Genomic DNA, 57671 nt, shown 5'->3' with positions numbered 1-57671 from the left:
ACGATCTTGCCGTTCTTGTCGGCGTTGAAGCCCTCGTACAGAAAGTCCTTCATGAAGCGGCCCGACTGCGAAATCCCTTCGCCGATCGCGATATCGAAGTTCGTGCTGGTCGAGCATGTCGACGCGACGCATCCCGCGTTCTTCAGATCGTTGAGCGGATTGGCGACGCCTTGCGCATCGGCCGCGTCGTAGCGCAGGAACGACACCAGATCGCGCAAGGCGGCGAAGCCGATGCCGTCGACGGTCGGCGCGGCGGCCTGATAGACGAAGCTGTAAATGGTCCCGGCGTCAGGCGCAACCTGCGTGCCGTTCGGGCCCGGCACGGTCGCGGGCGGCGTAAAGGTGACGGAATAATTGCCTTCGTAGACATTGTTCGGCGTACTGACGTAGCTCCATGTCGTCACCGGCTGGGAAGGCGCGGTATAGGTTTCGAGGCCGCCCGGAATGCTGCCGTATGCCGTGAGCCACGACTGGCGCGCGGTGAAGGTGACCGAGCTCTTGTCGGACAGATTGGCCGGCGGGTAAGTCAGCGGAATGGTGGTAGGCGGGCCGCCCGCATAGTCCGGGATGAATTCCTCGCGGCTCAAGCCGGTCATCGGCGTGCCGTCCTTGTTGGTCGCCACGGGGAAGCTGGCGCCGAGCAGGCCCGCGCCGGCGGTGCTGCTGTTGCCGGTGACCGGAACGTCGCCTTGCCAGCCGCTCCACAGGATCGTATAGCCGTTACGCAGCAGCGACGGGAAGCTGGACGAGGGCGCCGCGCCGGTATCGAGCGCGCCGCCGCCCACGAACGACGCCGCGCCGATCTTGCTGCCGCGATTCACGACGTCATAGAACAGCACGCGCTTGGCGGCCGCCGCGCTTTGCGGGCGCAGGATCACCACGTCGGTCGTATAGGCGACGTAACCGTCGCTGCCGACCGGCGCGTTCTTGATGTTCACGATGCCCGCATTGAGCGGATTGTTCGGATCGAGTTCGCCGTGCACGACCGCGGTGATCACCTGGTAGGGACCCGCCGCGCCGGCCGGCGTCGCGCCGCCGAACGCCGGTGCGCTCGACAGGATCTGGAAGCTCTGGATAAAGCCAGCGCCCTTCGCCGTGACGGGCGGCGACGACGGCGACACGTTGTCGTGCCCGCACCCACCGAGCAACGCGATTCCGACACCGACTCCCAGCGATACAGCTAGCGACTGCACCTTCATGGTCAGGCCTCCGAACACGGTCAGGGAAAAGGAGTGTGCGTATGGAACGGACGGACCGTCATCGGGCGAAAACGCCGATATGCCCAAAAGGCCTGTCAATATTTTGTAAGGGTCTATATTTATATTTATAACGTTCGTAGATATTTATAATTCGCCCGACACCGTTCTCAACTATCGTTTACGCGTACAGTGGCAGCATGCTCGTTGTGGTCAACTCGATTCCGTGTGGAGTCCAAACATGACAAACAAGCTCACGCTCGCAGACCGGCTGCGGGAATCCATCGAGGAAGCCATTGCGACCGGCGATCTTCCGCCGGGCGCACGGCTGGATGAGGCGGAATTGATCGCGCGCTTCGAGGTGTCCAGAACACCCGTGCGCGAAGCGTTGCTGCAACTGGCCGCGGCCGGCATGGTGGAGATGCGGCCGCGGCACGGCGCCGTGGTCGCGAAGATCAGCCTGCACAGACTGATCGAGATGTTCGAGGTGATGGCCGAGCTCGAGGCGATGTGCAGCCGCCTTGCCGCGCGGCGCATGAGCGCGCAGGAGTTGCAGGCGCTGCGCGAGGCGCATGTCGCGTGTCAGAAAGCGCGCGACGGCGGCAGCCCGGACGAGTATTACCACCTGAACGAGCGCTTTCACTGCCTGATCTATCACGGCAGCCACAACGGTTTTCTGCATGACCAGGCGAAGGCGCTCCACAAACTGCTGCGTCCGTACCGGCGTTTGCAGTTGCGCGTCAAGGGGCGTGTCGCCGCCTCGTTCGACGAACATCAGGCGGTCGTGGATGCGCTCGAAGCGGGCGACGGCGAAGCCGCCGCCGCCGCGTTGAGAGGGCACATTCTGGTGCAGGGCGAGCGCTTCGGCGACCTGATTGCCGCGCTCGCGCAAGTCAGCGCGGAATAGCGGCGGGGCGTGGCGGCCTCGGGCACGAAGGCGGGTGTTCTTTTACCTCACAGGTAATCGACGCGCGTCATGCGCGAGGCGACCATGAGTGGCATGCAAGTTTCGATCCGCATCCACTGATTGCCAGGAGCCACGCCATGACCGCCTACGCGATTGCCCATCTGCACGACGTCGAACTGGGCGACGACATCATCGAATATCTCGAGTGCATCGACGGCACGCTCGCGCCGTTCGACGGCCATTTCATCGTGCATGGCGCACGCCCGGAAATACTCGAAGGCGAATGGCACGGCGATCTGATCGCGATTGCGTTCCCCGATCTCTCCGCCGCGCGCGCCTGGTACGCATCGGACGCGTATCAGCGCATCCTGCCGTTGCGCACGCGGCATGCGCGCGGGCCGGTGATCCTGATCGACGGCGTGGACGAGCGGCACAAGGCGGCCGACATCCTGAGATGAACGCGGCGGCATCACCGCGTGAACGTCCCGAGTCCTTCCGCGTTGTAGTACTCGAGCGTCACCTGATTGCTCAGAAACGACACTTTGGAAATCGTTCCCGGCGCGGCGTTTTCGTTGACGAGCATGAAGGTGAAGGTATCGCCGTCCCAGTGCGAAAGGGGCAGGCGCAAGGGCGTGCCGCCGATGGTCAGGAGCAGGGCGCCGTTCGCTGCCGATATCTGGATCGGCCCGTAATAGTCGTTGTTATAGGTGCCCGTATAGGTGGAGAGTGCCCGCGCGGGTAGCGGCGCTGCGGGCGGCTTCACGCCGACGAGCGAGCCGGCCGGTTTGTTGAGGTCCGCAAACGCCTCGCTATAAGCCGCAAACCAGTCACGCTGGATGGAGCCGAACTGCACGATATCGAAGAATTGCGCGGTGAGCGTTTCCGGCACGCCGAGCGGATAGCCGTTGGTGAGCGCAACGATCGCGCAGCCCGTCGAGGGCACCACCACGAAATTGGTCGCGGCGCCCGCGCCGAATGCGCCCGAATGACTGTATGACGCGCGCCCCGCCGCAGTGGTGCCGACGTTGAAACCGAAGCCATAGTAGGACGCGTTCTGGCCGTTGCCGGCCGGCTGAATCTGCGATTGCTGGCTGATCGCCGCGTTGAGCGCGGCGGCGTCGACGATGCGCGTGCCGTTGAACACGCCCTGGCCCAGCATCAGCGTCAGCCACTTCGCCATGTCGTTCGCGGAGGAACTCACGCCGCCCGCGGGCGCTTGCGCATCCGGCATCGAGCCCAGGCCGACGACCCATTGGCCGTTGCGCTGCACGTGCCCGGTGGCCCGATTCGCGCGCGCGATGAAATCAGCGTAGCGCGAACTCGTGCTCGTCATGCCGAGCGGCTGATAGAGCGTGCGATCCGAGAGCGTCGCCCAGTCGATTCCGGTGGCGGTGGCCACCGAGATCGCGCCCGCCGTCAGGCCGAAGTTCGTATAGGCGTACGAACGGCGAAACGGCGCCAGCGGCAGATAACGCAGATGTTCGAGGATGGTGGTCTGATCGTAGCCCATGTCTTCCAGCAGATCGCCAGCATGATCGGGCAAGCCGGAGCGATGCGCGTACATGTCGCCGACCGTGACTTGCGCGCTCACGGTCGGATCCGCCAGCGTGAACCACGGCAGATGCGCGCGCAACGGTGTATCCCAGGACACCGTGCCTATGCCGACCTGGTGCGCCACCACCATCGACCCGACCGGCTTCGACAGCGACGCGAGCTGGAACACCGTGTCGGCATCCACGGCGAGGCCCGAGCCGACCAGCCGCGTGCCGAAGCCTTTCGCATAGACCGTTCGCAGATTGCGCACCACGGCGACCGACATGCCGGGCACGCCGGTGCTGGTCATGAGGTTGTTGACGAGCGTGTCCAGTTGCACGAGGGCGGCGTCGATCTGGGAATCAGGCACGGGGCCGTTTGGATTGGTGTTGCCGCCGCTGCCCGAATTGTTCAATTCGTTGGAACCGCCGCATGCGGTGACGGCCCCGCATAGCGCCGTGCCGAGAAAGCGCCGCCGTCCTTGCACTGAGGTCATGTCGTGTCTCCGGATAACTTCTTCTGGCTTGTTTGAATCCAGGCTCGTACAGCGGCCCTGACGGCTCGACGCGTCGCGTTGTTGCGTTGCGTAGTGTAGGCAGCAAAGAAGCGAATCGAAAGCTGGTTGCGGGAATGGCAGGCATTCTGGCCTGGAGAAGAGCGTTACACTTGCCCATCTTTTTTGCGTAGATCCGTTCATCGTGGTGCCGGGTTCGCTGGCGAGTTCTTCGGCTTCACCGTGCATGAAGAAGCAACAATGGAAAACCTTCTCAAGAAACTCGACCTCACCTCGCTGCGCCTGTTCGTCGCCGTCTGCCAGGAGCGCAACATCGCGCGCGCGGCGGAGCGCGAGTTCATCGCATCGTCCGCCGTCAGCCGGCGCATCGCCGAGATCGAGGCGGTGATCGGCCTGCCCGTGATCCAGCGCCAGTCGCGCGGCATCACCGTAACGCCGGTCGGCGAGACCGTGCTGCGCTACGCGCTGGCGATCATCGGCAATATCGAACAGATGAGCGCGGAGCTGTCGCGCTTCTCGTCGGGCGCGAAAGGGCGCGTGCGGGTGGTGGCGAATCTGTCCTCGATCGTGCAGTTTCTGCCGGAAGACGTGGCCGCGTTCGGCCGCGCGTTCCCGGAAGTGTCGATCGAACTGGAAGAGGAAAACAGCGCCGACGTGCTGCGGATCGTCGGTGAGCACGCGGCGGACTTCGGCATCTGTAATCCGGTGGCCGGCAGCGAGGCGTTCGAACAGGTGCCGTACCGGCAGGATCGTCTCGCGGTGCTGGTGCCGGGCGGCCATCGACTCGCCGGCGCGTTGCGCGTGAGGTTCGACGAACTGCTCGACGACAGCTTCGTCGGCCTGCGCAGCGAGAGCGCGCTGACGCAACTGCTCACGCAACAGGCGGCCGCTGCGGGGCGGCAACTCGACGTGAAGATTCGCGTCAGCAGTCTCGACGCGCTTTGCCGGATGGTGCATGCCGGGCTCGGCATCGCGATCGTGCCCGAGCAGGTCGGGCTGCTCTATGTGAACGCGCTCGACGTGAGCCTCCTGTCCTTGAGCGATGCGTGGGCCGTGCGCCGCCTCATCATGATCTTCAAGACGCGCAACCAGTTGAGTGCGAGCGCGGCGGCGCTGGTCGGGTTTCTCGGCAAGGGTGTTTGACGCGAGCAACGGCGGGCGAATCGGCAGAGGCATGTACGCGCCGGCTGTCATATGCCGGCGGCGACGCGTCAGCGCCCGGACCGCGTCGAGTACGATCGCGCCGATCATCGCCAAACGAGAGGTCTGCGTTGCCGTACCGGCACTTCGGCATTGCCTGCGCGCGCCGTATAGTGAGCGCAAGGAGAATGCATATGAGCGACACGATTCGTCTGGACGGCCGCGTGCTGTACCTGTCCCAGGACCCCGCGGTGATCGAGGCGCAACTCGCCGGCGACAACTTCACGCGCGCCACGGCCGGTCCGTTGCGCGACAACGTCTCCACCGACGAGATCACGCCGGTCACCGTCATGCTCACGTACGACGAACGCCTCGGCCAGTATCCGTATGTCGGCTTCAAGGCCGGCGAGCGCATGCCGATCGGCCGCGATGCGGTGAAGAACGGCGGCTTCCAGGTGACGGTGGCGGGCAAGCGCTACGGCAAGGGTTCATCGCGCGAATCGAGTCCGTTGGCGGAACTCTCGGCCGGTATCCGGCTGATCGTCGCGGAGAGCTTCGAGCGGATCTATCAGCAGAATTGCGACAACATCGGCATTCTCACCACCACTGACTTTTCCGTGCTCGATCGGTTGAGCGCGGGAGAAGCGGTGCCCATCGACGAATTTCTCAAAGGCCGCGACGCGCTCACGCAGCAGATCATCCGCAGCGGCGGCCTGCTCGCGTACAGCAAGTTCGCCGACTGGCCCGCGCCGCGCGTGGGCGATAACGCTAACGTGACGCAGGCCGCGGAGCCGAAGACGCTGGTCGAGAAGATCATCGAACGGCATCTGCATCCGGGCAGCGTGGGCGCGCAGCGCGGCGACGGCGTGTTCATCGCCGCGGATTGGCGCTTCAGCCACGATTACTTCACCGGCATGTGCGCGCACCTGATGCATCGCGCGTTCGGCAAGCCTGCGCCGCTGCATGCGCCGGATCACATCATCGCGTTCCAGGATCATCTGGTGCTCGCGTCGCAAAGCATTCCACACGTGCGCGACGGTTTGCTGCCGGGCGTCGCCAATCTGATGGAAGGGCATACGTCGTTCTCGCGCGACTATCCGGTGCGCTCGCACGGCGCGCTCGACAGCCTGCCGGGGTCCGAGGGCATCTGTCATGCGCTGATGGCCGAGCAATACGCGTTGCCGGGACAGGTGGCGTGCGGCACCGATTCGCATACGCCGCATTCGGGCGCGCTCGGCTGCCTCGCATTCGGTGCGGGCGCAACGGAAATCGCCAATAGCTGGGTGACGGGTTATGTGCGTTGCAAGGTGCCGGAGACCTTGCGCATCGAAATCAGCGGTCACTTGCGCGACGGCGTGACGGCGAAAGATGTGGTGTTGCATCTGCTACAGATGGACGCGATCCGTTCGGGTGACGCGATCGGCCTCGTGTTCGAATACGGCGGCGCGGCGGTGCGCGCGATGTCGATCGACGAGCGCGCGACCTTGACCAACATGGTCGCGGAACTGGGTGGGTTCACCGGCATCGTCGAGCCGGACGAACGCACGGTCGCATTTCTCAAAGAGCGGCGCGGCGTCGATTTCACGCTTGAAAACTGGATGAAAAGCGACGCGGGCGCTATTTATCGCGACACGATTTGTATCGACGCAAGCGCCATCGAACCGATGCTCGCGCGTCCCGGCGATCCCGGCAACGGCGTGCCGGCGCCGCAACTGGAGCAGGACGTCACGATCGATATCGCTTACGGTGGTTCGTGCACCGCGGGCAAGCGCGAAGACTTCGATTTCTATTACGAGGTGCTGCGCTGGGGTGTCGAACAAGGCATTCGTGTGCCCGAGGGCACGCGTCTGTTCCTGCAGTTCGGCACCATGGCCGTGCGCGCGTATTGCGAGGAACAGGGCTATTTGCCGGTCTTCGAACGCGCGGGCGTGACGCTCGTCATGCCGGGCTGCGGGTCGTGCGCGAATTGCGGACCGGGTCAATCGGCCGAGGCGAACGAGGTGACGATCAGTGCGATCAACCGTAATTTCCCGGGCCGTTCGGGGCCGGGCGATGTGTGGCTCGCGAGTCCGTACACGGTGGCGGCGAGCGCGCTGGCTGGAAAAATCACGACCTTCGAACAATTGAAGCGCGCACGCGGCTAGAATGCTGGCCGGACCTTGGGCCCGGCAGATCGTGGTGCGTGTGATGCGCAAAAGTACGAGAGGCCGGCACGAGACCGGCCCGGCGAGGCTTATTCTTTCGCCAGAATCATCGGCAACTATGTTGCATGGGACCGGAGTAAGCGCTAAAGCGCCAACTCTGGTCGACAAAGGAGACAGACAAGATGGCATCCCCAGATCACGCCGGCTCCGTCGCGAAGAAGAACGGCGGCGCGGCGCATTCCGATAGCGCGGCCAGTCGCACCGCTGCGGCCGCGCCGCTCGACGCCGGCAGCATTTCCGCGCGCCTCGACCGGCTGCCCGCCACGCGCTCCGTCTGGAAGCTGGTGGTGCTGCTGAGCCTCGGCTTCTTCTTCGAACTCTACGATCTGCTGTACTCCGGCTACGTCGCGCCGGGCCTCGTCAAAAGCGGTCTGCTGACGGCGACCACGCACGGCCTGTTCGGCTCGACCGGCGTCGCGAGTTTTATCGCGGCGCTGTTCAGCGGCCTCTTTATCGGCACGATCGCGTGTGGGTTTCTGGCGGATCGCTTCGGACGCCGCGCCGTGTTCACGTATTCGCTGCTGTGGTACACGGCGGCCAACGTCGTGATGGCGTTTCAGGAGTCGGCCACGGGTCTGAACTTCTGGCGCTTCGTGGCGGGGATCGGCATCGGCGTCGAACTGGTGACGATCGGCACGTATATCTCCGAACTGGTGCCCAAGCAGATTCGCGGCCGCGCGTTTGCCTGCGAGCAGGCGGTCGGCTTTACCGCGGTGCCCGTGGTGGCGTTTCTGTCGTATCTGCTGGTGCCACGCACGCTGCTCGGCCTCGACGGTTGGCGCTGGGTCGTGCTGATCGGCGCACATGGTGCGCTGTTCGTATGGTGGATCCGTCGCGCGTTGCCGGAGAGCCCGCGCTGGCTCGCGCAGCAAGGGCGTCTTGCCGAAGCCGATCGCGTGATGACCGAACTCGAAGCGAAAGTGCGCCGCGAGTATGGCCGCGAGTTGCCGCTGCCCGCGCCGCCGGCGCCGGTCGCGCCGCGCGGCAGCTTCCGCGATATGTGGGTGCCGCCGTACCGCAGCCGCACGCTGATGATGACGATCTTCAATATCTTCCAGACCGTGGGCTTCTATGGCTTCGCGAACTGGGTACCCACGCTGCTCATCAAGCAGGGCATTACGATCACCACCAGCCTGATGTATTCGAGCGTGATCGCGCTGGCCGCGCCAATCGGTCCGGTGATCGGCCTCTTTATCGGCGACCGCTTCGAGCGCAAGACGGTGATCGTGGTGATGGCGGGCGTGAATATCGTCTGCGGCCTGTGGTTCAGTCAGGCGGCGGGCGCGGTGTTGCTGGTCAGTCTCGGCGTGTGTCTGACGCTCGCGGGCAACATCATTTCGTATAGCTTCCATGCGTATCAGACGGAGCTTTTTCCGACCAGCATTCGAGCGCGCGCGGTGGGTTTTGTTTACTCGTGGAGCCGATTTTCCGCGATTTTCACAGCCTTTCTGATCGCAGCGGTGTTGAAGCACTTCGGCACTAGCGGCGTGTTCGTGTTCATCGCCGGGGCGATGCTGATCGTGATGCTGGCGATTGGATTGATGGGGCCGCGCACGAAGGGTATTGAACTGGAAAAGATATCTCAATAGCAAGGCAAACGCCTCTCACTCGGCGAGCTGCCATGTACCCGGGTCGATCCTTTATACCGGAAGCGCATCGCGCGTCTCTTTCACATAGCTTCATCTAGCAGCGGATAGTCGTTGTAGCCGGTTTCGTCGTCCGTGTAGATGGTTTCCGGATTGACCGCGTTGAGCGGCGCACCGCGTCGAAAGCGCTCCACCAGATCAGGGTTGGCGATAAAAGGACGACCAAACGCTGCCGCGTCCGCGTCGCCGCGTTCGATGGCCCGTTCCGCGCTCTCCCGCGTCAGCCCTTCATTGAGGATGTAGGCCCCTTTGAAGATGCGCCTCACGTCACGGCCGATGCGATCGTCGCCGCGATCCAGCGCCTCGCGCGCGAAAATGAAAGCGATGTGGCGCGCGTTGAGTTGCTCGGCGACATAAGTGAACAGCGCGCGCGGATCCGAGTCGTGCATCGAGTATGAACTCGACATCAGGTTCAGATGCACGCCGATGCGGTCCGCGGGCCAAACCGTGAGCAACGCATCGACTGCCTCCAGCAGGAAGCGCGCACGGTTCTCGACCGAGCCGCCATAACGGTCGGTCCGCAGGTTCGATCCGTCGTGCAGGAACTGATCGAACAGGTAACCATTTGCCGCGTGCAGTTCGACACCATCAAAACCAGCGCGTTGTGCGTTGGCGGCGCCAACCCGGAAATCCTCGACGATACCGGGAATTTCTTCGGTCTCCAGTGCGCGCGGTACGGTGTACGGACGCTGAGGCCGCACGCGGGTGACATGGCCTTCCGGCGCAACGGCGCTGGGGGCGACGGGAAGTTGGCCGTCGTGGTAGAGCGGGTCGGAAACTCGCCCGACGTGCCACAACTGGGAGACGATCAGGCCACCCGCATCGTGTACCGCTGAAGTCACCTCTTTCCAGCCGGCAATCTGCTTCTCGGACCAGATGCCCGGCGTGTTGGGATAGCCAACGCCCTGAGGCGTGACGGAAGTGGCTTCGGTAATGACGAGTCCTGCGCTCGCACGCAGTGCGTAGTGGTGCGCGTGGAGGACACCTGGACTGCGCTCAGCGAACGCGCGCATGCGTGTGAGCGGTGCCATGACAATGCGGTTCGACAACTTCAGCGCGCCAATCTGGATGGGATCGAAGAGTGTGGACATCTGCGGGCTTCTCATTTCGGTGTTGAAAGTAGCAAGAACGGATGCTCCGTTTCCATTGGTTATGGAACGTCGCAAGCCATACGTTTATCGTTACAGTGCATTCGATGTAACAATAGTTGTTACAACATAAACTATCCAGGCCATCGACACAAGTCTCTTCTCATGAACAGGCGTCGTCGCTGGGACTCGAATGACGGGGGCAGGGTGGTTTCGTTACGCCAATGGGACGATGCGTGTAGCCCGAAATCGTCCGTCTTTAAGGCGGGGAACGCGCTATGTCGCCGGGATTATCAAACGTGGCAGGATTGACTACCCATGATGTAACGAATATAGTTACAACTAAACTGACTAACAGAGGCTTTCCATGAGCGCCAACAGCCGCTTGACCGTGGCGACCCATATCCTGGCGTGGATGGCGCTGGTCGCACGGCGCAGTTCTGACCCGGTCACATCCGATCGCATCGCTGCGAGCGTCAACACCAATCCGGTGGTGATTCGTCGGACGCTTGGGTTGCTTGCGAAAGGCGGGCTTGTCGAGAGTTATCGCGGTGTCAATGCGGGATGGCGTCTGACGAGGAGTGCGGATGCAATCAGTTTGCTCGACGTCTTTAATGCGCTTGAAGAGGGTGCGCGCTTCGCGCTGCACCCTTCGAAACCGAGTCAGGCGTGCCCCGTCGGGCGAGGCATCGGGTCGACGCTGAGCCACGTCTATGATTCGATCGATAATGGCGTTCGAAAAACGCTTGCCGCCACGACGATCGAAGCGGTACTCGCAGATACTCTCGCATCGCAACCATCGAAAAAACGTGGCTGAATCTGGGGCGATTATGTGTGTCGGCTTCGACGTTCCATCCGCCAGTCATGCCTCGAGATGTCGCTCGATGGCTTGAATGGATGCAACGGCTATTTACGCGTCCCGCAATCGACCCGCTCGAACGCCTTGCATCCCTGATGCCGACAGATGCGTTTGCTCGATGTCACGATGGTCAGCGGCACATTCGCTTTGACAGCAAAGCTCACGGCGTTTCCCATTCCCTGCGACCGGCAAAACGCGTCGGCCGCGGGCGCACCGCAATTGGCCGCTTCGAAGCGCCGTTCCTTGAAAAGCGTCAGCGCAAAGAAGCTCACCGCACACGCCGGCGCCACATACCGTGCTGTGGACGTGGGATCGCCAGTTCACGATGTCGCCGCCGACGGCAAAGCCCTGACGATCGAGCGGCGCTGACGACGAGCGGCGCAATCACACCAATGCTGGCAAACGACGGGCACAGGCCGAGCGCGGCGGTTCCCAGAGCCATCATCCAGCAGGTCCTCGTCATCACTGCGCGGCGTCCCACGCGGTCCGCGTAAGCGCCGATGATCATCGCGCCAACCGGTCGCATGAAAAAGCGACGCCGAATGTACCGGCGGCCCGTCACAAGCGATGCTGCGACAACGATTTTGAGAAGTTTGGGCGGATTGTCCGCGTTGCACGATCGGGCTACCGAGTGCGGCCAGCAATGGACATTCGACACTGCTACGTGAAATACGTGAAATGTCGAAAAATGCGCGCAAACAGTTGAATTCGGGACTACATTTCGACAGAAGCTGCAGAGCGACACTCCCGATATGCGTAAGCTGTTTGCACGAGCTGCCGTCGTTCGACGCTTGCGCGAACACGAGAGCGCCGCCTCTGCACCCTGCGTATCTCGGCAATTTGTATAAGGAATCGATAGTCCGGCGTGACTGGCAGCCGTCCCGCCGCTCATCTTGAGGATTCGTAGACATGTCGAACGATGCTCCAGACATACTGATCGTCGGCGCCGGCCCGGTCGGTCTATTGCTCGCGACAGAGTTGCGCCGCGACGGCGTCGATGTGCGCCTCGTCGACCGTATGCCCGCCCGGATTTTCTATTGCAAGGCGCTCGGAGTTACCCCACGCACCATCGAGATTTTCGAAGACATCGGCATCGCCCGACGCGCGATCGAAGCCGGCGTATGGCTCACCGGCGTTCAAACGTGGCAGGACGGTACGCCTGTCCCCGCACGCAGTATGAGCATTCAGGGGCAAGGCCTGCCGTACGGCTCGCTGTCGCTCGCGCAGTTCGAAACGGAACGCCTGCTCGAGGCCGCACTCGCTGCGCAGGGCGGACGTGTGGAGTATGGCATCGAGCTGGTCGCTTTCGAAGAGCGCGAGGGTGCGGTCCACGCGCAACTCACCGATTCCAGCGGGCAAACGCACACCCTGCGTTGCCGTTGGCTCGTGGGCTGCGATGGCGCGCACAGCAAGGTTCGCTCGACGCTCGGTCTTGCGTTCGAAGGCGGTCAATACCCGCAAACATTCGCGCTCGCCGATCTCGACGTGGAATGGGACCTGCCCCGGGGACCCATGTATCGCTTCGACTGGAGTGCGGGGACACGCCCGAAAGCTTCGCTCGCGGCGGTTCCGGTTCGCGGCTCGGAGCAACGCTACCGGCTCTCGATCATCGTGCCTGAAGACAAGGCGGCACTTGTCGATACCCCGTCGCCCGATTTCGATACGATGTGCGAGCTGCTCCTGCCGGCGTTACCGGATAACACGCGGCTGTCGTCGATGCGCTGGTCGTCGGTCTACCGGGTCAGCCATCGCATCGTGCCTGCCTATGCCCGGGGCCGCGTGTTCATTGCCGGCGACGCGGCGCATATCCATCCTCCGGTGGGCGGTCAGGGCATGAATACGGGGTTGCAGGATGCACACAATCTGGCGTGGAAGCTATCGCTCGCGGCGAGGGACCTCGCACAGCCTGAATTGCTCGAGAGCTATTCAGAAGAACGGCATCCCGTCGGGGTCGACGTCGTTCGATCGACGAGCGCGGCGCTGAATGCGGTGTTCGCTCGCGAGGCGGCGACACCGGCCATGCGCGAAACCCAGTTGCTCGTCACGTATCGAGGCAGTCGCATCGTCGCCGACGAGTGTCCCGAGATGGACGCGACGTTACCCGCGCCCGGCGATCGTGTTCCCGAAGTGGGCGGCTTCCAGCAAAGGTTCGTCGGCCATGCGCAGCGCCTGCATGAATATGTCGGCCGCGGGCGGCATGTCCTGCTCGGCTATATCGATGCACCCGGCGCACAATACGATGCGTTCGTCGAGGGGTGCTCTGCGCTCGATGCCCTGCCTCGTGAGTTGGCGTCTGCGGTGTTGATCGCGGCACCGGGATGTGACGTGCCTGCCAATGAGCAGTTCACTGTGCTCACGGATGCGGCAAATGAATTCACTATCGCGTTTCGTGCCTCAGGCGGCACAGTGTGGGGCGTGCGGCCTGATGCGCATATTGGCTGGCGTAGCTGCGCGTGCTCGAAAGAGGCGGTGACAGGATGGTTACGGCGTTCGATACGGGTCGATTGATTTTTGAGGGCGGCGCGGGTGGAACCAGACGAATGGACGATGGGCCTGCGGGGTTCTCCTTCACCGCAGACCGGCTGAATGGCCGCTATATCTTCGGAACCTGCTCCGCTCTTGCACTCGATGCATATCCTGACTAAGCCATTCGATCGACATGGGGCGGGGCCGTGACCATCCGCAAGCTGAGGATTCGCGCACTTGCGTTCTGCGTAGCGGGCGCGTTATTAGGCAACGGGGCCGCATGGGCAGACGAAGTCAAGGTGATGATTTCGGGCGGGTTTGCGTCAGCCTATCGCGACCTGGGCCCGCAATTCGAAGAGTCGACCGGCCGTAAGCTAATCACCGTCTGGGGGCCCGCGGTAGGTACGGCCGCGAATGCGATCCCTGTGCGGCTTGCGCGTGGCGAGTGGGCCGACGTGCTGATCGTGGTTGGGTATGCGCTCGACGAACAGATCAATGCCGGCAAGGTCTTGCCGGACAGTAAGGTGGACCTGGCACGCTCGGCAATCGGCATGGTGGTTCGCCAGGGGACGCCAAAGCCGGATATCAGTTCGGTCGACGCATTACGGCGAGCGCTGCTCGCAGCGAGGTCGATCGTCTATCCGGACAGCCCGAGTGGCGTCTTTGTCGGCAGCGAGCTGTTCTGGCGTCTCGGCATCGCGGGGCGGATGCAGAGCAAGAGCCGCATGATTCCGGCCGGGCAAGTCGCCGATGCAGTCGCGAATGGAGACGCCGAGCTCGGAATTCAACAGATCGTCGAACTGTTAACGGTGAAGGGGGTGACGGTAGTCGGCAGTTTGCCCGCAGAAGTGCAGTGGTACACGGTGTTCTCCGGGGGCATCGCCACTAGTGCGAAAAATCCAGTCGGCGCAGCGGCGCTGATCCATTTTCTGTCGTCGCCGGACGCGGCATCCGCGATTTCGAGGACAGGGCTCGAACCGCTTTCGGCGACGCCTGCGAATTGAGCGAAACGCGTGTCCTATGCGCTGTTCGATCTGAGTGGCCGGTGAAATCGCTACGCCTCACGTGGCATGGCTCACCCCGCAGACTCTCTCGCGCAGCATTACGGTGCTGGTCGAGAATTGCCGCAGACTGAAAGAGGGCGAAGCGCTGCTGAATCAGGTGTAGTCGCAGTCGGTGCGGCGTTGATGGACATAGTCCGATTTATGTTGATAGTAGTACTACGTAAATACCGGGACCGGAGAATGACATCAGATATGCGGTTCCGGTGTCACACGTGCGGCCGGGGCAAGCAAGCAGGATTGCCAGCCGCTTTCAATTGAATGGACGGAGACAGGACAACTATGGAACAGAAAATTCGCGACATGCTCTCTGCGATCGACCAGCAGGACATGGCGGCTTTTGGAACCTTCCTCGCCGACGACGCTCGCTTCGTATTCGGCAACGGCGAAGCGATTCACGGTCGGGAGCCGATCGTGAGCGTGGTGACGTCAGTGCTTCGGTCGCTGAAGTCGATTGCGCATACAGCCGACCGTTTCTGGTCGGTTGATGACGTCGCCATCTGCGAAGGCCGTGTGCTGTACGTCGATCGCTTGGGTCAGAAGCTCGACGCTCCCTTTGTCGATGTCCTCAATGTCAATGCGCACGGCCTTATCACGGACTACCGCGTGTATGTCGATGCGTCGCAACTGAATCGGCCGCAATAACGACTCAGGGTCGTGAGGCAACTCGCGCAGGCGATGCCGCGCGGCTGTTCACCGTAGTGCAATTACACCCCGATGTGAGACATGGAGGAAGTTATGGACAAGGAACTGGACGGCCGCGCAATTATCGTCACAGGCGCAGGCGGCGGAATCGGGCGGGCGTCGTCGACGTCGACCTCACCGGCGCGTTTCTTTGCATGAAGCACGAGATTGCCGCCATGTTGCAAAGCGGCGGCGCGGGCGTGCACCCGTTTTCGCCGAGCTTCGCGCAGGCGACCGCTACGTCAAACCTGTTGATCCGAGAGCCCGCCCACTCTGGCGGATGCACGCCCCTGAACACTTAGCAAATGCTCGCGCATGCATCGGGCCGCTGTCTCTCCATCACGGGCTTTCATGGCATTGACGATTGCCTGATGCTGTTGGGCGAAATACTGCCGGGTCTCCTGCGCCACCGTCTTCTCACGCACGTCCGGTTTTACGCGCATGCCGTTGATGACTTCCATCAGCGCGATGAGTGCGGGATTGCGGGTGGCCTGGCCGATCAGCAAATGAAAGCGATGATCCCATTGTTGCCACTCTTCGTCGTTTTTCGCGGCGGCGTTTTTACGTGCGCACTTTTCCAGTTCCAGCAGATCATCCCAACTGGCTTTCGTAGCGGCGAGTTCCGCAAGTGCGGGTTCGAACAGCAACCGCATTTCGGCGATATCCGCCGGACTGGTCCCCGCGCGCAGTCCACGCAGCGTGGGACCGAACTTCAGCGGCCGCGCGCCCAGATAGGTACCGCGCCCGACACCGCGCCAGACCCGGCCTGACGCCTCCAGCGAAGCCAGCACCGCGCGCAGTTCCCTTCGACTGACGCCAAGGTCTTCGGCCAGCTTTCTTTCCGGCGGCAGCGCGTCGCCGTCCTTGAGTTGATGGCCGGCGATATAGCCGAGTAACCCTTCCAGTGCCGTGTTTTCCATTGTTTTCAACCGAACCAATGATCATTGGTATCAACGGTAGCAGATTTGGCGCGCCATGACCCGCAGTTTCCAGAAATTATTTTGACCCGGTTTGTTACAACGAGGTTTCGGGTTAGCATCAGGTAAAACTGATTGGCTTTGGCCGTATCTTTAACGTTTATCTAATTCGTACCTATGGTGATTGGTTCGGCTGCCAGTCGCCCGCGATCACAAAGGAGCAGCGCATGTCGTTCACAACCCGCCCGGAACTGATCGGCACATTCGGCATGGTGGCCTCCACGCACTGGCTCGCCAGCGCGTCGGCCATGGCCGTGCTCGAGAAAGGCGGTAACGCATTCGATGCAGCGGCGGCCGCCGGTTTTGTTTTGCAGATCGTCGAGCCGCATCTGAACGGTCCGGGCGGCGAACTCCCGGTGGTGTTCTACAGCGCGCGCGAAGATCGCGTGCGCGTGCTTTGCGGGCAGGGCGTGACGCCCGCGGCCATGACCATCGAGCGCATGCGGAAGTTAGGGCTGGAAGTGGTTCCGGGTACGGGATTGTTGCCTGCCGTGGTGCCCGGTGCATTCGGCGCCTGGATGGCCATGCTGCGCGATTACGGCCAGTTGCCGCTCGAGGACGTGTTGAGTTACGCGATCGGTTATGCGGAAAACGGCTATCCGGTGCTGCCGCGCATGACTTCGTCGATCCTCGCCATCAAGGATTTCTTCCGGACCGAGTGGCCGACTTCGGCCGAGCAATGGCTGCGCGACGGCGACGCACCGATGCCAAACCAGCTGTTCGCCAATCCGGCCATTGCCAACACGTACAAGCGCATTCTGCGAGAAGCGAACACCCGGCGTGACCGCGGCGAACAGTGCGAACGCGCCCGCGAGGTCTTTTATCGCGGCTTCGTGGCTGACGCCATTGACCAGTACTTTGGTTCGACCGCCGTTCTCGATACGTCGGGTCAGCGCAACCGCGGCCTGCTCGACGCCGGCGATCTCGCGCGCTGGGAACCGTCCTATGAGGACCCCGTTTCATACGACTATGGGGATCTGCGCGTCCACAAGACCGGTCCGTGGGGCCAGGGGCCGATGTTCCTGCAGCAGCTCGCGCTGCTCAAGGGCTTCGATCTCGCGGCCATGGACCCGATGGGCCCGGATTTCGTCCATACGATCATCGAATGCTCGAAGCTCGCGTTCGCCGATCGCGATGTGTTCTACGGCGACCCTGCGTTCGCGCACGTGCCGATGGATGTGCTGCTGAGCGACGCCTACAACAACGAGCGTCGTCGGCTGATCGACCCGCGCCGGGCGTCACTCGAATTCCGTCCCGGCACGCTGGGCGACAGCGAGCAGCGTGCTGCGCGCATCATGGCATTGGCCGGCAAGGAACAGTCCGGCGGTTTCGGCCAGGGCGAACCGACGTTCGCTCCGTTACCTGAACTGCGAGGCGATACGGTTCATCTCGATGTCGTCGACCGTTGGGGCAACATGGTGTCGGCCACGCCTTCGGGTGGCTGGCTGCAAGCGTCGCCGGCGGTGCCCGGTCTCGGCTTCAATGTCACCACGCGCGCGCAGATGTTCTGGATGGAAGAGGGTCTGCCTTCGTCGCTCGGGCCGGGGCGCCGTCCGCGCACGACGCTATCGCCGACGCTGGTTACTCGCGCAGGCAAGCCCTACGCGGCGTTCGGCACGCCCGGTGGCGACCAGCAGGATCAATGGTCGCTCCAGCTATTCCTCAAACACGTGCACGCCGGCATGAACTTTCAGGCCGCCGCGGATTCGCCCTCGTTCCAGACGGCGCACTTTCCGGGTTCGTTCTATCCGCGCGCGATGCATCTCGGCAAGATGTCCGCCGAGTCCCGTTTTCCGGAAAGCACCCTCGCCGAGTTGCGCGCGCGTGGGCACGACCTGACCGTGGCCGAACCGTGGGCGCTGGGGCGGGTCTGCGCGGTCGGGATCAGAAACGGTCTGATGCGTGGCGCCGCGACGCCTCGCCAGATGCAGGCCTATGCGGTCGGGCGATAACGTCGGCATTGCGGACCTCGTGTCCATTCCTCCTGGGAGAAAGTTACCGTGTCTGCCATAGCCGCTCGTCTTGAACGACTTCCGTTGTCGGGCTTTCATCGGAAACTCCTGCTCATCGGTGGCTTGGGGTATCTGTTCGATGGACTCGATTCATCGTCGCTCGCGTTCCTGCTGCCGGTCGTGAGCAAGCTATGGCACCTGACGAGCGCCGAGACCGGGCTCGTCGCGAGCAGCACCTATATCGGTTACTTCTTCGGGGCCTTTCTGTCAGGCGTATTCGCCGATTTGATCGGCCGTCGCCGAATCATGATGACGGCGCTGGCAATCTACTGTGTCGCGTCGCTCGCGAGTGCCGGTGCTACGGACTGGCACACGTTCTTCGCGTTGCGTATCGTCGCGGGATTTGGGTCCGGCGCGGAGACGGTGGTGATCGCGCCATTCCTTGCGGAATTCGTGCCGCGTCGTTACAGGGGCATGTTTTGCGGCGCGCTGGTCGGCTTCATGTCGTTCGGTTATCTGAGTTCATCCATCCTCGGCTTCGTCGTGGTGCGAAATTTTGTCGATGGCTGGCGCTACCTGGCCGTGGTGACTTCGTTGCCCGTCGTGATGCTGCTCTGGTGGCGCAGGACGCTGCCTGAGTCGCCGCGATGGCTCGAGAGCCAGGGGCGAACGGATGAAGCGAACAGCATCGTGAGCACGATCGAGTCATGGTTTGCCGGTAAAGGCATTCATCTTCCGCCTGCCGCCGCCGCCGGCATGATTCCCGCATCGGCGCGTGCGAGCGGTAGCGCGTTGCAGAACGTGCTGACGTTGTGGTCGCCGCGACTCGCGCGCACCACGGCGGTAAGCTGGCTGATGTGGTTCTCGGTTGCATTCGCGTACTACTCGTTCTTCTCCTGGATTCCGAGCTTGCTCCTCAAGGAGGGGCTCACCATGACGAAGAGCTTCGGCTATTCCATCGCGATCTATGGGGCGCAGATTCCGGGATATTTTTCGGCCGCATGGCTCAATGAACGGATCGGCCGGAAGGCCGTGGTCGCATCGTACATGTTGTTGGGAGGTATCGCGGCGATCGCGCTTGCGTTCTCTCACACCGGAATCGGGATCATGGTCGCGGGCATATGCCTGTCGTTCTTCATGAACGGTGCATTCGCAGGCGTGTATGCGTACACCCCCGAAGTATTCCCGACAGCGGTGCGCACCACCGGCACCGGATCGTCCTCATCGTTCGGCCGCATCGGCTCGGTGAGCGCACCCATTCTGGTCGGCCTCGTCTATCCCGTGCTCGGATTCCTCGGCGTGTTCGCCATGACCACGACGGTTCTGCTCATCGGGGCGTGTGTGGTTTTCTTCCTGGGTATCGAGACTCGCAACCGCTCGCTCGAAGACATCGAGGCCGAGGAACTCGGGCGCACGCAGGATGTTCGAGGCCCGCTCAATTCCACTGAACTACACGGCTGAATGCCGTGATTTGCCAACTTCCCGTACAGACTATGCAAGGCAACCGGATCGAAACTGCGCCGCCAGTTCCACAAGCGCTGGACATTTCGAACCTTGAGCATCTCGCGAAGGCCATGCGGCTCAAGGGTCAGCCGATGGCGATTTTCCGCGCCGTTCACGAGGTGGCGGCAAGCGCAATCGGCTTCAGCCTGTTCACGATCATGTCCTACGATGCGCGAAACCAGGAGGTGGAACGCGTCTACACGAACATGCCCGACGTCTATCCGATTGGTGGACGCAAGAAAAAACAGGGCACTGCGTGGGCCAGACAGATACTGCACGATCTCAAGCCATTTCGTGCGGAGACGCCGCAAGGCATTCGTGAAGCGTTCGACGATCACACCGTGATGACCAATATGGGCCTCGGATCGATCCTGAACATCCCGATCGCGTACGACGGCGTGTGCATCGGCACCATGAACCTGACGCATCAGGAGAGCTGGTACACGACGAGTCACGAAGAGTTGGGATTACTGATCGGTTCCTTCCTGGCGCCCGCTCTCATTTCGCGCAATACGATATCCGCCAGCAGCTTGACTCCTCTCTGACATGACCACTACCCATCGTGTTGCAACCGCGTCACCGGTGAGCCAGGCCTCCATATCGCAAGGCCGCTGGCTGCTTGTTTTCATTCTCGGCTATCTTGCGCTCATGGCCGATGGCGCCGACGTCATGATGTACGGCCTCACGCTGACGCGAATCAAGGACGACTTCGGGCTGAGCAATGTCCAGGCTGGAGCATTGGGCAGCCTGACGTTGTTGGGCATGGCCGTCGGCGGGATTCTCGGCGGCTGGGCGAGTGACCGCATAGGGCGGGTGAGGGTGGTGGTCTGGGCGCTGGCGCTCTTTTCGCTCGGTGCGGGGCTGCTCGGGCTCACGCACAGCTTTGTGGAATTCGCGATCGTCCGCTTCATCAGTTCGTTGGGCATCGGCTCTATGGTGCTGGTCACGACGCTGGTTGCCGAATACGTGCCCACGGAACGGCGCTCGCTGATTCTCGGCGCATTGCAGACCGGCATTTCGGCCGGCTACATCGTCGTGATTGCGCTGAGCAGCTGGATATTGCCGCACTACGGCTGGCGCACGCTCTACTACGTGTCGGCGCTGCCCGTAGTGTTTGCCTTGGCGATCAAGTTCGCGGTCCCCGAGCCGGCTAGCTGGCAGGCGAGCCACGCCGTCGAGCGCACGAGCCAACGTCGATGGCGCGACAGCCGTTACCACGTGATTTTCAGCAATCGGCAGACACGAACCCTGTTTATCCTGTGGACCCTGACCTCGGTATTCATTCTTTCCGGGTTCTATGGCCTGAATAACTGGCTACCGACGTACCTCGAAAAAGAGCTGCATATCAAGTTCAGCGCGCTGACCGGGTACATGATCGGCACTTACGTCGTCGCCTTCGTCGGCAAGATTTTCGCCGGCTGGCTGGGCGACCGCTGGAGCCGGCGTGGTGTGTATATTTTCGGCTGCGTGGGCGCCGCGCTTTTTCTGCCGGTGATCGTCTTCTGGCATACGCGAGAGAACATTGCCGTTCTCATGCTTTTCTTCGGTTTTCTATACGGCGTACCGCTGGGCACGATCGGCACTTTCATGTCCGAGAGTTTCGCCACTTCGATCCGCGGCACTGCTGTGGGCGGCTCCTACAACCTGGGCCGTTTCTGCTCGGGCGCGGCGCCTATCGTCATCGGCTTCCTGGCCACACAGTTCTCCATCGGTCTGGGCTTCCTTGTGGTCGGCGCGGTGTTCTTCCTGAGCGGCGTGACCGCGGTGTTCATCCCGGACCGCCTGTACGACACGGACCGCCCGTCCACGCCGTGAGTCGAAGCAGGTGTGCGCAACGCGCTTTCTATTTCTCTTGATGAAACCGCGGCAACACCTCATCGGCGAGTTCATTGATGACCTCGGCGACGGGACGCTCCGACGACAGATTGAACGTCACGTGATGTGTCCCGTCCGCGCGTAGCGCTTTGAGTATGTCGATCAACCCATGCCGGCCGGTCCGGTAGCCGAGCGACACGGCCTGAGCCGGCTCATGCGGATCGCTGCTGAGTTCGAGCCGCATCGCGACACCGAACGCGCGAAAGGCCTCGGGCGCCACGCGTTCGACGGCGGCGCGCCACATGCTGTAACGGGCGCGCTGCGCGTCGGGTTCGCGATGATAGGTCATCCACCCCAGCGAATGGCGCGCGATCCAGTCGACGCTCTGACCGCCCGAACCGACGGCAAGCAGCGGCACTGCGTGCGAATTCTCGGGCAGCAGCTGAAAGGTCGGCGCGCCCTCAGGCGTGCGATCGGGAATCACGCGCGACGGTTCGCCGAGCGCGGCGGCAACCGTCTCCCAGTGACTGCGATACAGTTCGCGCCGCTCGTCGGAATCGCGCCCGAATGCGGCATATTCCGGTGGGCGGTCGCCTGAACCCAGACCCAGAATGAAGCGTCCATGGCTGAGCGTATCGACGGACAGCGCCGCTTTGGCGATATGCAGCGGATGACGCAGCGTGAGCACGATGGCCCCGCTCACGAGCGCGATATGCCGTGTGTTCGCGGCGAGCGCGCCGAGCAACACCCACGGGTCGAGGTGGCCGACGGGGTCCGGGTAGTCCGCGCTGTTCAATGGGACGTCGCGTATCCAGAGTGCGCGAAAGCCGCGTTCGTCGGCAAGCCGTGCGAGCGCCAGTTGCTCGTCGAAATCGGCCACGATCGTGCCGGCGCGCAGCATCGGCAGGGTGAGTCCGAGACTGAGCGCACCGTGTGAAAACACGCGATTTGCGGTGGTTTGCGCCTGATCTTTCAGCTCGTCTGCCGCGTTCAAATTCGACTCGTTCATGCGTGACCTGTGCGTTGCGTCGATACGCTCGATGCTAGCACCGCCTCAGAACAACTGCTTCTGGCCTGACATCAAGGTCGTGAAGTCGTCGCGCAGCAGCGGCAGAATAGCGTCGGCGACGGGCTGCAATTGCCGCGTCAGATAGTGCTCGTAATCGATTGCCGAGCGCAGCGTTTCCAGCGGCTCGGGTCCGGCAACCGTCATCACATAGCTGATCCAGCCGCCGTTCTGGTATTGCAACGGGCGCCCTTGCCGCCGATTGAATTCGTCCGCCACACGCGCCGCGCGCACATGCGGCGGCACGTTGCGCTCGTATTCTTCGAGCGGCCGGCGCAGGCGCTTGCGATACACGAGCTGATCGTCGAGCTTGCCTTCGAGCGTGTCGCGCACATAATCGCGCACGTAGTCCTGATACGGTTGCTGCGTGAAGATGCGCCGGTACAGTTCCTGCTGAAACTGCTGCGCAAGCGGCGTCCAGTCCGTGCGTACCGTTTCGAGTCCTTTGTAGACGATGTCCTCGCTGCCGTCCGGCAAAACGGTGAGACCCGCGTAGCGTTTCTTGCTGCCTTCCTCGGCGCCGCGAATCGTCGGCATGAAGAAGCGCCGATAGTGGCGCTCGAATTGCAGTTCGAGCGCGCTTTCGAGCCCGAACCGCTCCCGCAGATTCTGCCGCCACCACGCGTTGATATGGTCGACTAGCGCGCGGCCGATACGGCTCGCATCTTCCTCGCTGTGCGCATGCTTCAGCCACACGAAGGTCGAATCCGTGTCGCCGTAAATGACCTCGTAGCCTTCGCCCTGAATCAGTTCGCGCGTGGCATGCATGATTTCGTGGCCGCGCATGGTAATCGACGACGCGAGGCGTGGATCGAAAAAGCGGCAACCGGTCGATCCCAATACGCCGTAAAAGGCGTTCATGATGATCTTCAATGCCTGCGAAAGCGGCTTGTTGTTCTCGCGTTTGGCCGTTTCGCGGCCTTGCCAGACTTGCCCGACGATCGACGGCAAACAATGGCGCGTGCGTGAGAAGCGCGCACCGAGAAAGCCCGGCACCGACTGATCGTCGGCGGGATTCAGCATGCCTTCGACGAGGCCGACCGGATCGATGAGAAAGGTGCGAATGATGGACGGATACAGGCTCTTATAGTCAAGCACGAGCACCGAATCGTAGAGACCGGGGCGCGAGTCCATGACGAAGCCACCAGGACTCGCGGCACCGGCCACATCGCCGAGGTTGGGCGCGACATAGCCTTGCCGATGCATGCGCGGCATGTACAGATGCGTGAACGCCGCCACCGATCCGCCGCTGCGATCCGCTGGCAAACCGGTGACGCTCGCACGTTCCAGCAGGAACGGCAGCAACTCCGTTTTGGCGAAGATGCGCGTGACCAGCTCGCAGTCCTTGAGGTTGTAGCGCGCGAGCGCGGGCTTGTCCTCGTCGAAGCGGCGCTGGATTTCGTCCATGCGCTGATACGGATTGTCGATCGCCTTGCCTTCGCCTAGCACCGTGCGCGAGACATGTTCGAGACTGAACGAAGGGAAACTCCACGTTGCGGAGCGCAGCGCTTCGATGCCGTCGATGATCAACCGTCCGGCGGCGCCGGCGAAGAAGTGGTTCTGCTTGAGTCCGTGCTCGCGCCATTCCATCACCGCACCGCCACGGCCGAGCCGCAGCGGTACGCGATATTGTTCGGCATGCTGCTGCAGCACACGCAGATCGAACTGCACCAGATTCCAGCCGATGATCGCATCGGGGTCATGCCGCTCCAGCCACACGTTCAGTTTTTCCAGCAACTGTGCGCGGGTTTCACAGTATTCGAGGTCGAAGTCGAGCGAGCTCGCGTCGCCGTTGGGCGGTCCGAGCATATACACCTGGCGCTGCCCGCAACCTTCCAGCGCGATGGAATACAACTCGGCGTGAGCGCTGGTTTCGATATCGAGCGACACCAGCTTCAAGGGCGGACGATAGCCAGTGACCGGCTTGAGTTCGCTGTTCAGGAGCGGGCCGCGGTGTCCAGTGCTCTGTGTGTCGCTGTCGCCGCTGAACCACACCGGCGCCGTGATGAAGCGCTCCATCATGTAGCGCTCGGGCGGAAAGATATCGGCTTCGTAGACGTCGACGCCGCCTTGTTTCAGGCGTTTCTCGAAGCCCGTCAATTGCCGGTGCTGCGGGCAGTAAAGTCCCATGACCGGTCGATGCTGAAAGTCGCACAGATCGAGCGTTCGTAGATCGAGCGGCGCTTCGCGGCGCAGGATCGTCTCGGCGCGCTCGCGATGTTCGGCGGGAATGAACGCCACCGAAGGTTGAGGGCGCAGGCGGACGTGCCGGGGCCCGCTGTCCGTTGCCAGCCAGAAATCGACCTCCGTGCCGGCGGGCGTGTCCCGCCAATGTCGGGTCAAAATGAAACCCTGTTCAAGCTCAGTCAAACTGCCACCTCTAAAACCGGCGTGATCGCCTTGCGCGATTTTACCGCCATGCGCCGCGGGCCGTGACGCCATCCCCGAGCGTTGCCGTGCAGGCTCGATGCGGTGCCCGCGTGCGGCCTTCCTGCATGCTGGATGCAGCCGTGCCGCGCAGTCTGTATGATCGTGGTGCAGCGATTCCTTTCGGCGCACGCCATGCGCCGGTCAAGTCTACTAAGAGTGGAGTGAACGATATGACATTGGGCAAACTTGTTGTTGTCGTCGCAGTAGCTGCAACCAGCCTCGGTGCACAGGCGCAAGTCGCCGGCACGCAACCGCTGAGCGTCACGGTCGAGCAGTCGAATGCACTGCTGAGCGGCTGGAGTGTGAAGAAGAGCATTCTCGGCAAATCGGTATACAACGACCAGAACGCGAAAATCGGCACGGTCCGCGATCTGGTGATCGCACCGGACGGCTCGCTGTCCGCAGCCATCGTCTCAGCTGGCGGTTTCCTGGGCGTAGCGTCGCACGACGTGGCGGTGCCCATCGCGGCGCTGGACATCCGCGAGGGGAATTTCTATCTGGCCGGCGCCACCAAGGACGCACTGAAGGCGACGCCCGAGTTCCAGTACAACAAGGTCCAGGCGCCACCGAAGCCTAAAAAGCTGACGGGGCAGTAAATCCTGGAAGCCGGCGCGGTCGCCGGCTGAGCCGCAGGAAGCGGCTCTGGATCGACGCAATCATGGAAAAGCGGCGCTCGCCGCGCGAATCGGTTGGTGGGAGAAACCGTTTCGCGTGTGCGGCGCCGCTTTCGTATTTTCAGCGGACCATGCCGCTGAGTTGAGTTCGATTCTAAGCCGTGAATCAGGCCTTTATTCAGGCTTCCAATGCAAGCGTGGCGAATGTGCCCAGCCAGTGCTCACCCATATAGTCACCGGCCACGTGGGGCAGCGCGGTTTGCAGATGCCGCTCGGCTGCATCGAACAATACCGTCCGGCGGATATCGCCTGCGGGCAGTGCGCGCGCCAGCGAACGCTGGCACCATGCGCGGCTGAGATTGAGGCCGTCGAGGTGAGCGATCTTGCCGTCGGTACGATCCGTCACGGTAACGGGTTCGAACAGCGTGGCGGGCTTTTTCACGCCGAGATCCGGCAGAAAGCGGCCGAACCAGTCGACGAATTGCGCGGGCGGCAAGATGCGGCGCATCAACTCGGCTTCCATGAGTGAAGGCGAGAGGAATTCGTCACCGGCAGGTTCCCATGCCTGACACGCGACGTCGTTCACAAACCAGCGTTCCGCGGTATTCACGACCAGCGCTTCCAGCGAATCACGCGACGTTTGCCGTGCAAAATCCAGCGTCAGCGCCAACGCGAAGGCCATGTTGAAGTGCGTGCCCACGCGCAGCGGGTAGGTCGCTTTCGGCAGGAATTCCTCGAAACGTTCGACAAACGCCTTGGTGAGCGGCGCAAAGGTCTTCGACCAGCGCGCGGCTTCCGAGAGCTTCAGCGAATTGAGTTGCGCGCTGAGCGCGAGCAGCCAGGCCCAGCCATACGGACGCTCGAAACCGCGGTTGTGCGGCAGATCGAGATACGCAAGTTCTCCGGCCACGTTTGCCGCAGTGAAATGCTCGTCGACCACCGCGACGATGCGGGCCGCTTCAGGCAAATCGGGAAAGCGCTCGAGTAGATGCAGAATCAACCAGTAGCCGTGCACGCACGAATGCCAGTCGTAGCTGCCGTAAAAAATCGGATGCAGCGCACGCGGACCCTGCACGTCTTGCGGTCCGGCGAGCGAATGCGTCAGCTTGTTCGGGTATTCGCGCGTGAGATGGGCGAGCGCGAGGTTGGCGAATTTTGATGCGAATTGGCGAGTGAGTTGAATGGTCATCGGCGCCTCCTCAAAAGCGGAATACACATAGATGTAACAGTATGCTGTTGAGGATCAACAATAGTAAAGCGGTTGGCTTTTGTGACTTGATTATGCCGTTCGGATCTTTCAGCTTCAGCAGCGCAAACGGCACGATAGCAGAGCGCGTGATTCCGGCGAGATCGGAGGGTAAATACTTGAAAACAGCGGTTTTCTGGTAATCTGACGGCCGGCTTTCTACCCAATAATACCCGCCGCATATTCTGAGCGGGCCTTGATGCGCGTTCGAGGTTATAAACGAGGTTTCCATGCGAGTCAGCTCTACTTCAGCGACCACCGATACCCCCGTTCCTTACCCGTGGGACCCGAAAAAGGACAGCGCTGATAGCACGCCCGACGTCGAAAGCCTGAAGAAGCAGATGGAAGCGCTCAGCAAACAACTGCAAGAGGCGTGGAAAACGGCGGGGCAGTCGCCGGAGAATCATGCGCGCGTCATGATGCTCACCAGCCAGATTACTGCCTTGCAGCGGGACATCACGCAGATCACGAATACGGGCGCTTCCTCGGCGTCGGCGGCTACGGCCCATGCGGAGATGCTTCGAACGGTTGCCGCAGCTGAAGCCACCTCCAAACAGTCGGGTGCTGTGGAATCCGGTGCTGCGGCCGGAGACGCGACTCAAGCGGCGAATAGTCAGGCGGTGCTCAAGGCGTCCGCATCCGACTCGTCGGCGCAAAACGGTTCTGCACCGTTCCGCTTCGACCACACGGGGACTAACATCGACACGGTTGCGTAGCAGCCGTTTACTTGGGGCGGCGGACCGCCCCCACCATGCGACGAGGCCTAAAACAACTCCAGAATCCGGTGATACATCATCCCGAGTTCTAGCGCCGGCCCCCGCAACGCCGGCCCGCCCGGAAAGCGCGCGTGCCGCAACTGCGCGAACAGATCGAAGGCTGCCGTCTCACCCGCCATCGCTTTGGCAACCACGCGCCCGGCAATACCGGTCAACGCGACGCCATGCCCCGAGAACCCTTGCACATAGAAGTAATTCGGATCGATCGACCCGAAATCGGGCGCGCGATTACGCGTCACGTCGACAAAGCCACCCCATGCATAGTCGATTCTCACATCGCCGAGTTGCGGGAACACGCCGATCATGCGCTGCCGAATCTCTTCGCCAAGCTGCACGGGTGAAGCGCCGGTCGAACTCGCCCGCCCGCCGAACAGCACGCGATGGTCGGCCGACAAACGGAAATAGTCGAGGAAGAAGTTGTTGTCGCAAATCGCCTCGCGCCCTTTGATCAGCGCATCCGCGCGCTCTTTGCCGAGCGGTTCGGTTGCAACGATATACGACGCGATCGGCGCGATGCGCGCGGCCACCGGCGCGGGCAGCACGTCACCGATCGTGGCGTTGCCGCACGCCGCGACAAAACGGCAGCGCACTTCACCGCGAGCAGTCCGTACGACAGGCCGAGTACCGCGCACGACCTCGATCACCGGCGAATGCGCGAACAGTTGCGCGCCCTCGCGGCGTGCCGCCTCCGCGAGACCGAGGCAGTATTTGAGCGGATGCAGATGGCCGGAAAACGGATCGTAGACCCCGGCCAGGTAGCGCTTCGAAGCGACGCGTGAACGGACCTCATCGGTATCGAGCCACGAGAGTTTCGTATAGCCCCAGCGTTGCGAAGCCGCTTCCATCCACGAACGCAAATCGGGCACGCGTTTCGGTTTGGTGGCAACCGTCAGATAGCCGGACGTGAAATCGCAGTCGATGCTGTAGCGTTCGATGCGCTCGCGCACCAGCGCCACGCCTTCCACCGACATCGCCCACGCGGCGCGCGCGCCGTCGAGACCGAGCTGGCGCTCCATGATCTCGTCTTTCGCGAAACCCACCAGCGTCTGCCCGCCGTTGCGGCCCGACGCGCCCCAGCCGGGACGATGCGCATCGAGCACGACCACCGACAAACCGCGCGCCCGGCACTCCAGCGCCACCGACAAACCGGAGAAGCCCGCGCCGATCACGCACACGTCGGCTTCCAGCGAGCCGTCGAGCGTGGGGTCGTCGGCGAGCGGACGGGCGGCGCTCGCTTCGTAGTAGGAGTTGGCGATCAGCGCATCGGCACGGCGGTCGAGCGTGTTAAGCGCGTTAAGTGTGTTGAGGCCGGGAGTCGGAGCGTTCATCAAAGCAGGTCCTTCATTCGATACCAGGCCATCGCGAGTACGAGGGCAGGGGTGCGCAGTGTAGCGCCGCCGGGGAAGTCGCGGTGACGAATCTTGCCGAACAGATCGAAGCGCGACGCCTGGCCGTCGATCGCCTCGGCGATCAGCTTACCCGCGAGACCGGTGGTATTCACGCCGTGCCCCGAGAAGCCTTGCGCGAAATACACGGTCGGCGAGAGCCGGCCGAAATGCGGCGCGCGGTTCATGGTGATATCGACGAAACCGCCCCACGCATAGTCGATTTTGACATCGTCGAGTTGCGGGAACGTTTTCAGCATGTCGCGGCGCATCGCTTCGCCGAGATTGCGCGGCGCGAGTTTCGAATAACTCACCTTGCCGCCCCACAGCAAGCGGTTATCGGCCGCGGGGCGGAAGTAGTCGAGCACGAAGCGGCTGTCGCACACGGCGGCTTTGGCGGGCATCAGCGCTTCGGCGCGATCGGGATCGAGCGGTTCGGTGGCGATCACGTAGGTGCCGACCGGCATGATCTTGTTCGCCACGTCCGGTGCGAGCTGTCCGAGGTACGTGTTGCAGGCGAGCACGACGAAGCGCGCCCGCACCTGGCCGCGCGCGGTTTCGGCGACATGCCGGCCGTTTTCTTCACGCAAGGACGTGACGCAACTGTCTTCGAAAATCCGCACGCCGGCCTCGCGCGCCGCGCGCGCCAGACCCAGCGTGTAATTCAACGGATGCAGATGGCCACTGTCCGCGTCGAACAGGCCGCCCAGATAGCGCTGTGACTGCACATAGTTGCCCACGCTGTCGGCGTCGACGTAACTGAAGCGGTCGTAGCCAAAGCGCTGTTGCGCTTCGTCACGCCATTTTTGCAGCGCGTCGGTATCGCGCGGTTTATTCGCCGCGGTCAGATAGCCGATAGTCAGATCGCAGTCGATCTGATGCCTGGCGACGCGTTCCTTGACGATGTCGAGGGTTTCGATCCCCATGTCCCAAACACGCTTCACGTCGTCCGCGGGCATGTACTTCGCGAACGTGTCGATGTCGCACGCAAAGCCGCCGATCAACTGGCCGCCGTTGCGGCCGCTCGCCGCCCATCCGACTTTCGATGCTTCGAGCATCGCGACCGAATGGCCGCGTTCGGCAAGATTGAGCGCCGCGGAAATGCCGGTCAGTCCAGCGCCGATCACGCAAACGTCGACGGTAATCGTTTCGTCGAGCGCGGGATGGCGGGTGGTGTCGTTGGCGGTCGCGGCGTAGTACGAGGCGACGTGAGGCTGGTTCGAGAATCGGAGCATAGGCAGAGCATGCGGAAAGAGCCTGTGCGCGTGGCCTTTTTCGACAGCAAGGCCACGCGCCGGCAAGTCGGATTAGAACGAGTAGATGAACTGGGTCGCGAGCAGGTCGTTGGACTTGCCATACGAACCGTCGTTCTTCAGGAACACCTGCTTGTTGGCCCAGTCGTGGCGGTATTCCACCTTGACCGTGATCTGCTGGGTCGGATAGAACAGCAGGTCGAGCGAAACGTCCTGGCGGGTCGCGCCCTTGCATTCGAAACCGAGGCCACCGTTCGCCTGCGAATTGGCGAGACAGTCCGCGCCGATACCGAAGCCGTTCGCCGTGTCCATGCCGTTGCCGTTCAGCGCGATGCCACCGCCGCCGCCGCCGTTCTTGCTGTCGACCAGCAGGTCATAACGCACGGTCGCGCCCATACGGCCCACCACCGGCAGATTGAACTTGCGGTGCGCGAGCAGCGACAGGCCATACCACTGTGCCTGGCCGCCGTTGTACGCGGCGTTCTGCTGTTGACCGTAGTCGAGTTCGGCGTTGTACTGCACGTCGGCGAGCGTGTAGGTCAGGTCGGCTTCGGTGAAGAAGAACGTGCCGCCCGAGCTCGGCGACTGGCCGCCTACGCCGTAGCTGACCGCGCCGTTCGCGTCGATCGAGCTAGGCAAGGTCTGACGGCCGATGTTGAACGAGCCGCCGATATCCAGTGCGCTCGACCACGTGTAGTCGGTACGTGCGGTGAAGGTCGGGATCTTGTTGCTGGTCGTGATCGGATCGCCCAGTGCGTTGGTGCCCGTCTGCGTGACTGCGCCGAACGTGCGGTACTGTTCGTTGCCGAGGAAGAACTTCCACGCCCAGTTGCCGGCGGTGTAGTTCGCGCCGATCCCGACATAGCTGCCCGGATCCGAGAAGTCGTACAGCAGGTTGTGCGTGAGCGTGAGCATCTGATTTGACTGCTGCACTTCATAGCCGCCGAAACTCGGGATCAGACCGGCCACGAGTGTCGTGGTCGCCGTCAACGGCACATTGACCACGGCCGTATTCAGAATGTTGTTGCCGATATCGCCGTGCGAGTTCTGCAGCAGCGTAATGCCGTTGCCGCGGTTCGGCATCAAGGTGATCTCGGCCGACGGTGCCATCGGGCCGACGCCGAAGGTCTTCTTGATGTCGAGGTACAGATCGCCGAACGTGCTGTTGAAGTAGTTGTAGCTGCTTTCGTGGTTCGCGAACAGGAACGACGAGCTGCTCTGCGCACGGTTATAGAGGTAGGTCGGATCGATATAGCCCGTCACCGACAAACCGGCGATCGGTCCGGTCTGCGCTGCGTCTTCGAGCGAATCGACCTTCAACTGCTGATTGGCGATCTGTTGCTTCATCGCCGTCACGTCGTCGTTGGTCAGCGTCGCCTGAGCCTTGCCGTAATCAGGCGACGAGACATCCACCGGCGCGGCCACCACCGCCGGGGCGGGGGCCGCAGTCGCCGCCGTCGCCGCGGTGGCTGCCTTCGGCTTGGTGGCGACTTCGGCGCGCAACTGTTTCACCTCCTTTTGCAGTGCATTCAGTTGCGCCTGGAGCGCCTTGATCTGGTCGCTGGTGGCGTCCGCCATGGCTATGCCAGGCAGACTCCCCGCCACCAACAGACAGATAAGCTTCTTTCTCATTCAAATTCTCCTTATTGGTCGTATTGCGAAAGGACTTCTTATGCGCGTGCCGTATCGAGCGACTTTCGTACGGCGGCTTGTTGTGGTGCCGCGGGCAAGGGGTCGGCGGCTTCGGCGAGTGCGAAAGCCATTTGCATGTCGCGGTTGCGCTTGCGTTCGCGCAACTGCATCCAGCGGTTCACGGCAATCACGCCGATCGTCACCGTGGTGATGAAGATCGTGGCGAGCGCATTCATTTCCGGATTCAGGCCGAGACGCACACGCGAGAACACCACGAGCGGCAGCGTGGTCGAGCCGGGACCGGAGAGGAACGCGGAGAGCACGAGGTCGTCGAAAGACAGCGTGAACGACAGCAGCCACCCCGACATCAGCGCCTGCGAGATCAGCGGCAGGGTGATCAGGAAGAACACTTTGAAGGGCGTGGCGCCGAGATCGAGCGCGGCTTCTTCGAGCGACTTGTTGAGCTCCTTCACACGCGATTGCACGATGATCGCCACATACGACACGCACAGCATCACGTGGCCGATCCAGATCGTGAAGAGCCCGCGCCCCTTCGGCCAGCCGAGCATCTGTTCGAGCGCGACGAACAGCAGCAGCAGCGAGATGCCTTGAATCACTTCAGGAATCACGAGCGGCGCGTTGATCATGCCGGCGAACAGCGTGAAGCCGCGAAAGCGTCCGAAGCGCGCCAGCACGAAACCGGCCCACGTACCGATCACAACCGAGGCGCACGCGGTCAACAGACCGATCTTCAACGAGAGCCATGCGGCGTTCAGCAATTCGCCGTCTTGCAACAGCGCGCCATACCATTTGAGCGAGAAGCCGGACCACACCGTGACGAGCTTCGACTCGTTGAACGAATACACCACCAGGCTGATGATCGGAATGTAGAGAAACAGAAATCCGAACGTCAGCACGCTATTGGAAAGCGTCTTATTAGGCTTGATCATTTCGCGCCCTCCAGTTCCTTGACCTGGTAGTACTGGAACACGGCCATCGGCACGAGCAGCAGTAGCACCATCGCGACGGTGACGGCGGATGCCATCGGCCAGTCCATATCGTTGAAGAATTCATCCCACATCACGCGGCCGATCATCAGCGTGTCGGCGCCGCCGAGCAGTTCCGGAATCACGTATTCGCCGACCGCCGGAATGAACACCAGCAGACTGCCGGCGATAATGCCGTTCTTGGAGAGCGGCAACGTGATGCGCGTGAACGCGGTCCACGGTTTGCAACCGAGGTCGTAAGCGGCTTCGAGCAGCGTCAGGTCCATCTTCACGAGGTGCGCATACAGCGGCATCACCATGAAGGGCAGGTACGAATAGACCATGCCGATATAGACGCCAATATCCGTGTGGTAGAGGCGCAACGGCGAATGAATCATGCCGATCGCCATCAGCGTGTGATTGAGCAGGCCGTCGTCCTTCAGGATGCCGATCCACGCGTAGACGCGAATCAGGAAGGACGTCCAGAACGGCAGCATCACACCCATCATCAACAGGTTGCGTTTGGTCGGCTCCGAGCGCGCGATGTAGTACGCAATCGGATAGCCGATCAGCAGACAGAAGAAGGTCGAGACCGCGGCCATCTTTAGCGAGCTGAGATACGTGGCGACGTACAGGTCGTCCTGCAGCAGGAACGCGTAGTGGCTGAGCTGCATGGCGAAATGCACCATGCCGTCCTTGATCGTCACGAGATCCGTGTACGGCGGAATGCCAAGACGCAGATCGGCGAAACTGATCTTCAGCACCAGCACGAACGGCAACGCGAAGAACACGGTGAGCCAGAGGAACGGCACGCCGATCACGGTCGTGCGGCCCGACGGCACCAGCATCGACAGGCGTTTTTTCAGCGAGCCGAACAGGCGGCTGCCGGACGGCGCGCCGAGCGCCGCGGGAGAGGAGGTAGTGGGATTGCTCATTGCGTCAGCACCACGCCGCTAGCCGGCGACCAGTAGACGAACACGTCGTCGTTATAGGAGGGCGCACCTTCGGCCATCAGGTGCGAGCTGGAGAGATTCGACACGACGGTCTTGCCGCTTGGCAGGCGCACGTGATACAGCGAATAGCTGCCCATGTACGCGACATCGGAAACCACGCCGCGCGCCCAGTTGTGCGGCGTCGACGGTTTGTCGAGCGATACCTTGATGCGCTCCGGACGCACCGAGATGCCCACCGGCATACCGAGCGGCCCGGTAATGCCGTGGCTCACGTAGATCTGCGATTCGAGGTCTTCGCTTTCGACGAAAATGTGATCCGGTTCGTCCGCGACCACCGTGCCTTCGAACAGGTTGGTCGAGCCAATGAATTCGGCGGAGAAGCGGCTATTCGGAAACTCATAGACCTGGCTCGGCGAGCCGATCTGCACGATGCGGCCTTCGCTCATCACCGCGAGGCGCCCGGCCATCGTCATCGCTTCTTCCTGATCGTGCGTGACCATCACGCAGGTCACGTCGACCTTCTCGATGATGTTCACGAGTTCGAGCTGGGTCTTCTGGCGAATCTTTTTATCGAGTGCCGACATCGGCTCGTCGAGCAGTAAGAGCTTGGGGCGCTTGACGAGCGAACGCGCGAGCGCCACACGCTGCTGCTGGCCGCCTGACAGTTGGTGCGGCTTACGCTGCGCGTATTTGCTCATCTGCACGAGATTGAGCGCATCGGCGACGCGTTCCTTGATCTCGTTCTTCGGCGTGCCTTCCTGCTTCAGGCCGAAGGCGATGTTCGCTTCCACGCTCATGTGCGGGAAGAGCGCGTACGACTGGAACATCATGTTGACCGGCCGCTTGTACGGCGGCATCGCAGCGAGATCTTCGCCGTCGACGAAAATGCGCCCGGAGGTCACCGTCTCGAGCCCCGCGAGCATGCGCAGGAGCGTGGACTTGCCGCAGCCGGAACTGCCGAGCAGCGCGAACAACTCGTTCTTGGCGATGCTCAGGTTGACGTTGTCGACAGCGGTGCTGTCGCCGAATTTCTTCACGACATTTTCAATGCGAACGAATTCGTCCGATTTCGATTTTGTCGTCACTGCGGGGCGGGCCATCTGGGTGGCGCCGGCTGCGCTTTTTGAGGTCGTCGAGTTCATGATGTAACCGTTCCTTGCGGATCGCGGGCGCAAGTGTCTCCATACGAGGCGCGGGAAGCGTCTCGCAACGTGCGCTGCGATCGGAAAACATGGGACTGCGCGCGGATGGGACTTTAAAGAAAGCGCGCAGGCTGACTACCGTTACTGCTATTCATGCGCTCAGGGTTCGAGCGATCCCTGAGCGCGGGATCAATAATCGATTTGAATGACTGGATTAATGGCCGGTTTTAAGCTGCGCCCAAAGACGGTTTTCAAGGCGCAGAATGTCGGTCGGCATCGGCTTCATGAGCGTCATCTTGCTCAACACTTCATCGCCCGGATAAACGGTCTTGTCCTGTGCGACAGCCGGCGTCACGAACTGACGTGCGGCCTTGTTCGCGGTCGGGTAGAACACTTCGTTGGTGATCGCGGCGTTGACCTTCGGGTCCGAGATGTAGTTGATCCACTTCAACGCGGCTTCAGGATGCGGCGCGTCTTTCGGGATCACCATCACGTCGAACCACAGCAGGCCGCCTTCCTTCACATTCGAGAACTTGATCTGGTACGAGCGCTTGGCTTCTTCGGTGCGGCGGCTGGCAATGCCGACGTCGCCCGACCAGCCCAGCGCGACGCACACGTCGTTATTGGCGAGGTCGTTGATGTAGCCGGACGAATTGAATTGGGTGATATACGGGCGGATCTTTTTCAGCACTTCGAACGCGGCCTGATAGTCGGCGGGGTTCGTGCTGTTCGGATCCTTGTGCATGTATTGCAGCGTGGCGGCGAACACGTCGACGGCCTGATCGAGGATCGAAACGCCGCAGCCTTTCAGCTTGGAGAGATTGGCCGGATCGAAAACCAGTGCCCAGCTATCAACCGGTGCATTGGCGCCGAGCGCTTTCTGCACGGCCTGCACGTTGTAACCGATGCCGTCCGTACCGTATGCCCAAGGCACGCCGTACTGGTTGCCCGGGTCCGCGTCGGCAATCATCTTCATCAGCACGGGGTCGAGATTCGCGAGGTTCGGCAACTTCGATTTGTCGAGCTTCTGGTACACGCCGGCCTGAATCTGCTTGGCCATGTAGTTCGAGGTCGGCACCACGATGTCGTAGCCCGAGCTGCCGGCGAGCAGCTTGGCCTGCAAGGTGTCGTCGCTATCGTAGTTGTCGTATTTGACCTTGATGCCGTCCTGCTTTTCGAAGTTCGGAATCGTATCCTTCGCGATGTAGTCCGACCAGTTATACACATTCAGTTCCGTGTCGGCCGCAAGGGCCGGCGTAACCGACAGCGCCGCAAAACCCGTGAAGGCGAGAAGCGCGGCCCCCGCGACCGCATGACGAAGATGACTAACGCTCATGGTTTTTTCCCTTGATGTGAAGAACCGGCATGAGCGTGATTTGTGGGTGTGCTCATGCCGGAACGGACTGCCGTTACGAAATGCCGAGTTGTTGTGCTGTCGCATCGATGGCTTTTTTGGCCTTCGAGACGATTTCGTCGATTTCCAGCTTGTTGATCACGAGCGGCGGTGACAGCAGCATGCGGTCGCCAGTGGCGCGCATGATGAGGTTGCCGTTGAAGCAGAAGTCGCGGCAGATTGTGCCGACGTCGCCGCCATTGGCGAAGCGCTTGCGCGCCTTTGGATCCTCTGCGAGTTGCAGACCGGCCACCAGCCCCGCACCGGAGATTTCGCCGATGATTGGGTGATTGGCGAAGGTCTCGCGCAGTTGCTTCTGGAAGTACGGGCCGGTGTCGTTCTTGACGCGTTCGACGATCTTCTCGTCGCGCAGCAGCTTGAGGTTGGCGAGCGCGACGGCGGCCGCGACCGGGTGACCCGAATACGTGAGACCGTGATTGAAGTCGCCGTTTTCGATAATCGCCTTGGCGACGCGGTCATGCAGGCCGACCGCGCCCATCGGCACATAGCCGCTCGTCAGGCCCTTCGCCAGCGTGATCAGATCCGGCTCGAAACCGAAGTGCTGATGCGCGAACCATTCGCCGGTGCGGCCGAAACCGCCGATCACTTCGTCAGCGACCAGCAGAATGTCGTACTTGCGGCAGATGCGCTGGATTTCCGGCCAATACGTCGAAGCCGGAAAGATCACGCCGCCGGCTCCCTGGAAAGGCTCACCGATGAACGCGGCGACGTTGTCCGCGCCGATTTCGAGAATCTTCGCTTCCAGTTGCTGCGCACGGGCCAGCGCGAACTCTTCCGGCGTCAGGTTGCCTTCTGCTTCGCCGAAGAAATAGGGCTGGTCGATATGCACGATGTTCTCGACTTTCGAAGGCATCTGTTCATGCATGTAGCCCATGCCGCCGAGCGTGCCGCCCGCGATCGTCGAACCGTGATAGCCGTTCTTGCGCGAGATCACGAACTTCTTCGAGTGCTTGCCCTGCGTCGCCCAGTATTGATGGACGATGCGCAGCACCGTATCGTTGCCTTCCGAACCGCTGTTGCAGTAGAAGAAGTGATTGAACGGTTCGGGCGCCAACTCCGCGAGCAACGCCGACAGTTCGATTACAGGCGGGTGTGTCGTCTTGAAGAAGGTGTTGTAGTAGGGCAGTTCCTGCATCTGCTTGTACGCGGCGTCGGCCAGTTCCTTGCGGCCATAACCGACGTTCACGCACCACAGGCCGGCCATGCCGTCGATCACCTTGTTGCCTTCCGAGTCCCACAGATACACGCCTTGCGCCTTGACGATCACGCGGCTGCCGCTGCGATTGAGCGAGCCCATATCCGAGAACGGATGGATGTGGTGCGCGGCGTCGAGCGCGCGGTATTCGGCGGTGCTGCGTTGTTGTTGTGCGGCTTGTGCTGCCTGTGCGCTTGCGGCCGGCTGGGCCGGTTGCACGTAAGCAACTTCTTCTGTTCTGTAGCTCATACTGCCTCCAATTTTTTTGCGTTTGCCTTACACGTGCAGCAGCAAATGCCGGCGTTCCCACGAACTGATCACGCGGAAGAACGCTTCATATTCGGTTTCCTTCAGAGCGAGGTAGGCTTTGACGAACTTTTCGCCCAGCACTTCGGCGATCGGCCCGCACGCGCCCATCAGCGTCAAACCCTCTTCGAGATTGCGCGGCAACTGGTAGGGCAATTCGTAACCGTCGCTGAGCAGCGGCTCGGTGGCTTCAAGCTTCTGCGTCATGCCGAGATAGCCCGCGGCGAGCGTCGCGGCAATCGCCAGATATGGGTTGCAGTCCACGCCTGGAATACGGTTTTCGATGCGGCGCGCAGCCGGCCCCGAATGCGGAATCCGGAAACCTACCGTGCGGTTGTCGTAACCCCATGCCACGTTGATCGGCGCGGCCATGAAGCGCGACAGACGACGATACGAGTTGATATACGGCGCGAAGATCGGCATCAACGCAGGCGTGTACTTCTGCAAGCCAGCGATATAGCCCGTGAACAGCGACGTCGGTTTGCCATCCGGGCCGGTGAAGAGGTTGTGGCCGGTTTCTTCGTCGACGAGGCTTTGATGCATGTGCATGGCCGAGCCCGGTTCGCCTTCCATCGGCTTGGCCATGAAGGTCGCGTACATCTTGTGGCGCAGCGCGGCTTCCCGCACCGTGCGCTTGAAGAGGAACACGCTGTCGGCGAGCTTGAGCGGATCGCCGTGCATGAAGTTGATTTCCATCTGCGCGGCGCCGACTTCGTGAATCAGCGTGTCGACTTCCAGTTCCTGCACCTCGCAGTACTCGTAGATGTCTTCGAAGAGCGGATCGAATTCGTTGACGGCTTCGATCGAGTACGCCTGACGCCCGGTTTCCGGGCGACCGGTACGGCCGATAGGCGGTTGCAGCGGCAGGTCCGGGTCCTTGTTCATATCGACCAGATAGAACTCGAGCTCGGGCGCGATGACCGGCTTCCAGCCTTTGGCTTTATAGAGTTCGAGCACGCGGCGCAGTACGCGGCGCGGCGAGATCGCGACGGGCGTGCCGTCGAAGTGAACGCAATCGTGAATCACCTGAGCGGTCGGATCGACGGCCCACGGAATCATGCGGATGGTGCTGGCGTCGGGCACGCACACCATGTCCGGATCAGTCACGCCGGTGAGCGTGCCGTCTTCCGGATAGTCTCCTGTGACGGTCTGGATCATCACCGCCTGCGGCAAGCGCATGGACTCGCCGGATTCGAATTTGCTGCGCGGAATGATCTTGCCGCGCGCGATCCCGGCCATATCCGGAATGATCGCTTCGATTTCGGTGACACGGTTCTTCTTCAGAAAATCGTCGATGTCATGCATGTCTATTCTCTCAGTTTTGGTGCGCGACCGGCTCAGGCATGCGTGGCAGCGGCGGATGCCGCGCCATAGCCGGCCTTGGTGCGCATTCGATCGCGGCAGGCGTCGCCGAACGCCCGAAAGATCGCGGTAGATAGTGCGTCGTTGGCATGCTTCCACTCCGGGTGCCACTGCACACCCAGCGCGAAGGCACGCGCATCGGTCACGCTCACCGCTTCGATCAAGCCGTCCGGCGCGGTGGCTTCGGCCGTGAGGCCCACGCCCAACCGCTCGACGCCCTGGCCGTGCAAGGAATTCACACGCGCTTCATTCGTGCCGCCCGCGAGGCGCTGCAACAAGCCGCCCTGCGTCAGCGTGATCGAATGCGACGGTGCGTATTGCACGTCGAGGTCGTCTTCCTTGTTCTCGCGATGGTCGTTCAGACCCTCCACCGCGTGAACGCTTTGATGCAACGTCCCACCGAAAACCACGTTCATTTCCTGGAAGCCCCGGCAGACGGCCAGCACCGGCACGCCGGCGGCGATCGCCGCGCGCATCAGCGGCAGCGTCGTCGCATCGCGTGCGGCGTCGTGCAGCGTGCCCGGCGCGCTGGGATGGCCGCCGTAGCGGTGCGGCTCGACGTTCGAATAGCTGCCGGTAAACAGCAGCCCGTCGACTGTCGCCAGCACGTCTTCGGCGGGCTGACGCTCGCCGAGCGCCGGCAGCAACATGGCCAGCGCCTGTGAACCGTCCACAATCGCGGCGATGTATTTCTCGCCGACCACGTGCGACGGGTGGACTCCCATCATCGTTCTGTCGGCGCTGATGCCGACCAGGGGTTTGTTTCGCATAACGAATAGACGTGTGTGTTCCCCGCGGGACGCGGCATGAACAACGTTAAACACAGCGCGGCACGATTCAGCAGCCGTGCGCCGTGCGCAAGGCCACCGGGTAGTGCAGGCGGTCGTCGTCAACTGAAACGCGCCGCGCGTGATAGTCAGATGGGCTGTTCGATTCGATCCGCTGCGGTGCGCAACTTTTCCGATGGGCGTGAAACGCGCAGGCGGCAGACGGCACCGCACATGCAGGAACGCACGGCTCGAAAGAGCGCGCTCACGCAAACGGATGAATCGAACGGCGAAAAGGGGGAGGCGCTACGGCAGCAGCGAGGCGACTTCGTCCGTGCGCACGGCAATGAAGGCGCGCGCGGAGATAGAGTTGTGGCGTCGAACTGAACGGCGGGACAGGATCGTGAAGACGGACAGGAAGCGGCGGAACGCAAGGCTGCCGCTGCTGCCGTCGGCGATGGCGCCGTCAGCGCGAGGACAACTCGCCTGACTACGATTCCATCTCACCAAAGGGCCTCGGACTCTCACGATTACACTCGACTGGCGACGTTGAAAGTATTGAACGGCCTGCTCGAAATCCGCACGGGGCGTTTAAAGAAACAGGACGCTGGGTTGATCGCCTTGAACCTAAGCGAATTGAATTCGCTGCGCCGCGAAGCACACTTGGGTGCCCCGTGACATCGGCATGACGATCGCCTGGGAACCAGCATATACGAGCCAATAAAGCCGTCAAACCCTTTTTGATAAAACATTTATCAGGGCTTTCCCGAGGGCGCGGCTAGAATCCCGCCCAGTGGGAACGTTCGTTGCGTCATTCATATTTCGGAAACCTTTCAGGGTTTTCCCCAGCGGCGCAACAATCAAAGTGATTAGAATATTCAACACTCGCGGGCACCTCTCGTTGCCCAAGTCATGTGGTCCATTCATCTGATCACTTAGCGCCCCGATTGTCTTCAATGTCAGAGAACCTAGCGATGTCCATAGAAGTAGCGACCCGTCTGCAATACATCCGCAAGAAGAACGGCTTGTCCCAGCGTGAACTGGCGAAACGGGCGGGAGTGACAAATGGCACGATCTCGCTGATCGAACAGAATCGCGTGAGCCCCTCGGTCGGCTCGTTGAAGAAACTGCTCGAATGCATACCCATGAGTCTCGCCGAATTCTTCACCTTCGAAGTGGAAGCGGAGCGTTCGGTGGTGTCGCGCCGTGCCGACATGCCGAACCTCGGCAATGAGTCGATCGAGTTCTATCTCGCGGGTTCGAGCGTGAAAGACCGCAATATGGGCATTCTGCGCGAGGTCTATCAGCCGTTGTCGGACACGGGGCCGGAAATGCTGGAGCACGAAGGGCACGAGGGCGGGGTGGTGGTCAGCGGTCAGATCGAACTGACAGTGGACGGCACCACGTGGCTGCTCGACCCCGGCGACAGCTACTACTTCGAAAGCCGTCTTCCGCACCGTTTTCGCAATCCCAGCGCGGAGCATCTCTGCGAGATCGTGTCGGCCAATTCGCCGCCCACCTTCTGAAGACTCCGCGCCAACGCGCCTCGACTCGACTCAGTGCCGTAGTTCGGTGCCGCATGAAGTCGATGCAGGTTCGCGTCGAGCGCATAACATTGAGGCATCCTGATGGACAAGAAATCTCTCGCTTTCTGGCAAGACAAGGCCGCTACGCTATCTATCGAAGGCCGCGCGTTTATCGACGGCGAATACCGTGATGCCGAAGGCGGCCGCACGTTCGACTGCCTGAGCCCGATCGACGGCAAACTGCTCGCCAAGGTCGCCGACAGCGGCGCGGCCGAGGTCGACGCCGCCGTGGCCGCCGCACGCCGCGCGTTCGACTCTGGCGTGTGGGCGGGCCTCAATCCGCGTCAACGCAAGGCCGTGCTGCTGCGCTGGGCCGCGTCGATTCGCGAGCACATGGACGAACTCGCGCTGCTCGAAACGCTCGACGCCGGCAAGCCGATCGCCGATACCACCAGCGTGGACGTGCCGGGCGCGGCGTATTGCGTCGAATGGTTCGCTGAAGCGATCGACAAGGTTGGCGGCGAAGTCGCGCCGGCCGATCATCATCTGGTCGGACTCGTCACGCGCGAGCCGATCGGCGTGGTGGCTGCGGTCGTTCCGTGGAACTTCCCGATTCTGATGGCGTCGTGGAAATTCGGTCCGGCGCTGGCGGCGGGCAATAGCGTAGTGCTCAAGCCGTCGGAGAAGTCGCCGCTCACCGCGATCCGACTCGCGCAACTCGCACTGGACGCAGGCATTCCCGCCGGCGTGTTCAACGTCGTGCCGGGCGCGGGCGAGCCGGGCAAGCTGCTGGCGCTGCATCAGGACGTGGACTGTCTCGCCTTTACCGGCTCGACCAACGTCGGCAAGCTGATCATGCAGTACGCGGGACAATCGAACCTGAAACGCGTGTGGCTCGAACTCGGCGGCAAGTCGCCGAACATCGTGATGCCGGATTGCCCGGATATGGATCGCGCGGCGAATGCGGCGGCGGGTGCGATCTTCTACAACATGGGTGAAATGTGTACCGCGGGTTCGCGCCTGCTCGTGCATCGCGACATCAAGGACGCGTTCCTCGACAAGCTGGTCGCCGCGGCGCGCAGCTATACGCCGGGCAATCCGCTCGACCCGAAAACGTCGATGGGCGCGATCGTCGACAAGGTTCAGCTCGAACGTGTGCTCGGCTATATCGAGGCAGGCCGCGCCGAAGCCAAACTGTTGCTCGGCGGTGCGCGCGTGAAAGAGGAAACGGGCGGCTTCTATATCGAGCCGACCATCTTCGAAATTCCGGCTTCCGGCGCGAAGGTCGCGCGAGAGGAAATCTTCGGGCCGGTGTTGTCGGTGATCACGTTCGACACGGTCGAAGAGGCGATCAGGATCGCTAACGACAGCGAGTATGGTCTGGCCGCCGCGGTCTGGACTTCGAACCTGACCACGGCGCACGAAGTGTCACGCCAACTCCGCGCCGGTACCGTGTGGGTCAATTGCTACGACGAAGGCGGCGACATGAACTTCCCGTTCGGCGGCTATAGGCAATCGGGCAACGGCCGGGACAAGTCGCTGCATGCTTTGGAGAAATACACCGAGCTGAAGTCCACGCTGGTGCGGCTGCGCTAAAGGATTCGCGAAGCCAGCGCGGCGGCGCGTGTGATGCGCGCCGTCGCGTTCCCAATGAATCCGAAGCCGGCGTTGCGCGTGCCTTCGAAGCTTCGCGCGCCGCGCCGGACTGTCTATAGGTATCAGGTCATCCATGACTGAACTCGTCTACGGCGACGGCGCGATCCGCCGTGCGTCGCTTTATGGCTCGTCGATCGAAAACACTTATGCGGGCGTGCTGTCGTTCATGCGCCGCAAGTACACGCGTGAACTCGACGGCGTCGACGTCGTCGTCTCCGGCGTGCCGCTCGATCTGGCCACTACGTTTCGCGCGGGCGCGCGTCTCGGGCCCGCGGCGGTGCGCGCGGCCAGCGTGCAGTTGTCGGAGTTGCATCCGTATCCGTGGGGTTTCAATCCGTTCGACGACCTCGCCGTGACCGACTATGGCGATTGCTGGTTCGACGCGCACAATCCGCTCACGATCAAGGAATCCATCGCCGAGCATGCGCGTACGATCCTGCGCTCGGACGCGAAGATGCTGACGCTCGGCGGCGATCACTACATCACCTATCCGCTGTTGATCGCGCACGCGGAGAAGTATGGCAAGCCGCTCTCGCTGATTCATTTCGACGCCCATTGCGACACCTGGGCCGACGACAGTCCCGACAGCCTGAACCACGGCTCGATGTTCTACAAGGCGGTGAAGGATGGCCTGATCGATCCGAAGACCTCGGTGCAGATCGGCATTCGCACATGGAACGACGATTTCATGGGCATCAATATTCTCGATGCCGCCTGGGTCCATGAGCTTGGCACACGAGCGGCAGCGGAGCGCATCGTGTCGATTGTGGGGGCACGTCCCGCATATTTGACTTTCGATATCGACTGTCTCGATCCGGCGTTCGCACCGGGCACGGGTACACCGGTGGCGGGCGGTTTGTCGTCGGCGCAGGGATTGGCGATCGTGCGCGCGCTCGGCGCGTTGAATCTGGTGGGCGCGGACGTCGTCGAAGTCGCGCCCGCATACGACCAGAGCGAAATCACGGCGATTGCCGCCGCGCATATTGCGTGCGATCTGCTGTGTCTGTGGCGCCAACGCAAGGTTGCTGGACGCGAGGCTTAGACGCGTCCAACCTTCCTGCCAATCGATGCAAAGAAACCAGCTCAGCCCATCGACGAAGAACGTTTGGGCTGGCGCCGGCCTTCGCGCAAGCCGAGCGTGTAGACCACCAACGCGCCGCTCATCAGCGCGAGTTGCCACATCAGCATATCGCTGCCGTGCGCGTTCATCGCGAAACCCGCGGCGAGCGGCCCCACGATCGAACTCGCGGTGAAGGTAAGCGACAACAGCCGCATGTTCCGTGTGAGCGCGGCCTTGTCGCTGCAAGCCGTCGCGTACATGCCGAGTGTGATGAACGAACTGTTCATGCCGCCGAGCAAGAGCGCGCTCGCGCCCGCGAGCCACGATGCGGGCACGGCCAGCGCGAAGCCGCAGATGGCCAGCGTGCTGAGCGCGGCGCACACGATCACCGTGGCCGCGAGCCCTGCGCGATCGGCCAGCCAGCCGACCGGACATTGCAGCGCCATGCCGCCGACGCCGAACAGCGTCAGCAGGGTGGCGGTTTGCGTGGCGCTGAGGCCGTGCGCGTCGGCGAACAGCGGGAAGAGGCCGTAAAGCGCGCCGTCGCCGATTCCGCCCGCTGCGATGACCACCATGCCGAGGCTCACCAGCGGGCCGATGGGCATGCGCCGTTGAGTGCTTTCTCTTCGCGCAGGCCGTGCTTCTTGCAAAGCAGGCCGTTTCTCGTCCGATGCGGTTAGCCAAAGCGGCAGCGCAGCGGCGAACGTGAAGGCCGCACCGGCCGCGAACGTGATGCGTCCATCGACATCGCACCACACTGCGAGCGCCGGTCCGATGACGCCCGCCGTGGCGATCAGTGCTTCGTGCACGCCCACCACACGTCCGCTCGATTTAGCGGGGACCAGACTGTACAGCCAGGTTTCGTTGGCAATCCAGCGCAAACCGATGCCGAGCCCCGTCAACAGACCGGGCACGAGCCACAGCGGCCACGACAGCGCGCTCATCGTGGCGAACGCCACGAGCGTCGCCACCAGACCCAGCGACACGGTACGTTTCGCGCCGATGCGCGCCATCAGCCACGGCGCGATCAGCAAGCCGGCCAGCATGCCGGTCCATTGCGAGGCGGAGAAGAGGCCGGCGCGTGGCGCATCCAGGCCGCGATGGGCGAGCCACACCGGCAGCACCATGAAGCCGATGCCGAACTGGCCGACCTGCGAGAGCGCCGACACCGCGGTCAATGCCGCGATTGCCGGCCAACGCACCGGCGCGGCGGATTTCATGTGCCGCTCCGCGCGGGCATGGGCAGCCCCTGTTCGCCGCATTCGACCGGACAGCCGGCTTTCAGGCACGGACCGTCGTCACACAGGCGGCACAGTTGCATCGCGTGCGCGGGGTCGCGGGTCTCGTTCCACAAGATCTTGATCAGCAGGCTTTCGAGCACTTCGCGCTCGCTGTCTTCGAGGCGGCCGACAATGCGTTGCAGCATCCTGTCGCGCGCCGTTTGCAGGCGTTTGGCCTCACGCTTGCCGGCCGCGGTCAACGCAAGCGCGACAGCGCGTTTGTCCGCGCCTGATTTTTTCTCGACGAGGCCCGCTTCGACCAGTCCCGCCACGGCGCGCACGGCGGCCGGATGCGACAGATCGACCGCCTCGCGCAGCACTTCAATCGATGAATCGGGATATTGGCCGACCGCGTTGAGCATGGCGCGGGCAGTAGGGCCGGCGAGCGCGTCAACGGTGGGTTGCGCGTTCATTTCGTCCGTGACCAGCAGGGCGAGCACGCCGAGCAGATTTTCTGTGCGCTGCGTCATGGGGATGCCTCAATGTGTGCAACGTGCATATATGCATGTTGCACACATTGGGTGTGAAGCGCAAGCGGTTTTTGATGAGCGTTGCGTGGCCTTCGAGGCGCGGTGTCGTTACTTCGCCAGCCGCGCGCGCACCGTGTATTCGCCTTCTTCGCCCTCGTCCTCGATCATATGGGCCTTCGCGGTGTGGAAGTCGGGCGGCAACGGTTCGACCGGATAACCGCGTTTCTGCCACGCGTCGAGGCCGCCCTTGAGCGCGCGGATGTGGTGGATATTCTTGCGATGCAACTGGTCGACGATGCGCTTTGCCGTCGCTTCGTTCGGACACACGCAGTAGACGACGATTGGCCGCTTCAGCAACTCGGGATCGATCGGCTCGGGCGAATCGAGATCCAGCCGCCGCGCGCCGGCAATCCGGTGCGACTCCCTTTCGCGCACGCTGCGTGGACGCGCGTCGAAGATCAGCGGCGGCTCGTTCGACTTCATCATCTCGTCGAGCTGGTCCGGCGAAATACGCGTATGCGCGAGCCAGCGGCGAAACTGCCAGCGGCGCACCCAGCGATACAGCAGCACGGCCACGAAGATGGCCGCGAACGCATCGAAAATCGTGCCGCCGTTGTGGCGCACGAGCAGCATCAATTGCACGATCTGGTCGTGCAATGCGGCGCCGCCGATGACCCACACGCTGGACCACAATGCCGCGCCGATAAAGTCCCACAGCAGAAACACGCTGACGCTGATCGCTGTCGTGCCGAGCAGCGGCGCGGAGATCAGGCCGAGTCCGGGCAGGAACTTCGCGACGGCGAGAATCGGCGCGCCGTAGCGTTCATAGGTATTGCGCGCGAGACGCACCGTGGTGTCGAGCGAGAGGGAGAAGCGCACCAGGTAGTTCAGCAGGCGGCGGCCATAGATTCGTCCGGTGAAGAACCATAGCGAGTCGGCAATCAGCGTGGCGGCGACCGCGGCGCACACGACGCTCGTATACGAGGTTTGCCCCATGGCGGCCATGGTTCCACCGAGGATCAGCATCGGCGCGGCCGGAATCGGCACGCCGAGTTGCGTGATGAGCACGCTCATGAACACGGCCCACACGCCCAGCGAGGGTGGAATAGCAACCGGAAAATGCCACACAACCGCGCTCCTGAGAATGGAATGTTGGAATTTGAAACGTCCGCGCCCGGGTGACGCATGGCGAACAGTCCGCGCATGTTCCGTTCCCGCACGACGGCGAGCGCCATGCCGCGTCGGCAGGCTGTCGCCATCGTACAAGAATGATATGAGAAGCGGATTTAAGCACAGGTGGCAAAACGGCGCTGCGGGGCAGGCCGGATACCTGGGCGCTTGACGCGGGATGGCGGGGCGGAAAATGCGCGTGGTCGCGGTCGGCGGCGAGACCGGTGTAGCCAGCCGTTAGCCGGTACCAGCCCCGCTGCCTTCATTTGCTGGATCACGCGTCTGAGGCTGAATCATGCGTCAGAGGCCGGATCATACGGCACGACGCGTTCGTGCTCGTCCGCATGGTTGCGCGCCACGATCGCGCGCGCCGCGGTGGTCGCGTCCAGATTGAACGGCTGATGCGGCACGCCGGGCGGAATGAACAGGAAATCGCCCGGTTCGGTGATGACGGACTCGCGCAAGCCGGGCCCATAGCGGGTCTCGATCTTGCCCTCGAGCATGTAGATCGCGGTTTCGTAGTCGGCGTGAAAGTGAGGCTCGGCGTGACCGCCCGGCGGCACTACGACCATATACATCGACAAACCCGTGGTGCCCGCGGTGCCGGCGGAGATGCCGACAAAGTACGGCAGACGCTGGGACGTCGCCATTTCCCGGTCGGGGCGCACCTTGACGACGGGCGCTCGCGCGTCGTGCAAAACGTCTGACATGGTCAGCTCCTGCTGAAATCCGGCCGGCGCCGGTCGTCGCGGCGCGGCTCAAGCTCCTTTGAGTGGAAAGTCTAGACGATATGGGCGTCGATATCGGACCTTGTCGAGCGTGGACGTGCTGCGGCTGTGCGGCTTGCTAGAATCGTCGTCATACCCAAACAGATACGACGGAGACATCGCATGGCAAAGCCTCAGCCGATCAGCCGCTACCCCGTGCCCAAACCGGACGCATGGCCCGACGACATTCGCGCGCGCATTCTCGAAGTGCAGGAGAAAGCCGGTTTTGTGCCGAATGTGTTTCTGACACTGGCGCACCGCCCGGACGAGTTCCGCGCGTTTTTCGCCTATCACGACGCGTTGATGCTGAAAGAAGGCGGCCTCAGCAAAGGCGAGCGCGAGATGATCGTGGTCGCCACCAGCGCGATCAACCAGTGTTTGTATTGCGTGGTCGCGCATGGGGCGATTCTGCGCATCTACGAAAAGGCGCCATTGGTCGCGGATCAGGTCGCCGTCAATCATAGGAAGGCGGATATCACGCCGCGTCAGAAGGCGATGCTCGACTTCGCGGTCAAAGTGTGCAGCGCGTCCGGCACGGTCGGCGACGCCGATTTTCAAACGCTGCGCGAGCACGGCTTTGCCGATGAAGACATCTGGGATATCGCGGCGATCACGGCGTTTTTTGGTTTGTCGAACCGCATGGCCAACGTGATTTCCATGCGTCCGAACGACGAGTTCTATCTGATGGGACGCGTGCCGAAAGCCGCGGCGGATACGCCGAAAAAATAGCTGCACGCGCTGCTTTTAAGTTCATGCCGGTGGACGGCGTTCGTGGCCACTGTCGGCACGCTCACTCACGCCGCTGCCGGGTTAGCTCGAAGCGTGGGCGTGCTCACGGTGGTGTCGTCGATCGGAAAGTGCAGCATCGCGGCGACGAGGCCGGCGACCACCGTCGCTTCCCAGAGCAGCGAATACGAGCGCGTCAGATCGAACACCAGACCGCCGAGCCACGCGCCGAGAAACGAGCCGATCTGATGGCTCAGAAAGCAGACCCCGAACAGGCTGCCGAGGTGGCGCGTGCCGAACACTTTCGCGACGAGCCCGCTCGTGAGCGGCACGGTGCCGAGCCAGGTCAGCCCCATCACGGCCGCGAAAATCACCACCGACGCCGGGCTTTTCGGCAGTAGAAAGAATGCGCCGATCGTCACGCTGCGAATCACGTACAGCCAGCCGAGCACATGATGCTGCCGGAAGCGGCCACCCAGCCAGCCGCACGCCCAACTGCCCGCCATGTTGAACAGCCCGATCAGCGCGAGCGCGGTGGCGCCGAGTCCGACCGGCATATGGCAAAGCGACAGGTACTCGGGCAGATGCGTGGCGATAAAGGCAAGCTGGAAACCGCAGGTGAAGAAACCGAGCGTCAGCAGTCGGTAGCCTCGATGCCCGGCGGCTTGACCCAGTACTTTGCGAAGCGGCGCGACATGCTCTTCGTGGACGGGCGTGCCGACCCGCGCGCGCCGGTCGAGCACCATGCCGAGCGGGGCGATCAGCAGCATCAGGAAAGCCAGCACGAAGAGCGACGTGGCAATGCCCGAACTGAGCCGGACGCCTTGCACGAGTGGAACCATCAGCACCTGGCCGGCGGAGCCGCCGGCGCTGACCAGACCCATCGCCATGCTGCGTTTTTCAGGCGAGGCGATGCGGCCGACCGCCGGCAACACCACGCCGAAGGTCGTGCAACTCACGCCGATGCCGACCAGCAGCCCCATGCCGACGATCAACATGGCGCCGCTGGGCGCCACTGCCGCGAGGCCGAGGCCCGCCGCGAATGTCGTCGCGCCGAACGCGACCACCGGCGCCGAACCGTAGCGATCCGCTGCCGCGCCGGCGAACGGCTGGGCGAAACCCCACACGAGATTGTGCAGCGCGATCGCGAACGCAATCAGCGTGACCGGCAAGCCGCGATCGAACGAGAACGGTCCGATGAACAGACCAAACGTCTGCCGGATGCCCATTGCGGCGCTCAGAATGAGCGCGCCGGCGAGAATCACGAGCGTCGTCTGATTGAAGGCGGGGGCGAAGCGTTTGCTGTTGGCGGTCGACATGGTTCTGATCTCCTTCGACACATGGTCGCAGCGAGCGTCAGAAGCGGCAAAAGATAAGTTTTTGACGACAGGTGAGCGTGGCTCACCTGTGCGAAGCGGACCTGTGGTTTAGTTGGTGGCGTTCTGCAGTGCCTGGCCGGCAACGTCGGTGTGCGCGTCGAACTGCTCGGCCTCGCTCACCAGCCAGCGTTTGAAATCGAAAAGCTCCGGCCGGCGGTCCGCGTTCTCCGCGCTGACCAACCAGTAGGCCGTGGTGGACGCGATCGTCGCCGGATAAGCCTCCACGAGCACGCCGCTGTCGATATCCCGATCCACCAGCGGCCGTCTGCCGAGCGCGACGCCGAGGCCCATCGCCGCGGCTTCAAAGGCGAGCTGGATCGTGTCGACGCGCAGGCCTGCGGTGGTCTCGATGCCTTCGGTGCCGGTCGCATCCAGCCACGCCTGCCAGTCCTCGCTGGCGGCGTTCACGTGAATGAGCGTCGCGCGACGCAGGTCCGCGTTGCCGTGCTCGTCGCGCAGATCCGCCAGATACGCGGGGCTGCACACGGGCACGAGGCGCTCGCCGAACAGCCGCGTCCACGCGGTGCCTGCAACCGGCGCACGGCTCATGCGGATCGCGAAGTCGAAACCGTCGACGGGAAAACCGACCTGACGATGCGAGGTGTCGACGCTCACGTTCACATTTGGCCAGAGCGCGCGAAAGCCGGCGAGGCGCGGCAGCAGCCAGCGCGACGCGAAGGTCGGCGCGCAACTCAGCGCGATTGGCCGATCCGCGCGGTGATTCGGCAGGCGCTGCGTGCCGATCGCGATCAGCGAAAACGCTTCGGAGACGTAGGACAAGTAATCCGCGCCGCTCGCCGTGAGCGAGATGCCGCGCGGCTCGCGCACGAACAGTTCGACGCCGAGCGCCTGTTCCAGTCCGACAATGCCGTGGCTGATCGCGCTCGGCGTGACATTCAGTTCCGCGGCGGCGAGTTTGAAACTCTGATGCCTGCCGGCCGCTTCAAAGAAACGAAGCGCCGGCAGCGGTGGCAGACGAAGCGGCATGTTGCATCCCCATGGACGGCGCGCCTCGGCGCGCGTGCTGTTGCGCTCAAGGATACCTTGCCGGGCGCTTTGGGTTGCCGTCAGGGTGCGCCTGAGCATCGCCAAAAAATTTTGCCGATGCTGTCGATTTGCCGCCGCGCGGTTCGTCGTGGCTATATAGAGGACGAGAACGCGGCCGCGTTCGCGGCGCGCTGCTCGCGCCCTTTATCCTTGTTCCGTAAGAGGAGATGGCTGATGACTGACGTATCCGCATCCGCACAAACGTTGAAGCCGGCCCGCGAACTAGCGGCCGACACGCCGAGCCGCTTTCCCGGCGAAAGCGCCGACTATCGGCGCGCGCGCAACGACCTGCTCGCCGAGGAAATCGAATTGCGCCGCCATATCGAACGGGTCGCCGCCCAGCGGCGCGCGCTGCCGGCCGGCGGCGTCGTGCCCGAGGATTACCTGTTCATGGGCGAAGCCGGCCCGGTGAAGCTATCGGAGATGTTCGGCGAGCATGACACGCTCGTCACCTACAACTGGATGTTCGGCCCGCAGCGCGCCCGGCCGTGTCCGATGTGCACCTCGCTTTTGAGTGCATACGACGGCGAAATGCCCGACATCCTGCAGCGCGTCGCGTTCGCGGTGATCGGCCGCTCGCCGATCGAGAAGCTGGTTGCGTTCAAGAAGGAGCGGGGCTGGCGGCATCTGCGGCTGTATTCATCGGGCGGCAACACCTTCAATCGCGATTACGCGGCGGAAGATCCGGCGGGCGACGACAATCCCGCGTTCAATGTGTTTACGCGCTCGGGCGGCACGGTGCGGCACTTCTGGGCGGAGGAGATGGGGCCGTCGACTGCGGACCCCGGGCAGGATCCACGCGGCGCCCCGGACGTGATGCCGATCTGGACCGTGCTCGACATGACGCCCGGTGGCCGTGGCACGGACTGGTATCCGAAGCTGGAATACGATACCGCGGCACGTTAGCGCGCTGATGAGGGCGGTCAGGCGACGCCTGGCCGCGCGACGGTGAAGCGGGTTCAGCACCGCACCGTGTCGCGAAACGATAGGACTACGGCTGGACCTCAATCGCAAAATCGTGCCCGCGCGCCGTCTGCAAATAGGCGGCGATCGCGCTTGCCCGCATCGGCCGGCTAAACAGATAACCCTGCACCGCGCGTGCGCCTAGCGCCTTGACGACCTCGACTTGTGATGCCGTCTCGAGTCCTTCCACCACGCATTCAAGCCCAAGGTTGCGGCACAGGTCGAGCACCGACTTGACGATCTTCTTCGACGCGCTATTGGTATCCACGTCCGTCATGAAGCTGCGGTCGATCTTGATCGTGTCGAAGGGCAGGCGATGCACATAGCTGAGGCTCGAATAGCCGGTGCCGAAGTCGTCGAGCGACACGCGGCAGCCGGCTTTCTTGATCATGGTGAGCGAACAGCGGGCCTGTTCGAAATCACGCGTCACGGCGGTCTCGGTGATTTCGAACGACACGCGGTGCGGCGGCACGCCGCTTGCCATGACGATATCGATCAGCCGTCGGGCGCGCGCCGACGTGCAGATATCGATCGCCGACAGATTGAACGACAGATAAAGCTCGGACGGCCAGCGCGCCGCTTCGTCGAGCGCTTTGTGCAGCAGCACTTCCGTGATGCGCAGAATCAGTTCGGTACGCTCGGCAATCCGAATGAATTCTTCCGGCCTGACCGCGCCGAGCCGTGCGTTGTGCCAGCGCCCGAGCGCTTCCAGACCCAGGGTGCATTGCGTGACGACGTCGTAAATCGGCTGGAACTCCAGAAACAGTTCCGACTCGAGGTCCGCATGGCGGAGTTCCTGGGTCACGAGACTCGAACGCCGGATGCGCGTTTCATGTTCGGTGGAGAAGATGACCGGCGTGCCGCGCCGGCTTTCCTTGCCCACGTATAGTGCCGCGTCGGCGCGTTCGAACACTTGGGCCACCGTCGTGCCGGCTTCGGGGAACGCGGCCCAGCCGATCGTGCCCGACAACTCGGCGACGTTGCCGGCAACTCGATAGGGCTGACCGAGCGCCTCGCAGATGCGCTCGCCCAATTCGACGAGCGTCTCGTTCGCCAGTTTGTGCTGCGCGAGCACGCCGAACTCGTCGCCGCCGAGGCGCGCGAAGAAAATGCCGGGCTCGGCGAGCGCCAGCAAACGCGAGCCGACTTCCTGAAGAACGAGGTCGCCGCAGGCGTGGCCGTAGATATCGTTGACCTGTTTGAAGCCGTCGAGATCGATCAGCCCAACATTGAAGCCGCTACTGGTGCCGAGCGCCTGCTCGGATAGCGCGCGCAGCGAGGCGAAGAAACTGCGCCGGTTGGGCAGGTCCGTCAGACTGTCGATGCTCGCGAGCCGGAAGTTGTCGTCGCTGAGGCGTTGCGTTTTTTGCTGGCTCGCCTGCAACTCGCGCTGCGCGTGCACGACGTCGGCAAAGGTCCGGCAATATAGCTGAATGATGAAGGCGAGCGCGACGCCGACCAATGTCATGTCGACGGCCATCGCAATGAAGACCGGATAGCCGGTGAAAACCAGAAAGGTCGAAAAGCTTAGGATGACGATCGACAGCAACAGCATGGCAGCCGCGCGCAAGTGCATCAGGCAGAACACGCAGCCGACCAGCGTCGTCGCCATGTAAAACGCGACCTGCGTCTGTTCGTACGCGGTGCCGTAGGGAAAGAGCAGCAACGACCAACTGCTGAATGCGACGGCGAAGAGGCCGGCAAGCCAGGTCAGCTTGCGCAGTTCGGACACTGCCTTGTCGAGAGTCAGGGGGCGGTGCCGAAGACGCCACCATCGTATGCAACGGATGATGCACAGGGTGCACAGCGTCGCGGGAAAGTAGATCGACAACCATGCCGGCGCGCAGCTGACGTGCGTGATGGCGACGGCCGCCGTATTGACGAGCAGAATGAAATAGAGAAGCGGGACCTGGTGGCTGAATGCTTCGAGCTGCGAACGCACGAGCTCGGGGTCGCGTTCCGCGACCGACAGCGCATCCCTCAATTTGGCTAACAGAACCATCCCCGTTCCTTTAAACGTTTGCGCAGCACACGCAGCTTTGTATATCGGCAGGACGGGTGGGACCTTGAGGGCGTGTCAGATAGAAATCGATTGCCTCGCGAATAAGCGGTAAGTCCGACCTGCTTACGATGCGTGATGGGTCATTTGTGCCGCGTTCGAACGGCCGAAGTGACAGGCTCGTCGCATCAAAGTACCGGACAGGAGAGCACGCGTTGCGGCGTGAGCGTCGTGCCGGGTTGGCCGTTCTGTGCCGGCGTGCCTTGTGGCGGCGTAGAGACGAGCCGCACGGTATTCATGCCGGCATTCGCCAGCACATACTTCTCCGGGCTGTTCTCGGGCTGCCAATAGGCCCGGAAAACGCCGCTGTCGCCGAAAACCAGCAGCTTGCCGTGCACGGTTCCAGTGCCGCTGACGAGGTCGACCGGCTCGCCGTCACGTACGTGAAAGCTCTGCGGAGCGGGTGAATTTGCCGTGCCGACGAGCGTGGCGCAGCTTTTGTCGTCGGCTGCGAGGGCCGCGCAGGACGTCGCGGCGAGCAGTGCACATGTTGCAATATGGCGAAAATTCATTTTTTATTCCTCCCGGATTCTTTATTCACCGGACGCCGCGCCTGCCAAATTCCGACTTTCTGCGATCCACCATAACATAGTAAAAAAAGCCCGCTGGTGGCGGCTTGGGACGTGCTAAAGCACTGAAATTGCAACGGATTGTGATAACGCAAAAAGCCGTGTCGAGCCAAAGAAACGTGTAAGCGCGCGATTCTTATGGCACTTTGCATGAAAAAATCGTCAAATTCCCTGTGGGCGGGTGATACAAGGCTTACACCCAAGGTTTGCGCGAACCCGCGCCTATGCGTTAGTGTGTCGGTCCCGGCGCAACAGATGTGGCGCCGGTTCCATGATTACCATACGGGAAGTGCTATGAACAAACAGGAACTGATTGATGCAGTCGCCGCAGCGACGGGCGAAAGCAAAGCGGCCACCGGCCAAACCATCGACGCGATCGTCGAAGCGGTGACCAAAGCCGTGGTGGGTGGTGATACGGTGCAACTGGTCGGTTTCGGTTCTTTCTCGACTGGCGCGCGCGCAGCACGCGTGGGCCGTAATCCGTCGACGGGTGCCGAGATCCAGATCGCGGCTGCCAAGACGGTGAAATTCACCGCTGGCAAGGCGTTTAAGGAAGCCGTCAACGCGTCTTAATGCAACGCGCTTCACGCCGGAGCATCCACACGCGCCAAACTGGCGCGCGGCGAGCGATGCATCGGGCGTGAGGAATCACGCGCTGCCCAACCCCGGTAAGGTGGATCGATCGGCGGCTGGTGCGGCGCGTGTGTTTTTGTGCTCTCCCCAAGGGGCTTCCTGGGGGTTTGCCCGACTCAGCGCTTGCGTCCCGGCTCGCGCTCAGCCGGCGCGACGTTTGCGGGTGGCTTCGGCGAGCGTCTCGAGCGCCGGCTCGGTCTGCGCCCAACTGACGCAGGCATCCGTGATCGATACGCCGTGACGCAACGGCACGCCTGGCTTCAGATCCTGACGGCCTTCTTCCAGATGACTTTCCAGCATGACGCCGATGATGCGGCGCTCGCGCTGCGACAACTGCTGCGCCAGATCTTGCACCACCTCCAGTTGACGCAAGTGCGACTTGCCCGAGTTCGCATGCGAACAGTCGACCATGACCTGCTCGCGCAAACCCGCTGATTTGAGCGCCACGCAGGTGGCTTCCACCGACGCGCTGTCGTAGTTCGGCCCTTTCTTGCCGCCGCGCAGGATCACGTGCGCGTCGTCGTTGCCGCGCGTTTCGAAGATCGCGGCCATGCCCATTTTCGTCATGCCCATGAACGCGTGGCTCGCGCGCGCGGCGACGATCGCGTCCGCGGCGATCTGCACGCCGCCGTCGGTGCCGTTCTTGAAACCGATCGGGCAGCTCAGGCCTGACGCCAGTTGACGATGGCTCTGGCTCTCCGTCGTGCGCGCGCCGATGGCGCCCCACGCGATCAGGTCGGCAATGTACTGCGGGCTCAGCAGGTCGAGAAACTCGGTGGCCGTGGACAAGCCGAGACCGTTGATGTCGAGCAGCAGTTGCCGTGCAAGACGCAGACCTTCGTTGATGCGGAAACTGCCATCCAGCCGCGGGTCGTTGATATAGCCTTTCCAGCCGACCGTGGTGCGCGGCTTCTCGAAGTAGACCCGCATCACGATCAGAAGATCTTCCTTGTAGGTGTCGGCGGCGACCTTCAGTTTGTGTGCGTATTCGATCGCCTGATCGTGGTCGTGAATCGAACACGGCCCGACGATCATCACGAGCCGGTCGTCACGGCCATGCAGAATATCGGCGATTTCCGCGCGGGTTTTCTCGACCAGAGTCTGCACCGAAGGCGGCACCGGCAACTCGTCCTGCAACAGCGCAGGGGAAATCAGTGGACGGACCGCGCCGATCCGAACGTCGTCGATGCGCGTGGTGTCCTGGGTGGCGTCGGCCGAGCCGACTTCCTGATCGTGCAAAGGATTGTCGATGGCGCTCAAAATATTCTCCCGGACCTTGGTGATGAAGTGGCCTCGCGGCCTGACTGCATGAGTGTGGGTGCGTTGATCGTGCTTGTCTTCGCTGCCGGGATTATGACACTCGCGCGATGCGGCCGGGCGGCGCGTGTCAGAGACGTTTGATCAGCGCCATGGCGGCTGCCGGATTGCGTTCCTTGAAGCCGCTGATCACGTAGAGATAGACGTCCAGTGCGGCCGCGCGTGTGGCTGTTTTCGCGGGCGCTTCTGCCGAGGTTTCCAGATCGTCCGGTGTCGTGCCTGCCGCCAATTGCCGCGCGCGTTCGGCCCACGTGTCGAGCGCCTTGGTCGAATAGCCCTTGGCCTGTTTGTCCGTCGTGCCCATGATGCGGGCGTACACGAAGGGCGCGGTGATGTCCGCGATCTGCGGGTATTCGCTGTCGCCCGCCAGTACCACGGCGACTTTGTATTTGCGGGCGAGCGCGATGAAGTCCGGCGTCTTGAAGGTGTCGTTGCGGACTTCGATCGCATGCCTGAGCTTCTGGCCTTCAATACTGGCCGGCAGTAGCTTCAGAAAGGCTTCAAAGTCTTCCTTGTCGAATTTTTTGGTGGGTGCGAATTGCCAGTTGACCGGGCCGAGCTTCTGCTTGAGCAATAGCACGCCGCTGCCGAAGAAGCGTTCGATCGTTTCGCCCGCGTCGGCGAGGACTTTTCTGTTGGTCGCGTAGCGCGGCGCCTTCAGCGAAAAGACGAAATCGTCCGGCGTTTCCTGGTACCACTTCTCGTAGCTCGCCGGTTTTTGCAATCCGTAAAACGTGCCGTTGATTTCAATCGATGTGAGGTTCTTGCTCGCGTATTCGAGTTCGCGGCTTTGCGTGAGGTCGGGCGGGTAGAAGGTGCCGCGCCAGGGCGCGTAGGTCCAGCCGCCTATGCCGATGCGGATGTTCGAGGTCTTGGCTGGCTTGGCGATCTTTGCGGCTGATTCTTTCGGCACTTGGCGTCTCCATCTGACTTCGACCGGGAAGCAGTAGATTAGCCGTTTTTTCGACGAAGAACAG

General features: G+C 62.4%; 51 protein-coding genes (1 of these 51 running past the window's edge). 22 read left to right on the top strand and 29 right to left on the bottom strand.

What is annotated here, in order from left to right:
• Positions 1-1199: the 5' portion of an alpha/beta hydrolase domain-containing protein gene (locus P0D96_RS20095; RefSeq protein WP_408314978.1), read on the bottom strand. Its footprint begins 1075 nt before the window's first position; the window shows 1199 of its 2274 coding nt (coding positions 1-1199); it begins with the start codon at positions 1197-1199; the stop codon falls past the left edge of the window.
• 238 nt (positions 1200-1437) lie between these two features.
• On the opposite strand from P0D96_RS20095, the gene P0D96_RS20090 reads away from it, so the two are divergent.
• Together P0D96_RS20090 and P0D96_RS20085 are read left to right on the top strand one after the other, a co-directional pair.
• A complete protein-coding gene (locus tag P0D96_RS20090) occupies positions 1438-2103 on the top strand; it encodes a GntR family transcriptional regulator (protein ID WP_132377597.1) in 666 nt (221 codons plus the stop codon).
• A 137-nt stretch (positions 2104-2240) separates the two neighbouring features.
• Complete coding sequence (locus P0D96_RS20085; protein WP_408314977.1) at positions 2241-2561, top strand: DUF1330 domain-containing protein; 321 nt, start codon at positions 2241-2243, stop codon at positions 2559-2561.
• Between the two features lie 11 nt (positions 2562-2572).
• On the opposite strand, the gene P0D96_RS20080 is transcribed toward P0D96_RS20085, so the two are convergent.
• Positions 2573-4132 carry a serine hydrolase gene (locus P0D96_RS20080; protein WP_408314976.1) on the bottom strand — a complete coding sequence of 520 codons (1560 nt, stop codon included), beginning with the start codon at positions 4130-4132 and terminating at the stop codon, positions 2573-2575.
• A 258-nt stretch (positions 4133-4390) separates the two neighbouring features.
• Here P0D96_RS20080 and P0D96_RS20075 point away from each other — a divergent pair, with 258 nt between their 5' ends.
• The 3 genes from P0D96_RS20075 to P0D96_RS20065 all read left to right on the top strand — a co-directional run bounded on the left by P0D96_RS20075 (position 4391) and on the right by P0D96_RS20065 (position 9083).
• Positions 4391-5293, top strand: coding sequence for a LysR family transcriptional regulator (locus P0D96_RS20075; protein WP_408178218.1), 903 nt, complete (start codon positions 4391-4393; stop codon positions 5291-5293).
• 191 nt (positions 5294-5484) lie between these two features.
• The gene (locus tag P0D96_RS20070; protein ID WP_408314973.1) at positions 5485-7434 is read left to right on the top strand and encodes an aconitase family protein; all 1950 of its coding nucleotides are present in this window, start codon (positions 5485-5487) and stop codon (positions 7432-7434) included.
• A gap of 182 nt (positions 7435-7616) precedes the next feature.
• Complete coding sequence (locus tag P0D96_RS20065) at positions 7617-9083, top strand: MFS transporter (protein WP_408285390.1); 1467 nt, start codon at positions 7617-7619, stop codon at positions 9081-9083.
• Between the two features lie 80 nt (positions 9084-9163).
• Here the strand turns inward: P0D96_RS20065 and P0D96_RS20060 are convergent, their stop codons facing one another.
• The gene (locus tag P0D96_RS20060) at positions 9164-10231 is read right to left on the bottom strand and encodes an alkene reductase (protein ID WP_408178215.1); all 1068 of its coding nucleotides are present in this window, start codon (positions 10229-10231) and stop codon (positions 9164-9166) included.
• A gap of 364 nt (positions 10232-10595) precedes the next feature.
• Between P0D96_RS20060 and P0D96_RS20055 the strand changes: the two genes are divergently transcribed.
• The 5 genes from P0D96_RS20055 (at position 10596) to P0D96_RS20035 (ending at position 15259) form a co-directional block, all read left to right on the top strand.
• A complete protein-coding gene (locus P0D96_RS20055) occupies positions 10596-11045 on the top strand; it encodes an Rrf2 family transcriptional regulator (RefSeq protein ID WP_408178214.1) in 450 nt (149 codons plus the stop codon).
• Positions 11046-11198: 153 nt separating this feature from the next.
• Positions 11199-11456, top strand: coding sequence for a hypothetical protein (locus P0D96_RS20050; protein ID WP_408314971.1), 258 nt, complete (start codon positions 11199-11201; stop codon positions 11454-11456).
• A gap of 540 nt (positions 11457-11996) precedes the next feature.
• A complete protein-coding gene (locus P0D96_RS20045; RefSeq protein WP_408178213.1) occupies positions 11997-13595 on the top strand; it encodes an FAD-dependent monooxygenase in 1599 nt (532 codons plus the stop codon).
• A 164-nt stretch (positions 13596-13759) separates the two neighbouring features.
• A complete protein-coding gene (locus tag P0D96_RS20040) occupies positions 13760-14557 on the top strand; it encodes a substrate-binding domain-containing protein (RefSeq protein ID WP_408178212.1) in 798 nt (265 codons plus the stop codon).
• A 339-nt stretch (positions 14558-14896) separates the two neighbouring features.
• Positions 14897-15259: a nuclear transport factor 2 family protein gene (locus P0D96_RS20035; RefSeq protein WP_408178211.1), complete on the top strand. Its 363-nt coding sequence runs from the start codon at positions 14897-14899 to the stop codon at positions 15257-15259.
• Positions 15260-15540: 281 nt separating this feature from the next.
• Here P0D96_RS20035 and P0D96_RS20030 read toward each other — a convergent pair whose 3' ends face one another.
• Complete coding sequence (locus P0D96_RS20030; RefSeq protein WP_408178210.1) at positions 15541-16218, bottom strand: FadR/GntR family transcriptional regulator; 678 nt, start codon at positions 16216-16218, stop codon at positions 15541-15543.
• Between the two features lie 224 nt (positions 16219-16442).
• Here P0D96_RS20030 and P0D96_RS20025 point away from each other — a divergent pair, with 224 nt between their 5' ends.
• From P0D96_RS20025 to P0D96_RS20010, 4 genes are read left to right on the top strand one after another with little or no spacing between them, the layout of a single operon-like run.
• Positions 16443-18227 (top strand): gamma-glutamyltransferase family protein, encoded by a 1785-nt coding sequence (locus P0D96_RS20025; protein ID WP_408285376.1) that lies wholly within the window; start codon positions 16443-16445, stop codon positions 18225-18227.
• Between the two features lie 48 nt (positions 18228-18275).
• On the top strand, positions 18276-19688 hold the full coding sequence (locus P0D96_RS20020; RefSeq protein WP_408178208.1) for an MFS transporter: 1413 nt from the start codon (positions 18276-18278) through the stop codon (positions 19686-19688).
• 32 nt (positions 19689-19720) lie between these two features.
• Complete coding sequence (locus P0D96_RS20015; RefSeq protein ID WP_408285371.1) at positions 19721-20275, top strand: GAF domain-containing protein; 555 nt, start codon at positions 19721-19723, stop codon at positions 20273-20275.
• A 1-nt stretch (position 20276) separates the two neighbouring features.
• On the top strand, positions 20277-21545 hold the full coding sequence (locus tag P0D96_RS20010) for an MFS transporter (RefSeq protein ID WP_408285368.1): 1269 nt from the start codon (positions 20277-20279) through the stop codon (positions 21543-21545).
• A gap of 28 nt (positions 21546-21573) precedes the next feature.
• On the opposite strand, the gene P0D96_RS20005 is transcribed toward P0D96_RS20010, so the two are convergent.
• A complete protein-coding gene (locus P0D96_RS20005; protein ID WP_408314970.1) occupies positions 21574-22554 on the bottom strand; it encodes an LLM class oxidoreductase in 981 nt (326 codons plus the stop codon).
• 45 nt (positions 22555-22599) lie between these two features.
• Complete coding sequence (locus tag P0D96_RS20000; RefSeq protein ID WP_408285362.1) at positions 22600-24981, bottom strand: DNA polymerase II; 2382 nt, start codon at positions 24979-24981, stop codon at positions 22600-22602.
• A 230-nt stretch (positions 24982-25211) separates the two neighbouring features.
• Between P0D96_RS20000 and P0D96_RS19995 the strand changes: the two genes are divergently transcribed.
• Positions 25212-25637: a PRC-barrel domain-containing protein gene (locus tag P0D96_RS19995; protein WP_012426540.1), complete on the top strand. Its 426-nt coding sequence runs from the start codon at positions 25212-25214 to the stop codon at positions 25635-25637.
• A 196-nt stretch (positions 25638-25833) separates the two neighbouring features.
• On the opposite strand, the gene P0D96_RS19990 is transcribed toward P0D96_RS19995, so the two are convergent.
• Positions 25834-26844, bottom strand: a complete 1011-nt coding sequence (locus P0D96_RS19990; RefSeq protein WP_132377578.1) for a DUF2891 domain-containing protein — start codon at positions 26842-26844, stop codon at positions 25834-25836.
• A gap of 10 nt (positions 26845-26854) precedes the next feature.
• Positions 26855-27133 carry a 5-oxoproline transporter, DUF979 family subunit gene (locus P0D96_RS19985; protein ID WP_132377577.1) on the bottom strand — a complete coding sequence of 93 codons (279 nt, stop codon included), beginning with the start codon at positions 27131-27133 and terminating at the stop codon, positions 26855-26857.
• Here P0D96_RS19985 and P0D96_RS19980 point away from each other — a divergent pair.
• Positions 27132-27617: a FlxA-like family protein gene (locus P0D96_RS19980; protein ID WP_408314968.1), complete on the top strand. Its 486-nt coding sequence runs from the start codon at positions 27132-27134 to the stop codon at positions 27615-27617. The two genes, P0D96_RS19985 and P0D96_RS19980, sit on opposite strands and share 2 nt — an antisense overlap.
• Positions 27618-27664: 47 nt before the next feature.
• Here the strand turns inward: P0D96_RS19980 and P0D96_RS19975 are convergent, their stop codons facing one another.
• From P0D96_RS19975 to P0D96_RS19925, 11 genes are all read right to left on the bottom strand, one after another.
• Complete coding sequence (locus P0D96_RS19975; protein ID WP_408178204.1) at positions 27665-29005, bottom strand: NAD(P)/FAD-dependent oxidoreductase; 1341 nt, start codon at positions 29003-29005, stop codon at positions 27665-27667.
• Positions 29005-30297 (bottom strand): NAD(P)/FAD-dependent oxidoreductase, encoded by a 1293-nt coding sequence (locus P0D96_RS19970; protein ID WP_408314967.1) that lies wholly within the window; start codon positions 30295-30297, stop codon positions 29005-29007. The genes P0D96_RS19975 and P0D96_RS19970 overlap by 1 nt, the downstream gene beginning before the upstream one ends.
• 72 nt (positions 30298-30369) lie before the next feature.
• Positions 30370-31947 (bottom strand): DUF3138 family protein, encoded by a 1578-nt coding sequence (locus P0D96_RS19965; RefSeq protein WP_408314965.1) that lies wholly within the window; start codon positions 31945-31947, stop codon positions 30370-30372.
• Positions 31948-31985: 38 nt separating this feature from the next.
• Entirely contained in the window at positions 31986-32897 is a 912-nt protein-coding gene (locus P0D96_RS19960) for an ABC transporter permease subunit (protein ID WP_408178201.1), read from the bottom strand.
• Positions 32894-33868, bottom strand: coding sequence for an ABC transporter permease subunit (locus P0D96_RS19955; protein WP_408314963.1), 975 nt, complete (start codon positions 33866-33868; stop codon positions 32894-32896). Before P0D96_RS19955 ends, P0D96_RS19960 begins: the two co-directional genes overlap by 4 nt.
• On the bottom strand, positions 33865-35028 hold the full coding sequence (locus tag P0D96_RS19950; RefSeq protein ID WP_408314961.1) for an ABC transporter ATP-binding protein: 1164 nt from the start codon (positions 35026-35028) through the stop codon (positions 33865-33867). Before P0D96_RS19950 ends, P0D96_RS19955 begins: the two co-directional genes overlap by 4 nt.
• Positions 35029-35242: 214 nt before the next feature.
• On the bottom strand, positions 35243-36364 hold the full coding sequence (locus tag P0D96_RS19945) for a polyamine ABC transporter substrate-binding protein (protein WP_132377569.1): 1122 nt from the start codon (positions 36362-36364) through the stop codon (positions 35243-35245).
• Between the two features lie 73 nt (positions 36365-36437).
• Positions 36438-37886 carry an aspartate aminotransferase family protein gene (locus tag P0D96_RS19940; RefSeq protein WP_408314959.1) on the bottom strand — a complete coding sequence of 483 codons (1449 nt, stop codon included), beginning with the start codon at positions 37884-37886 and terminating at the stop codon, positions 36438-36440.
• A 27-nt stretch (positions 37887-37913) separates the two neighbouring features.
• On the bottom strand, positions 37914-39248 hold the full coding sequence (locus P0D96_RS19935) for a glutamine synthetase family protein (protein ID WP_408314957.1): 1335 nt from the start codon (positions 39246-39248) through the stop codon (positions 37914-37916).
• Between the two features lie 32 nt (positions 39249-39280).
• On the bottom strand, positions 39281-40075 hold the full coding sequence (locus tag P0D96_RS19930; RefSeq protein ID WP_408285339.1) for a gamma-glutamyl-gamma-aminobutyrate hydrolase family protein: 795 nt from the start codon (positions 40073-40075) through the stop codon (positions 39281-39283).
• Positions 40076-40378: 303 nt separating this feature from the next.
• Positions 40379-40600: a hypothetical protein gene (locus P0D96_RS19925; RefSeq protein ID WP_370577238.1), complete on the bottom strand. Its 222-nt coding sequence runs from the start codon at positions 40598-40600 to the stop codon at positions 40379-40381.
• Between the two features lie 446 nt (positions 40601-41046).
• On the opposite strand from P0D96_RS19925, the gene P0D96_RS19920 reads away from it, so the two are divergent.
• The 3 genes from P0D96_RS19920 (at position 41047) to speB (ending at position 44296) form a co-directional block, all read left to right on the top strand.
• The gene (locus P0D96_RS19920; protein ID WP_132377566.1) at positions 41047-41598 is read left to right on the top strand and encodes a cupin domain-containing protein; all 552 of its coding nucleotides are present in this window, start codon (positions 41047-41049) and stop codon (positions 41596-41598) included.
• A 102-nt stretch (positions 41599-41700) separates the two neighbouring features.
• On the top strand, positions 41701-43194 hold the full coding sequence (locus P0D96_RS19915; RefSeq protein ID WP_408314955.1) for an aldehyde dehydrogenase: 1494 nt from the start codon (positions 41701-41703) through the stop codon (positions 43192-43194).
• A 133-nt stretch (positions 43195-43327) separates the two neighbouring features.
• A complete protein-coding gene (gene speB, locus P0D96_RS19910) occupies positions 43328-44296 on the top strand; it encodes an agmatinase (RefSeq protein WP_408314953.1) in 969 nt (322 codons plus the stop codon).
• A gap of 41 nt (positions 44297-44337) precedes the next feature.
• On the opposite strand, the gene P0D96_RS19905 is transcribed toward speB, so the two are convergent.
• The 4 genes from P0D96_RS19905 to P0D96_RS19890 form a co-directional block, all read right to left on the bottom strand.
• The gene (locus tag P0D96_RS19905) at positions 44338-45534 is read right to left on the bottom strand and encodes an MFS transporter (RefSeq protein ID WP_408314952.1); all 1197 of its coding nucleotides are present in this window, start codon (positions 45532-45534) and stop codon (positions 44338-44340) included.
• Positions 45531-46064 (bottom strand): MarR family winged helix-turn-helix transcriptional regulator, encoded by a 534-nt coding sequence (locus P0D96_RS19900; RefSeq protein WP_408314950.1) that lies wholly within the window; start codon positions 46062-46064, stop codon positions 45531-45533. Before P0D96_RS19900 ends, P0D96_RS19905 begins: the two co-directional genes overlap by 4 nt.
• A gap of 108 nt (positions 46065-46172) precedes the next feature.
• Positions 46173-47192: a VTT domain-containing protein gene (locus P0D96_RS19895; protein ID WP_408314948.1), complete on the bottom strand. Its 1020-nt coding sequence runs from the start codon at positions 47190-47192 to the stop codon at positions 46173-46175.
• A 335-nt stretch (positions 47193-47527) separates the two neighbouring features.
• Positions 47528-47944: a cupin domain-containing protein gene (locus P0D96_RS19890; RefSeq protein WP_408178192.1), complete on the bottom strand. Its 417-nt coding sequence runs from the start codon at positions 47942-47944 to the stop codon at positions 47528-47530.
• A 180-nt stretch (positions 47945-48124) separates the two neighbouring features.
• On the opposite strand from P0D96_RS19890, the gene P0D96_RS19885 reads away from it, so the two are divergent.
• Positions 48125-48730, top strand: coding sequence for a peroxidase-related enzyme (locus P0D96_RS19885; RefSeq protein ID WP_408285317.1), 606 nt, complete (start codon positions 48125-48127; stop codon positions 48728-48730).
• A gap of 65 nt (positions 48731-48795) precedes the next feature.
• Here the strand turns inward: P0D96_RS19885 and P0D96_RS19880 are convergent, their stop codons facing one another.
• Together P0D96_RS19880 and P0D96_RS19875 are read right to left on the bottom strand one after the other, a co-directional pair.
• Positions 48796-50046 carry an MFS transporter gene (locus P0D96_RS19880; protein WP_408178190.1) on the bottom strand — a complete coding sequence of 417 codons (1251 nt, stop codon included), beginning with the start codon at positions 50044-50046 and terminating at the stop codon, positions 48796-48798.
• Positions 50047-50154: 108 nt separating this feature from the next.
• Positions 50155-51093, bottom strand: coding sequence for a LysR substrate-binding domain-containing protein (locus tag P0D96_RS19875; RefSeq protein ID WP_408314946.1), 939 nt, complete (start codon positions 51091-51093; stop codon positions 50155-50157).
• Positions 51094-51327: 234 nt separating this feature from the next.
• Here P0D96_RS19875 and P0D96_RS19870 point away from each other — a divergent pair, with 234 nt between their 5' ends.
• On the top strand, positions 51328-52059 hold the full coding sequence (locus P0D96_RS19870) for a DUF899 family protein (RefSeq protein WP_408314944.1): 732 nt from the start codon (positions 51328-51330) through the stop codon (positions 52057-52059).
• Between the two features lie 85 nt (positions 52060-52144).
• Here P0D96_RS19870 and P0D96_RS19865 read toward each other — a convergent pair whose 3' ends face one another.
• Positions 52145-54118, bottom strand: coding sequence for a putative bifunctional diguanylate cyclase/phosphodiesterase (locus P0D96_RS19865; RefSeq protein WP_408285308.1), 1974 nt, complete (start codon positions 54116-54118; stop codon positions 52145-52147).
• 185 nt (positions 54119-54303) lie between these two features.
• Entirely contained in the window at positions 54304-54687 is a 384-nt protein-coding gene (locus P0D96_RS19860) for a hypothetical protein (RefSeq protein WP_408285306.1), read from the bottom strand.
• 351 nt (positions 54688-55038) lie between these two features.
• Between P0D96_RS19860 and P0D96_RS19855 the strand changes: the two genes are divergently transcribed.
• On the top strand, positions 55039-55317 hold the full coding sequence (locus tag P0D96_RS19855) for an HU family DNA-binding protein (protein WP_006049832.1): 279 nt from the start codon (positions 55039-55041) through the stop codon (positions 55315-55317).
• A gap of 201 nt (positions 55318-55518) precedes the next feature.
• Here P0D96_RS19855 and P0D96_RS19850 read toward each other — a convergent pair whose 3' ends face one another.
• Positions 55519-56637, bottom strand: a complete 1119-nt coding sequence (locus P0D96_RS19850) for a 3-deoxy-7-phosphoheptulonate synthase (protein WP_408178185.1) — start codon at positions 56635-56637, stop codon at positions 55519-55521.
• Positions 56638-56764: 127 nt separating this feature from the next.
• Positions 56765-57607 (bottom strand): DUF72 domain-containing protein, encoded by an 843-nt coding sequence (locus tag P0D96_RS19845; protein ID WP_408314943.1) that lies wholly within the window; start codon positions 57605-57607, stop codon positions 56765-56767.
• Between the last annotated feature and the right edge of the window lie 64 nt (positions 57608-57671).

The sequence above is a fragment of the Paraburkholderia sp. RL17-347-BIC-D genome, from assembly GCF_046027915.1.
Taxonomy (GTDB): domain Bacteria; phylum Pseudomonadota; class Gammaproteobacteria; order Burkholderiales; family Burkholderiaceae; genus Paraburkholderia.
This window is presented reverse-complemented; position numbering and strand designations above follow the sequence as displayed.

Excerpts from the sequence above, each read along its gene's own strand:
- P0D96_RS20090 (WP_132377597.1), top strand. The coding sequence starts at position 1,438 with ATGACAAACAAGCTCACGCTCGCAGACCGGCTGCGGGAATCCATCGAG.
- P0D96_RS20085 (WP_408314977.1), top strand. The coding sequence starts at position 2,241 with ATGACCGCCTACGCGATTGCCCATCTGCACGACGTCGAACTGGGCGAC.
- P0D96_RS20080 (WP_408314976.1), bottom strand. The coding sequence starts at position 4,132 with ATGACCTCAGTGCAAGGACGGCGGCGCTTTCTCGGCACGGCGCTATGC.
- P0D96_RS20075 (WP_408178218.1), top strand. The coding sequence starts at position 4,391 with ATGGAAAACCTTCTCAAGAAACTCGACCTCACCTCGCTGCGCCTGTTC.
- P0D96_RS20070 (WP_408314973.1), top strand. The coding sequence starts at position 5,485 with ATGAGCGACACGATTCGTCTGGACGGCCGCGTGCTGTACCTGTCCCAG.
- P0D96_RS20065 (WP_408285390.1), top strand. The coding sequence starts at position 7,617 with ATGGCATCCCCAGATCACGCCGGCTCCGTCGCGAAGAAGAACGGCGGC.
- P0D96_RS20060 (WP_408178215.1), bottom strand. The coding sequence starts at position 10,231 with ATGTCCACACTCTTCGATCCCATCCAGATTGGCGCGCTGAAGTTGTCG.
- P0D96_RS20055 (WP_408178214.1), top strand. The coding sequence starts at position 10,596 with ATGAGCGCCAACAGCCGCTTGACCGTGGCGACCCATATCCTGGCGTGG.
- P0D96_RS20045 (WP_408178213.1), top strand. The coding sequence starts at position 11,997 with ATGTCGAACGATGCTCCAGACATACTGATCGTCGGCGCCGGCCCGGTC.
- P0D96_RS20035 (WP_408178211.1), top strand. The coding sequence starts at position 14,897 with ATGGAACAGAAAATTCGCGACATGCTCTCTGCGATCGACCAGCAGGAC.
- P0D96_RS20030 (WP_408178210.1), bottom strand. The coding sequence starts at position 16,218 with ATGGAAAACACGGCACTGGAAGGGTTACTCGGCTATATCGCCGGCCAT.
- P0D96_RS20025 (WP_408285376.1), top strand. The coding sequence starts at position 16,443 with ATGTCGTTCACAACCCGCCCGGAACTGATCGGCACATTCGGCATGGTG.
- P0D96_RS20015 (WP_408285371.1), top strand. The coding sequence starts at position 19,721 with ATGCAAGGCAACCGGATCGAAACTGCGCCGCCAGTTCCACAAGCGCTG.
- P0D96_RS20010 (WP_408285368.1), top strand. The coding sequence starts at position 20,277 with ATGACCACTACCCATCGTGTTGCAACCGCGTCACCGGTGAGCCAGGCC.
- P0D96_RS20005 (WP_408314970.1), bottom strand. The coding sequence starts at position 22,554 with ATGAACGAGTCGAATTTGAACGCGGCAGACGAGCTGAAAGATCAGGCG.
- P0D96_RS19995 (WP_012426540.1), top strand. The coding sequence starts at position 25,212 with ATGACATTGGGCAAACTTGTTGTTGTCGTCGCAGTAGCTGCAACCAGC.
- P0D96_RS19990 (WP_132377578.1), bottom strand. The coding sequence starts at position 26,844 with ATGACCATTCAACTCACTCGCCAATTCGCATCAAAATTCGCCAACCTC.
- P0D96_RS19980 (WP_408314968.1), top strand. The coding sequence starts at position 27,132 with ATGCGAGTCAGCTCTACTTCAGCGACCACCGATACCCCCGTTCCTTAC.
- P0D96_RS19985 (WP_132377577.1), bottom strand. The coding sequence starts at position 27,133 with ATGGAAACCTCGTTTATAACCTCGAACGCGCATCAAGGCCCGCTCAGA.
- P0D96_RS19975 (WP_408178204.1), bottom strand. The coding sequence starts at position 29,005 with ATGAACGCTCCGACTCCCGGCCTCAACACACTTAACGCGCTTAACACG.
- P0D96_RS19970 (WP_408314967.1), bottom strand. The coding sequence starts at position 30,297 with ATGCTCCGATTCTCGAACCAGCCTCACGTCGCCTCGTACTACGCCGCG.
- P0D96_RS19965 (WP_408314965.1), bottom strand. The coding sequence starts at position 31,947 with ATGAGAAAGAAGCTTATCTGTCTGTTGGTGGCGGGGAGTCTGCCTGGC.
- P0D96_RS19960 (WP_408178201.1), bottom strand. The coding sequence starts at position 32,897 with ATGATCAAGCCTAATAAGACGCTTTCCAATAGCGTGCTGACGTTCGGA.
- P0D96_RS19955 (WP_408314963.1), bottom strand. The coding sequence starts at position 33,868 with ATGAGCAATCCCACTACCTCCTCTCCCGCGGCGCTCGGCGCGCCGTCC.
- P0D96_RS19950 (WP_408314961.1), bottom strand. The coding sequence starts at position 35,028 with ATGAACTCGACGACCTCAAAAAGCGCAGCCGGCGCCACCCAGATGGCC.
- P0D96_RS19945 (WP_132377569.1), bottom strand. The coding sequence starts at position 36,364 with ATGAGCGTTAGTCATCTTCGTCATGCGGTCGCGGGGGCCGCGCTTCTC.
- P0D96_RS19940 (WP_408314959.1), bottom strand. The coding sequence starts at position 37,886 with ATGAGCTACAGAACAGAAGAAGTTGCTTACGTGCAACCGGCCCAGCCG.
- P0D96_RS19935 (WP_408314957.1), bottom strand. The coding sequence starts at position 39,248 with ATGCATGACATCGACGATTTTCTGAAGAAGAACCGTGTCACCGAAATC.
- P0D96_RS19930 (WP_408285339.1), bottom strand. The coding sequence starts at position 40,075 with ATGCGAAACAAACCCCTGGTCGGCATCAGCGCCGACAGAACGATGATG.
- P0D96_RS19920 (WP_132377566.1), top strand. The coding sequence starts at position 41,047 with ATGTCCATAGAAGTAGCGACCCGTCTGCAATACATCCGCAAGAAGAAC.
- P0D96_RS19915 (WP_408314955.1), top strand. The coding sequence starts at position 41,701 with ATGGACAAGAAATCTCTCGCTTTCTGGCAAGACAAGGCCGCTACGCTA.
- speB (WP_408314953.1), top strand. The coding sequence starts at position 43,328 with ATGACTGAACTCGTCTACGGCGACGGCGCGATCCGCCGTGCGTCGCTT.
- P0D96_RS19905 (WP_408314952.1), bottom strand. The coding sequence starts at position 45,534 with ATGAAATCCGCCGCGCCGGTGCGTTGGCCGGCAATCGCGGCATTGACC.
- P0D96_RS19900 (WP_408314950.1), bottom strand. The coding sequence starts at position 46,064 with ATGACGCAGCGCACAGAAAATCTGCTCGGCGTGCTCGCCCTGCTGGTC.
- P0D96_RS19890 (WP_408178192.1), bottom strand. The coding sequence starts at position 47,944 with ATGTCAGACGTTTTGCACGACGCGCGAGCGCCCGTCGTCAAGGTGCGC.
- P0D96_RS19885 (WP_408285317.1), top strand. The coding sequence starts at position 48,125 with ATGGCAAAGCCTCAGCCGATCAGCCGCTACCCCGTGCCCAAACCGGAC.
- P0D96_RS19880 (WP_408178190.1), bottom strand. The coding sequence starts at position 50,046 with ATGTCGACCGCCAACAGCAAACGCTTCGCCCCCGCCTTCAATCAGACG.
- P0D96_RS19875 (WP_408314946.1), bottom strand. The coding sequence starts at position 51,093 with ATGCCGCTTCGTCTGCCACCGCTGCCGGCGCTTCGTTTCTTTGAAGCG.
- P0D96_RS19870 (WP_408314944.1), top strand. The coding sequence starts at position 51,328 with ATGACTGACGTATCCGCATCCGCACAAACGTTGAAGCCGGCCCGCGAA.
- P0D96_RS19865 (WP_408285308.1), bottom strand. The coding sequence starts at position 54,118 with ATGGTTCTGTTAGCCAAATTGAGGGATGCGCTGTCGGTCGCGGAACGC.
- P0D96_RS19860 (WP_408285306.1), bottom strand. The coding sequence starts at position 54,687 with ATGAATTTTCGCCATATTGCAACATGTGCACTGCTCGCCGCGACGTCC.
- P0D96_RS19855 (WP_006049832.1), top strand. The coding sequence starts at position 55,039 with ATGAACAAACAGGAACTGATTGATGCAGTCGCCGCAGCGACGGGCGAA.